This is a genomic window from Sedimentitalea nanhaiensis DSM 24252 (assembly GCF_000473225.1).
Classification (GTDB): domain Bacteria; phylum Pseudomonadota; class Alphaproteobacteria; order Rhodobacterales; family Rhodobacteraceae; genus Sedimentitalea; species Sedimentitalea nanhaiensis.
This window is the reverse complement of sequence record NZ_KI421509.1, coordinates 1,835,917-1,890,620: the sequence shown is the minus strand read 5'-3', so window position 1 is coordinate 1,890,620 and position 54,704 is coordinate 1,835,917. Positions and strand designations below refer to the sequence as shown.

The window sequence follows — 54,704 nt, the reverse complement described above, 5'->3', positions numbered from 1 at the left end:
AAAACATGGGGCTGCTGTTCATCACCCACGATCTGGGCATCGTGCGGCGGGTGGCTGACCGGGTCTGCGTGATGAAAGGCGGCGAGATCGTCGAGACCGGTCCAACGGCCGAGATTTTCGACAATCCGCGACATCCCTATACGCAGATGCTGTTGGCGGCTGAACCTTCCGGCCAGCCCGACCCGGTCGCATCGGATGCGGAGCCGATTGCCAGCACCGATCACCTCAAGGTCTGGTTTCCGATTCAGCGTGGGTTCCTGAAACGCACCGTGGGCCACGTGAAGGCCGTCAACGACACAACCCTGTCGGTGCGCGCCGGCGAAACCTTGGGTATTGTCGGCGAAAGCGGGTCGGGCAAGACCACGCTGGCGCTGGCGATCATGCGCCTGATCGCATCGCAGGGGGGCATCACCTATCGCGGTCAGGACGTGCGCAAATGGTCCACGCGTGAATTGCGCCGCTTGCGCAGCGAAATGCAGATCGTGTTTCAAGACCCGTTCGGGTCGCTGTCGCCGCGCATGACCTGCCAGCAGATCATCAGCGAGGGGTTGACGATTCACAAGGTGGACCCGACCCGAGACCAACGCGAACTGGTGGCCGAGGCGATGGTGGAAACCGGGTTGGACCCGGCAACCATGGACCGCTATCCGCACGAATTTTCGGGCGGTCAACGCCAGCGGATCGCCATTGCGCGGGCCATGGTGCTGCGACCCCGCCTGCTGGTGCTGGACGAGCCGACATCGGCGCTGGATATGACCGTTCAGGTGCAGATCGTCGACCTGCTGCGCAACCTGCAACGCAAATACGGGCTGGCCTATCTGTTCATTTCACACGACCTGAAAGTGGTGCGTGCCATGAGCCACAAGGTGATCGTGATGAAACAGGGCGACGTGGTGGAATATGGCACCGCAGACGATTTGTTTGAGCGCCCGCAGACAGAGTATACCCGGACATTGATCGCTGCGGCGGGCTGACCTGCTGACAACAACCTGCGATTTCGGGGGGGGATTGACCGCGTCCTGTCCGGTTGCAGGTTCGTGACATCCGCTGCGGTGATTTGCATGGGCTGTCGTGTTAGTCTGGTGCCATGGACGCCGACACCCCGCATTGGAACGCCGCAGCGCTGGAGCATTTGACCGGACCCGCACGGGGTAATGTGTCTTGGCTGACGGCTGATACTGTCGACGTGCGCCTGCTGCCCGATCGGCGCCTGTCGTTTTCCGCGACCGTGAGCGATGCCGTTGACGACGGCGTCATTGCCCGGTTTCACCGCACCGGCGGCACCTATGATATCATCGCCACCGGGCAACACCCGATTTGGTTGAATGGGCGGGCGGTTGCCACCGAGGTCCTGCGCTATGGCGATGTTATCGAATTCGGTGAGACCGGGCCGTTGTCGCGTTACCGTCTGTATGATGATCGCCATCGGCCAAGCAACACGGTGGGTGAGATGTTCGGCGATGCGGCCAGTTATCTGCGCACCAGCCGTCGACCCTGGCCGCGCAAGCTGGGCTATGCGGTGGTAGAGTTGTTACGCCGGTTGGCGCGTGAAACCAGCGTTGTGTTCCGGGCATTGGTCTTGCTGTCGATTGCGGTGCTGGCATGGGCGCTTTATCAGCAGGGGCGCATGGACGATGCGATCAGGGCCGAACTCGAAAGCGGCAACCTGCAGATCGACGCCGTGGCCTCGGCCCTGTCACAGGCACGCGATGAAGCGATCCGCCCCAGCGATCTGTCGGCCCTGCAACAGGATCTGGCATTGCGGTTACAGACCAACGCCGAGCGTCTGATGGCGCTTGAGGCGCGTACCGGGGCGGGGCGGCGGGTGGTGGCGCAGGCGGCGGCTTCGGTTGTGTTCCTGCAAGGGGCCTACAGCTTGCGGGACCGCGAGAGCGGCAACATGCTGCGCCATGTGCTGGGGCCGGACGGGGTGCCGGTGCATCTGCCCAACGGGCAACCGTTTCTGTCCCTGACCGGAACCGGGCCGGTGGCCGAGGTTCAGTTCAACGGCACGGGATTTGTTCTGGCCGACCGCGGCGTTTTGATCACCAACCGCCATGTGGCCCAACCCTGGGGTAAAGGGCCGGGCGCGCGGCTGGGCACTGCCGAGATGGAGCCGGTGATGACCCGGTTCATCGGCTATTTTCCGGGTCAGCCCGCGCCGGTTACCCTGAGCACGCTGGCAGTCAGCGATCAGGTCGATCTGGCGGTTCTGGCAATGGGGCAGCGTCCCGGCGCGGTGCCGGGTCTGACACTGGCGGTCGAGGGACCCGAGCCTGGCGAAGAGGTGATTGTGATGGGGTATCCCACCGGGCTGATGTCGCTTCTGGCGCAGTCGGGGACGGCCTTTGTGCAGGATCTTCAGGCGGCGGGCGAAACCGGGTTCTGGAAGGTGGCCGAACGTCTGGCCGCCGCCGGGTTGATCGCACCGTTGGCCAGCCGCGGCATTGTCGGACAGGCCACCGAGGCCACCGTGGTCTATGACGCGGAAACGACTCATGGCGGCAGCGGTGGCCCGGTGTTGACGCTGGACGGAGCCGTAGTGGCGGTGAATACCGCGATCATGCCCGAGTTTGGCGGCTCGAATCTGGGCGTTCCGGCACGGCACATCGTGGCATTACTGGCCTCGCTCGACAGCGGATCGTCGAACTAGAGCGCGTTGCGGTGCGTCATGTGCGCCGCTTCAGCGCGACGCGCCAGAGGTCAAAGGTTCAGGCCGCCACACCCAGCCGCGCGAGGGCCGCGTTCAGCGCATCGTTCCAGCCCTGCAGCAACGCTGCGTTGTTCTGGTGGCGCAGACCCCATGCGCTGAGCTGCTCGAACCGGTGCCCGGCCACATCGCCAAAGATGGCGGCAACCCGGGGACGCCAATAGGCCAGCGCGGCGGCAATGGCGTCGCTCTGGCCCTGTTCCATCAGACGGGCCAGACCTTCTTCGGCCAGTTCCACATGGCGGGCTTCTACGGGGGCCACCTTGCGGATCGCTTCCGCCAATGGCTGATACGATACCTTCTGCATCTCGGCCAGCTGTGCCCCGACCGCCAAACCCATGCACAGGTTCATCACTACCGCGTCGGTCCATCCGCTCAGCGGATAGTTCAGCACGGACAGGCGCATGTCGTGTTCGCTGCGGTGGGTGCCCGGCCCGGCATCACGCGGCAGGCGGGCGGTCCAGGGGTGGCTGGTGGCATAGCGCGCGGTGTCGGCCCCGAATTCGCCCAGCAGGCGTAGCACCCGATCGGCATTGTCGGTCTTTTCCAGCACGATCTTGGCGGCGGCGATGCGTTCCTTGATGCCGGGGCCCGCGTTGATCACATCGGCGAACCCGGCGGCGCCAGCCAGTTCGCTGTCCACAAAGGTGGCCATCATCTTCATCAGCTCGGCGCGATAGCGCGGCGGAACGTTGGTCGGGTTGGTCAGCTTGCCGCCCTGGGACAGATAGCTTTCTATGCTCATGTCTTCGGTCATGGTGCGTTCCTCACTGATCGTAATCGACGACAACCCGGTCGGTCACCGGGAAGGACTGGCAGGACAGCACATAGCCCTGCTGCACCTCGTAATCTTCCAGTGCGTGGTTGGCGACCATCTCGACTTCGCCTTCCAGCACCTTGCAGCGGCAGGTCGAGCAGACCCCCGCCTTGCAGGCAAAGGGCGCGTCGATGGCGTTTTCCAGCGCCGCGTCCAGAACCGTCTGATCCTTGTCCATGGTGAAACTGCGCGCCGTCCCGTCCAGTGTCACGCTGGCTTCGGTGGTTTTGGCGGCCGCCGCATCGTCTCCGGCGCGGGCCCTGCGTTTCAGACGTCCCGGCTGGGCGCTGGCGAACAGTTCGAACTTGATCTGGGTGTCGTCCAGCCCATGTTCGCGCAGGCTTGCGGCGATGCCCAGCATCATCGGTTCCGGCCCGCAGATAAACGCGGTGTCGATGCTGGCGATGTCGATCCAGTGCTCAAACAGCGCCTTGCATTTCGCCGCATCCACGCGCCCGGTGAACAGGTCGATGTCCTGGGCGTCGGATTCCAGCACATGAATGATCGTCAACCGGCCCATGTAGAGGTTCTTGAGATCCTCCAGTTCCTCGCGGAACATGATCGAGTTCACACCCCGGTTGGCATAGACCAGCGTAAAGCTGCTGTGCGGCTCGGCGGCCAGTGTGGTTTTCAGGATCGACAGCACAGGCGTAATGCCCGACCCGCCGGCAAAGCCCAGATAATTGCGCGCCGCCGACGCCTCCAGCGGGGTGAAAAAGCTGCCCATCGGCTCCATCGCCTCAAGCGTGTCACCGGTTTTCAGGGTCTCATTGGCCCAGCTCGAGAAGGCACCGCCTTCGACCCGTTTGATCCCGACTTGCAGGATACCTTCGGTCTTGCCCGCGCAGATCGAATAGGATCGGCGCAGTTCGGTGCCGTCGAAATCGCGGCGAAAGGTCAGGTACTGGCCCTGGGTGAAATCGAAATCACCGTCATTCACCGGTTTCAGCGAGACCACCACCGCGTCGCGGATGGTTTTGCGCACGTCAGTGACGGCAAGTTGATGAAAGCGCGCCATGGGTGTCTCCTCAGATGCACTTGAAATAGTCGAAAGGTTCCAGACAGTCCTTGCAGCGCCAATGCGCCTTGCACGGGGTCGATCCGAATTGGCTGATCTTTTCCACGTTTGTGCTGGCGCAGCGGGGGCAGGCCTCGGGGCCGCCTGCTGCGCGGGGCGGGGCGATGCCATATTCCAGCAACCGCGCGCGGCCCTTGTCTGACAGCCAATCGGTGGTCCAGGGCGGTGAAATCTGCGTCTTGACCCGGATCTGGTCGATCCCGCGATCGCGCAAGGCGGTCTGGATATCCATCGAGATCACACTGGTGGCCGGGCAACCGGAATAGGTCGGCGTTACCGCCACCTGCAATTCGTCACCCTGCCACTGGACATCGCGAACGATGCCCAGATCGACCACGGAAATCACCGGGATTTCGGGGTCGGGCACCTGATCCAGCCAGGTCCAGATATCCGCAACCGCCGGTTTCATCCTACCAGCTGGCTCCGGGATAGGCCCGTTGCAGCCACTGCATCTGGGTCAACATATGGCCCAGATGCTCGGAATGCCGGAAACCGCTTTTGCCGCCCTTATGGGCAAAATCCGTGTCGGGAATGGTCAGTGTCGCCGCCTCCATCACGCTGCCCACATGGCTGTCGAACCCGGCGCGCAACTCGGTCAGATCCGGCGCGATCCCGGCCTCGGCCATCGCGTCGTCCACCGCATCGGGGATGAACATCTCGCCGACATAGGGCCACAACAGGTCCAGCGCGGCCTGCATGCGGCGGTGGCTTTCCTCGGTGCCATCGCCCAGCCCGATCACCGTGTCGCCCGAGCGTTCTACGTGATAGCGGACCTCTTTTACCGCCTTGGCGGCGATTTCGGCCACGCGGGTGTCGCAAGAGCGGGTCAGTGCCTGCAGCATTGCCAAATGCCACGCATCGAACAGGAACTGGCGCATCATGGTCTGACCGAAATCGCCGTTGGGCTGTTCAGCCAGCAGAACGTTGCGAAAATCCCAGGCGTCGCGTGTCATCGCCAGATCGTCGGCGGTTCTGCCCCGACCTTCGATCTCGCCCGCCAGACCCAACCACATCTGGGTCTGCCCGATCAGGTCCAGCGCGGTATTGGCCAGCGCGATGTCTTCTTCCAACACTGGCGCAACGCCGCACCATTCACTGACCCGGTGCCCGAGAACCAGCGTGTTGTCTCCCATGCGGCAAAGGAATTCGAAAGTGGCCTTGTCGCTCATCACATCGCTCCGACTTCGTCGGGAATGTCAAAGAAGGTCGGGTGGCGGTACACTTTGGATTCGGACGGCTCGTAGAACGGACCCTTGTCGCCGGGCGACGACGCGGCGATGTGGCGTGCTTCGACGGCCCAGATGCTGACGCCTTCGTTGCGGCGGGTATAGACGTCGCGCGCGTTCTTGATGGCCATCTCCGCGTCCGGCGCATGCAGCGAGCCCACATGGCGGTGGCTCATACCGTGCTGACCGCGGATGAAGATCTCCCACAGGGGCCATTCGTGACGCTTGGGTTTCTCGGGCTGGGCCTCGGGAATATCGGGATAGGCTGAGTTTGGAGCGCTCATTCTGCTGCCACCTTTTTGCTTGCACGTTTTTCGGCATGGGCCAGCAGCCCCTCGCGGACCCATTTGCCATCGTCCCAGGCCTTGTTGCGGGCGGCCAGGCGTTCCACATTGCAGGGGCCGTTGCCCTTGATCACGTCAAAGAACTCGGACCAGTCGGGTTCGGCAAAGTCATAGCCACCCTTGTCGTCATTCCATTCGAGTGTCTCATCCGGCACCGTCAGGCCCAGATATTCCGCCTGCGGCACGGTCTGATCGACGAACTTTTGCCGCAGCTCGTCATTGGTGTTCATCTTGATCTTCCAGGCCATCGACTGTGCCGAATGCACGCTGTCCGCATCGGACGGGCCAAACATCATCAGCGAAGGATACCAGAACCGGTTCAGCGCGTCCTGCGCCATGCGTTTCTGTGCCGGGGTGCCCTGGGCCATTTTCATCATGATGTCATAGCCCTGGCGCTGGTGGAACGACTCTTCCTTGCAGATCCGCACCATCGCACGGGCATAGGGACCATATGAGGTGCGCTGTAGCGGCACCTGGTTCATGATCGCGGCGCCATCGACGAGCCACCCCACAGCCCCCATATCGGCCCAGGTCAGGGTCGGATAATTGAAGATGCTGGAGTATTTCATCTTGCCCGACAGCAGATCCTCGGTCAGCTCGTCGCGGCTGACCCCCAGCGTTTCGGCGGCGCAGTAGAGATACAGCCCGTGCCCGGCCTCGTCCTGCACCTTGGCCAGCAGGATCGCCTTGCGTTCCAGGGTCGGGGCGCGGGTGATCCAGTTGCCCTCGGGCAGTTGGCCGACAATTTCGGAATGGGCGTGCTGGCCGATCTGGCGGATCAGGTTCTTGCGATAGCCTGCGGGCATCCAATCCTTGGGTTCGATCTTTTCACCGGCATTGATGCGCTCCTGAAAAGCGCGTTCCTGCGGCTCCATTTCGTCCAGGGATTTGACGCCCTGACCGGTGGATTTCACCATCTGTGCATACATCTGTCATTCCTCCACTCGGGCCTGCGCTCGGGCCTCCACTCGGACCCAACGGGCCGCCCGCGCCTATTGCCGGATCGGCAAGCCTGCGCCAACTCTATCACAGCCGGGTTGGCGATGCGACGGGATGAATTGAAACATAACTGACCGTGTGGTCGGTATATGTGCCTCCCCGATTCGCAGCAAGAAAAAAGTTACGAAAAATTCTGTCATCAAAATTTTCGTAACCTTTTGCATCCTCCGAAAGCGCCATGGCTTGAGATGGCGCTACAAACCGGCGACGTTGGCACGACGACGCAATGCAGGTGAAGGAGGCGGGGAAATCCTGCCTGTTGAGGGCCAGGAAGAAGACTGACAGATCGCTCTGAACCGGCCCGAGGCCCTGCATTTCAAGGAACGCGCCGGGGCGGTGGGCTGGAAACAGGCGGTCAAAGCGCGCCATCGGGGCCGCTTTGACTGGACCGTCAATCGGGAACGGCCCGGGCGCAACCGCCGAGTTCGACGGCTCTGGCAGCGGCGGGCGCGCCGGGCTAGGGTCGCCAAAAAGCACGGGGAGATGCCCATGACCACCATTCTGTCGATCCGCGATCTGCGCAAAACCTATGGCGACGGGTTTCAGGCGCTCAAAGGCGTGACGCTGGACATTCAGCAGGGCGAGATACTGGCGCTGCTGGGTCCAAACGGCGCGGGCAAGACGACGCTGATTTCGACAGTCTGCGGCATCACCACCCCCAGCGGCGGGCAGGTCAGCGTCGGTGGGCATGATATTGTCACCGACTTTCGCGCCGCCCGCTCGATGATCGGGTTGGTGCCGCAGGAACTGGCCCTGCAACCGTTTGAAACCGTGCTGAACACGGTGCGGTTCTCGCGCGGATTGTTCGGCAGGCCGCGCGACGACGATCATATCCGGTCGATTTTGCGCAAGCTGTCGCTGTGGGACAAGAAAGACAACCAGATCACCCAACTGTCCGGCGGCATGAAACGCCGGGTGCTGATCGCCAAGGCGCTCAGCCATGAGCCGCGCATCCTGTTTCTGGATGAACCCACTGCCGGGGTCGACGTGGATCTGCGCAAGGACATGTGGGAGACGGTCGCCGAATTGAAGGCCGATGGCGTCACCATCATCCTGACCACACATTATATCGAAGAGGCCGAGGCCATCGCTGACCGGGTCGGGGTGATTGCCAAGGGCGAATTGCTGCTGGTGCAGGACAAATCCACGCTGATGGCGCAGATGGGAAAGAAACAGATCGAGGTGCAGCTGAATGAGCCGCTGACCCGGATCCCCGAAGCGTTGGCGAATCTCGACCTGGCCATGGGCGCGGGGGGGGACAGTCTGATCTATACCTATGACACCAAAGCCGCGCGTACAGGCATCACCGGCCTATTGAACGACATCGCCGCCGCCGGGCTGACCCTACGCGATGTGCAAACCCGACAAAGCAGTCTCGAAGACATCTTTGTCGATCTTCTCAAGGAAGAGGCAGCATGAACTGGGCCGCAATCGGTGCGATATATCGCTTTGAAATGGCACGGTTCTTTCGCACTCTGATGCAGAGTTTCCTGTCGCCGGTGCTGTCGACCTCGCTGTATTTCGTAGTCTTCGGCGCCGCCATCGGCAGCCGCATCCAAGAGGTCGAAGGGGTCAGCTATGGTGCCTTCATCGTGCCGGGGCTGGTGATGCTGTCGGTGATCACCCAGGCAATCTCGAACGCGTCCTTCGGGATCTACTTCCCCAAGTTCACCGGCACGATTTATGAATTGCTCTCGGCTCCGGTGAATTTCCTGGAAATCGTGCTGGGCTATGTGGGGGCGGCGGCGACAAAGGCGCTGTTCATCGGCATCGTGATCCTGTTGACCGCGTCGTTCTTTGTGGAACTCAGCATCGCGCATCCGCTGGCAATGGTGCTGTTCCTGCTGTTGACCTGCCTCAGCTTTGCGTTGCTGGGGTTCATCATCGGCATCTGGGCGACGAATTTCGAACAGTTGCAATTGGTGCCGCTGCTGATCGTCACGCCGCTGATCTTCCTTGGCGGGTCGTTCTATTCGATCTCGATGCTGCCGCCGATGTGGCAGACAATCACGCTGTTCAATCCGGTCGTCTACCTGATCTCTGGCTTTCGCTGGTCGTTCTTTGGAATGGCCGATGTGCCGATCGGGCTGAGCCTGATGGCGATAGCCGCCTTTACCTGCCTGTGCCTCGGTGTGATCTGGTGGATCTTCCGCACCGGCTGGCGGATCCGCAGTTAGTGGCAATTTTGTCCAGACGTGGCGTGAATTCATCGCTGACCGCCGATCTGTGCGGAGCGATGCCTTGTTTGTCGGGGGGCGGCGTTCTACATCGGCAGTCATGAACCTGCGCATTCCCTTTCTGAAGAACCCGCCCCTTGTATCCGTGGTCCGGTTGACCGGCGCCATTGGAATGTCCGGGCGCGGTGCCCTGAACGACCACGCCATCGCACCGCTGCTGGAAAAAGCATTCAAACGCGGCAAGCCCGCCATGGTCGCCCTTGAAATCAACTCGCCCGGCGGATCGCCGGTGCAATCCTCGCTGATTGGTGCCCGCATCCTGCGCCTGTCCCAGGAAACCAAGGTGCCTGTAACGGCCTTCGTCGAGGACGTGGCGGCCTCGGGCGGTTATTGGCTGGCTGCGGCGGCGGACGAAATATGGGCCGACGAAAGTTCGGTGATCGGCTCGATCGGGGTGATTTCGGCCGGTTTTGGAGCCCATGTGTTCCTGGCGCGTCAAGGGGTCGAGCGGCGGGTCTATACGGCAGGCAAGTCGAAATCGATGCTGGACCCGTTCCGTCCTGAAAACGAAGAGGACGTGGCCCGGCTCAAGGTGATCCTCGGGGACATCCATGACAATTTTATCGCCCATGTCAAAAGTCGCAGAGGCGACAAGCTGGACACCACCAAGGATCTGTTCACCGGCGAATTCTGGCTGGCGCGCCGCGCCGCCGACAGGGGGCTGATCGACGGAATTGGCCACATGAAACCCAAGATGCAGGAGCGGTTCGGGGACAAGGTTCAATTCCGCCAATACGCGCGGCGTCGACCGCTTCTAAGCCGGTTCGGTGCGCAATTGGCCGATGATGCTGTCACTGGCATCGAGGAACGCGCGGCCTATGCGCGGTTCGGCCTGTGACGTGATCATCAAGATAGTCTCATTGTTCCTCATCGGCATGGCCGTGCTGGCGATGTTCGGCAAATTGCGCCTGCCGGGCTCCAAGCGCTTGGCATCGGTAAAATGCCCATCCTGCGGACGCTATCGCATCGGCAAGGGGCCCTGTGCCTGTGGCCACGGAGGGCGAACCTGATGGAATGGCTGATGTCGGGGTTGGGATTGACGATCCTGCTGCTGGCTGGCGATGCCCTGGTGCGCGGTGCAGTCAACCTCAGCCTGCGGCTGGGGGTTCCGGCGCTCATTGTCAGCCTGACAATCGTCGCCTTTGGCACCTCGGCACCCGAATTGTTGATTGCGATCAGCGCCATCAAGGACAACGCGCCGGGTATCGCTCTGGGCAACGTGGTCGGTAGCAATACCGCCAACATTCTGCTGGTGCTCGGTATTCCGGCCCTGCTGGCGACCATTCATACCAGCGAATGCCAAACCCGAAAGTCCTATCTGTTCATGTTGGCGGCGTCGGTCGTGTTCATCGTTCTTGCTTTTTGCGGCACGTTCACGCTGGGCACCGGGTTGATCCTGCTGGCGCTGCTTGCACTTGTGCTGATCGATGCGGTGCGCGACGCGCATTCGCACCACAAGGCCGGCGAATGCGTGGATCTGGACGAGATTGAAGAGGCCGATCCAGACATGCCCTATTGGCGGGTGGGGCTGTATCTGATTGTCGGCCTTATCGGGCTGCCCATGGGGGCGCATCTGCTGGTCGAGAACGCATCGGCGATTGCGCAGACCTATGGGGTCAGCGACACGGTAATCGGGCTGACCCTGGTGGCGGTGGGAACATCGCTGCCGGAACTGGCCACCTCGGTGATGGCGGCTTTGCGCCGGCAGGCGGACGTGGCCCTTGGCAACGTGATCGGGTCGAATATGTTCAACCTGCTGGCCATCGTCGGCATCGCAACCTTTTTTGGCGACATTCCGGTCGATCCGGCGTTCCTGACTTTCGATCTGTGGGTGATGCTGGCGGCGTCGTTGCTGTTGTTCCCGTTTGTGTTCTTCAAGGTCGACATCACCCGTATTTGGGGCGTGGTCCTGACCGCGCTGTATGCGGCCTACGTCGTCGTGATCCTGATCTAGCCGCGGAGAATCCGACCATGACACGCAGCCTTGTGACCGGTGCGGGCAAACGTTTGGGGCGCGCCATGGCGTTGTATCTGGCGGCGCGTGGACATGACGTTGCCCTACATTTCGCGAGTTCGCGCAACGAGGCGCTCCAGGTGGCCGACGAGATCCGCGCGATGGGGCGGCGCGCCGAGGTGCTGCAGGCCGATCTGCTGGACGAAGACCAGACGGCAGCGCTGTTTCCAGCCGCCCGTGCGGCGCTGGACGGGCCGATCACATGTCTGATCAACAATGCCTCGATCTTTGAATATGACACGATTCACAGCGCCACCCGGCGCAACTGGGATCGGCATATGGACAGCAACCTGCGGGCGCCGTTCCTGCTGACCCAGGCGATGGCGGACCAGGGGCTGGAGCCGACAGTCGACAGTATGGGCGAGCCGGTCGCATCCGGTCTGATCGTCAACATGATCGATCAGCGGGTGCGCAAGCTGACACCGGAGTTCATGACCTATACGCTTGCAAAGATGGGACTGTGGACGCTGACCCAGACCACGGCCCGTGCTCTGGCTCCGGCTATCCGTGTCAACGCCATCGGCCCTGGCCCGACCCTGCGCGGCGCGCGGCAAACAGAACAGCATTTTGCCGCGCAGCGGGCCACGACAATCCTCGCAAGAGGAGCCAATCCAGCGGATGTGACGGCCGCCCTGGGCTACTTTCTGGACGCGCCCGCGGTCACCGGACAGCTGCTGTGCGTCGATGGCGGGCAACACCTCGGATGGCGTACGCCGGATGTTCAGGGAAGCGAATAAGAGGTGCCGTCGGGTCAAGTTTTGCACCGGTGACAGATCTGTTACCAAAGCGTTACGAAAATGTCTTAGTTTTCATAAACTTGCGGCATTCAAACAAATAAATCGTTAGTTTTCAGCGGCTTGAGAATGTGCTTAAAAAATGGGCAAATCGGCGAAATCAGCCAAAACTAAGGGAAATTTCCGAAACCCCCGAAGATATCTTCAGACTTATCCACAAGATCCGTGGATTTGTTTACGCTTGAAACTAACCCTTCAAGAGTGCAGCCATAGGTTGAGAATCACATGTTAACCATTTGTTAACCGCATGACAGACCAAGAGCCCGAACCGGTCCTGAGTGGACATGACTGTATCCAGGGCTATCTCAGGACATTGGATAGCTCGCCCGGTGTTTACCGGATGCTGGATAGCGAGAGCCGGGTTCTGTATGTCGGCAAGGCCCGTAACCTGCGTGCGCGGGTGTCCAGTTATGCCCGTCCCACCGGTCACACCGGGCGGATTGCCCGAATGATCAGCGAAACCACCCGGATGATGTTTCTGACGACGCGCACCGAGACCGAGGCGCTGTTGCTGGAACAGAACCTGATCAAGCAGCTCAAACCCAAGTACAACGTGCTGCTGCGCGATGACAAAAGTTTTCCCAATATCCTGGTGGCCAAGGATCACGCCTTTGCACGAATCGGAAAACATCGCGGCGCCAGGAAACAGAAGGGCACGTATTTCGGGCCGTTCGCCAATGCGAGCGCCGTCAACCGGACGCTGAACCAGTTGCAAAAGGCGTTCCTGTTGCGCAACTGTTCGGACGCGATGTTCGAAAGTCGCACGCGGCCTTGCCTGCTGTATCAGATCAAGCGGTGTTCAGCCCCCTGCGTGGGCCTTGTCACCCCCGAGGAGTACGCCGAAAGCGTACGGGATGCCGAGCTTTTCCTGTCCGGGCGCTCAACCCGGGTGCAAGAGGAGCTGGCCGGGCAGATGGCCGCCGCCTCCGACGCGATGGAATTCGAACGCGCCGCCGGTTTGCGCGACCGGATCCGTGCCCTGACGCAGGTGCAGACCAGCCAGGGCATCAACCCGCGTGGCGTCGCCGAAGCCGACGTGATCGCGCTGTACATGGAGGGCGGGCAGGCCTGCGTTCAGGTGTTTTTCATCCGCGCCAATCAGAACTGGGGCAACCGCGATTTCTATCCACGCGTCGGGCCGGACGTTTCCGCCGCAGAGGCGATGGAGGCGTTTTTGGGACAGTTTTACGACAACAAGCAACCGCCCCGACAGCTGATCCTGTCCGACGGCATCGAAAACGTCGATCTGATGAGCGAGGCGTTGGGCGAAAAGGCGGGGCACCGGGTCGAGATCCTGGTGCCGCAGCGGGGCGAAAAGGCCGAGCTGATCTCGGGTGCGTTGCGCAATGCACGTGAATCCCTGGCGCGCAAGATGTCCGAAACCGCGACCCAGGGCAAATTGTTGCGCGGCCTGGCCGAGGCGTTTCAACTGGATGCGCCACCGCAGCGGATCGAGGTTTACGACAACAGCCACATTCAGGGCACCAACGCGGTTGGCGCGATGATCGTGGCCGGACCCGAGGGCCTGATCAGGAACAGCTATCGCAAATTCAACATCCGGGGCGACGATCTGGTGCCCGGCGACGATTTCGGCATGATGAAAGAGGTTCTAAACCGCCGCTTTTCCCGCCTGATCAAAGAGGACCCGGACCGCGTCAAAGGACAGTGGCCCGACCTGTTGCTGATCGACGGCGGCGCGGGGCAGGTCAGCGCCGTTGCCGAAATCATGCGCACGCACGGTGTTTCCGACATTGCCATGGTCGGCGTTGCCAAGGGGGTGGACCGCGATGCGGGCAAAGAAGAGTTCCACCGCATCGGTCAGCGGCCGTTCGCCTTGCGGCACAACGATCCCGTGCTCTATTTCGTGCAGCGTCTGCGCGATGAGGCGCACCGCTTTGCCATCGGCACGCACCGCGCCAAACGCTCCAAGGCGATCGGTGCCACACCGCTGGATGATGTGCCCGGCGTCGGAGCGACCCGTAAGCGGGCCCTGTTGGCGCATTTCGGTTCGGCCAAGGCGGTCAGCCGTGCCAATCTGGCGGATCTGAAGGCGGTGGACGGTATTTCCGGTACGCTGGCCGAAGCGATCTATGACTATTTCCACGACCGCAGCTGAGACGCAGCCCTGTGTGGCCCCGGTGCAGCCTCGGCGCGCAACTGCCTGCGCACATCAACATACGCTTTTATGTTCCAAACCTGCGATGTAGGGTCCGCACATGAAGTGGACTTTGCCCAATATACTGACTGTCCTGCGCCTGGTGGCCGCTCCGGGTTTGGCGTTGGCGTTCCTGTTCCTGCACCGCCCCTATGCGGACTGGTTCGCGTTGCTGTTGTTTGTGTCCGCATCGGTCACGGACTGGATCGACGGATATCTGGCGCGGGCCTGGAAACAGGAAACCAAGCTGGGCGCGATGCTGGACCCGATTGCGGACAAGGCGATGGTGATCATCGCCCTGATGGTGATCGTCGGCTATTCGTCGATGTCGCCCTGGCTGGTGCTTCCGGCGACGTTCATCCTGTTCCGCGAGGTGTTCGTGTCGGGCCTGCGGGAATATCTGGGGGCCACGGCGGGCACTCTGAAGGTGACACCGCTGGCAAAGTGGAAGACCACCGCCCAGATGACCGCCATCTCGGTGTTGTTCGCACAGGGGATATTTGAGCATTACCTGGGCATGTCGGCCTGGGGGATGGATCCGCAGCTGGTCAATCAGATCCTGTCCGGCGAAGTCGAGGACCTGTATGGGCTGCACTGGAAGATGATCGGCATGGATTGGACCGGGCGCATCGGGCTGTGGCTGTTGTGGCTGGCGGCGGCGTTGACGATGATCACCGGCTGGGACTATTTTCGCAAGGCCCTGCCATTTCTGAAAGAGGTGCGCTGATGGATGTGCTGTATTTTGCCTGGGTCCGCGAGCGGATCGGTATGCCGCGCGAACGGATCGAGACCCAGGCGGCCACAGTGGCGGATCTGGTGGACGAGCTGCGCAGCCGCGAAGACCGCTATGCCGCCGCCTTTGCCGATCTGTCCGCCCTGCGCGTCGCGCTGGATCAGGAATTGGGCGCGTTCGATGCACCCTTGGCCGGTGTGCGCGAGGTGGCGTTCTTCCCGCCGATGACCGGAGGCTAGGCGATGCGGGTCAAAGTGCAGGAGGCGCCCTTTGACGTGGCTGACGAGATGCGCGGTTTCGGAGCCCCGGGCACGGGAGCCATCGTGACTTTTACCGGCGTTGTGCGCAACTCAGACAGCGGCAATCTGACGGCCATGGAGATCGAGCATTACCCCGGCATGACCGAAGCGGCGCTGGCCCAGATCGCAACCCGCGCACAGGAGCGGTGGCAATTAGGCGATGTGTTGGTGATACATCGACACGGACGGCTGATACCGGGCGAGCAGATCATGATGGTGGCCACCGCGTCGCGTCACCGCAAGGCCGCGTTCGAGGCCGCGGATTTCCTCATGGACTATCTGAAGTCCCGCGCTCCGTTCTGGAAAAAGGAAATCACCGCGGATGGGGCCGAATGGGTTGCCGCACGGGACGAGGACGAGGCCGCCCTGGATCGCTGGTCGCCGGAGCTTTAGGTCTGACCTGCCTTCATGCGATCGACATAAGCGCGCAGCTCGTCCGATTCCTGCCGGGCGTCGCGCAGGCCATCCATCGTCGCACGCAGTTCCGCCTCGGTTTGGCTCAGCTGGTTGGTCAACTCTGCTTCGCGCTGTTGCAGATAGGTGATCGCCTGATCGCGGGTTTCCTCGGCTTCGTGCAGTTCCTGACTCATGCGGTCCAGATCGGCGACATCGCTCTGTTTGACGCGGGTGAAACGGTGCACCAGCCAGTTCGCGAACCAGCCGGTCGCAAAGGCGACGAACAGGATAACAGCGGTTGCGATGATGAACTCAGTTCTGTTCATTTTCTGATCCTTGCGCATTGGCGGCGTCCGAGGCTTCGGACTCGGCGTCCTGTATCATGTCTTCGGGGGAATCGGCAGACAGGGATTCCAATGTCTTGGTCTCTTCGGGAATTGGCACCGGACGGATCCAACGAAAGTCGATCCGGCGGTTCTCTTCCCGACCCTCTTCGGTTTTGTTGCTGGCGATGGGCTGGGTTTCGCCATAGCCGACCGCGGCATAGGTTCCGGTCAGAACCCGCCGCGCCCGCAACTCGTTCAGGACCGATTGCGCACGCGACTGGCTGAGTTGCATGTTCATGGTTTCACGGCCCTGGCTGTCGGTATGGCCCTGGATCTCCAGCCGGATTTCACCGCAGCGATCCAGCAGGTCGGCAATGTCGTCCATCACGGCGCGCGAACTTTCGTCAATCGTGGCAGACCCCGGTTCAAACATGATCTTCTGGCGTTGCTGGATTTCGGCCAGCCCGGCCTCGCAAACTTCGGGGGAGGGCGGAATATCGGTCGGCGGCGGCGGTGGTTGGAACGTAATGTCCAGCTCATAGGTTTCCGCATCTCCCAGGCGCTCGGACAACAGACCCGCCGCCTCGGCGCTCGCGTCTTCGCGGGAGGTGACGCCGCGCACCAGAATATGATCGGGCGATACGATGACCGCACCGTTGCCAAGCAGGGACAGCGCCTCAAGACCCGCCAGGACCCGCACCGACCAGTCCTTGGGCAGCCCGCCCACCAGCCGTGTGGCGGTATAGACGCTGTCAGACCCGAACCGCGCGCGGGCATAGCTGTCAGCGACCTGGCGCATGGTTTCGTCGCTCAGCCGTCCGCGCAGCTGCACCAATCCTTCGGGGCTAAGCGTGGCAACAAATTCGGGTGGCCCTGCGTCGATCCTGTTGTCCGGATCCGGCAGCACCGCGTGCAATTCGAACACATCCGGCAATGCTGTTTCCAGCTCGCCGACGACGTTGTCGAAAATTGCCGGGGCGGTTCCCTGGGCGGCAGCCAGGGTAATGTCGGCGTCGGATATGGTCACGGAACCGCCGCCCAGATCGGCCAGGGCCGCAATCGACAGTTCAGCTGCTTTGCCCCAGTGTGGCGAGGGAACGCCCATGCCGAGGATGCATTGGTCATTGCCCGACAGCCCGGCGCGGAAAGCGGCATTCAGGATGCGGTTGCGCGTGGCCTCGGTATCTGCGGAACAGGCGTCGAAACGTGCGCCGTCTTCATCGATGAGAAAACGCAGGGTGAAGGGCGTGATCACCGGGCGTGGCGCGGCGATGTCCACTGACATCCGTACGGCCGCAGGGGCGGCGCGGTTCAGCTCCGCCTCAAGCCGGGCCTTGGCTTCGGCGCTGTCGGATATTGCGGTGATCCGCACCAGCCCGGCGCCGATCGACAGTTTCGAGCGCGGCAATTTGGACAGGGCGGTGATTGCAAAGCTCATGGCATCCTGCCAACCATCCGGTGCCGGATAGGTCGCGGTTTCCAACAGATCGGTAACGGGCAAAGGGTCGGCGATCCGGACCAGTTGCGCGACCAGCCGGTCCCGGTCGGTTTCGGTCGGGATCAGGCCGATGATCGAGACGCCGCTGTCGTTGCGCAGGATTTCAGCCGAAAATCGCGGCGGTGCCAGATCGGCGGTCGCTGCGACATCCATCTGGTTGATAATCCGGGCGGAATCCACAACCGATCCGACCTGGCTGACCGCGTCGAATCGTTTGGCTTCGGTCGGGGCGGTGCCGGTCAGAATCACCTGCAGACCGTCGGCTTCGACCTCTGACCAGCCGTATTGCGCCTGATCCAGCACCCGGCGCACGGCGATCTCTGAATTCTCCTCGACCGTGGTAACCGCGAAACTCGCGGCAATCGCGCACAGCACGGCGCCCATGCCAAATCCGAGAATGGAATAGAGGATCGAAGATGTGCGCATCTGTGGTCGGGCCGCTCCTGTGGATTATGGCTGTCTTATCCTTGTCGCCGTCGGGGTTCAATCAAGCGAACAGGGCCAGCCCAAAGAAGATGAGCGGAATCAGGCCGGTGTCGCGATTCAGGCGGAACAGATGCAGCATCCGATCCGGGTCGGTGTGATCGAAACCGCGCAACTGCCATGCCATATGCCACCCCATCGCCCAAGGCCCCCCCAGCGCAAGAACCAGCGCCAGGATCGAGGCGGCGGGCATCAGCGCCGTGATCACCGCCACCGCCATCAGCGTCACGGTTGCGACCAGGAAATATTTCAGCCAGTGCACGGTATTGGCACCAAACAACCTGGCCGTGGATTTGACCCCGATCAGGGCGTCGTCCTCGGTATCCTGATGGGCATAAATGGTGTCATAAAACAGCGTCCAGCTGATGCCTGCGACATACAGAAACACCGCGGGCCAGCGCAATTCGCCCGCATGTGCGGTCCACGCCAGCAGCGCGCCCCAGTTGAAAGCCAGGCCCAGAAAGACCTGCGGCCACCAAGTAAACCGCTTGGCAAAGGGATAGATCGTGACCAGCAACAGCGACAGAACGCCCAGCGAAATGGCCGCGCGATTAAAGGTCAGCAGGATGCAAAAGGCGAGCAGCGCCTGCACACACATCCAGATCGCCGCACCTGCGACACTGACCTGCCCGGAAGGAATGGGCCGCGACCGGGTGCGCGCGACCTTATCGTCGATATCGCGGTCGGTGATGTCGTTCCAGGTGCACCCGGCCCCGCGCATCAGCCATGCGCCCATTCCGCATCCCAGCGCGATCCAGGCATCCTGCCAGCCAAGCGACTGATCTGCCAGCATCGCCAGCATCAGCCCCCACCAGCACGGCAGCAGCAACAACCACGTTCCGATGGGCCGGTCGGCGCGCGACAGGCGCAGATAGGGGCGGGCAAAGGCGGGGGCGCGGCGGTCGACCCAGTTGCCGGATGCGGCATCGGCGACCTGACCGTCTGGTGTTGGGGCATTGCCTTGCATATGTAGGCCTTCATGAGCGCAAAGATCAGACTGTATGTAGAACACCCGTTGGGGCAGGGGCAATCGGTTCCCTTGACCCGTGAACAGGCGCATTACCTGTTCGGCGTCATGCGCCTGGGTGTCGGCGGGGGTGTGGCGTTGTTCAACGGGCGCGATGGCGAATGGCAGGCCGAGGTGGCCGAGGCCGGAAAACGTGGTGGGGCATTGATCTGTCGGCACCAGAGCCGCCCGTTGCAAATGCCCCCCGACCTGTGGCTGTTGTTCGCCCCGATCAAGAAGGCGCGCACCGATTTCATCGTCGAGAAAGCGGCCGAGATGGGCGCGGCCCGGATCGTGCCGGTGCAGACCGATTTCACCAACGCCGAACGCATCCGCCAGGACCGGTTGCAGGCCCATGCCGTCGAGGCCGCAGAGCAATGCGGCGGCACTTATGTGCCCGAGGTGGGCGATCTGATTCGGCTGGACCGGATGTTGACCGATTGGCAGGGCGGACGGCAGCTGATGTTCTGCGACGAGGCCGAGGCCGGACGGGCGTCCGCCCTGACAAGCGGCCCCGCCGGGGCGCCCTGGGCGATTCTGATCGGACCCGAAGGCGGGTTTTCCCCTGACGAGCGGGTGCGTCTTGCGGGGCTGGACTTTGCCCATACCGTCAGCCTGGGACCACGCATCCTGCGCGCCGATACGGCGGCGGTGGCGGCAATGACGCTGTGGCAGCAGGCGATGGGCGACTGGCGATGAGCTTTGTGCGTCCCGAGGTTCTGGCATCGCTCCGCCGCTGGCGCGAAGTGCTGTACGCAACGGCACTGGCGCTGTTGGGGCTGTGGTGGATTGCCGGGCCGGGCGGGTTGTTGGCCTGGGTCGGCGCGGCTTTGGTGGTTGCGGGGGCTGCGCTGGCCGTGGTCGGTGTGCAGCGCGCGCGATTTCGCGGCGAGGGCGGCGGGCTTGGCGTGGTGCAGGTGGACGAAGGACAGATCACCTATTTCGGCCCGTTGGGCGGGGGATCGGCTGCGGTGACCGAACTGTCGCGCCTGACGCTGGATCAGACCGGGCACCCGGATCACTGGGTGCTGGAGCAGCGCGGCGCACCGACCCTGTCGATCCCGGTCAATGCCGAGGGGGCCGATGCGCTGTTCGACGTTTTTGCCGGGTTGCCGGGCCTGCGCACCGAACGGATGCTGGCGCAGTTGCAGGGCCGATCCGCTCACCCGGTGGTGATCTGGCGGCGGGCAGCACCTGTGCCGGAACATCAAAGGCTGCATTGACACCCCGCCGAAATCGCAGCAGGTGTCAACGCCACAGCGATTGAAAGCAGCGGAGTTCAGGTATGTCTATTCCCCAGTCCGGCGGTGGGCCGATTGAACGGCACGAACAGCTGGCCGAGTATCTGGCCGAAGGATGCAAGCCCAAACAAGACTGGCGCATCGGCACCGAGCATGAGAAATTCGGCTATTGCAAGGACACGCTGCTGCCGATCCCTTATGACGGGGAACGGTCGGTCAGGGCCGTATTGCAAGGCCTGCGCGAGGCGCATGGCTGGGCCCCGGTGACCGAGGCCGGCAATCTGATCGGGTTGGAAAAAGACGGCGCGAATGTCAGTCTGGAACCGGGCGGACAACTGGAGCTGTCTGGCGCGCCGCTGGAAACCATCCATGAAACCTGTGACGAGGTGAACGAGCACCTGCGCGAGGTCAAGGACGTGGCCGACAAGGTCGGTGTCGGCTTTATCGGGCTGGGTGCCGCGCCGGTCTGGACCCATGATCAGATGCCCTTGATGCCCAAGGGCCGCTATGCGCTGATGGATGCCTATATGCAAAAGGTCGGCACCATGGGCCGGACCATGATGCGCCGCACCTGCACGGTTCAGGTCAACCTGGATTTCGCCAGCGAGGCGGATATGGTGCAGAAACTGCGGGTGGCGATTGCGTTGCAGCCGGTGGCGACGGCGCTGTTCGCCAATTCACCCTTTCTGGATGGTAAGCCCAATGGCCACAAAAGCTGGCGCAGCCGGGTCTGGCGCGATCTGGACGCGGATCGTACCGGCACGGTGCCCTTTGTGTTCGAGCAGGGCTTTGGTTTCGAACGCTGGGCCGAATATGCCTTGGATGTGCCGATGTATTTCGTCTATCGCGACGGACAGTATATCGATGCATTGGGGCAGTCGTTCCGCGATTTCCTCAAGGGAGAGCTTCCTGCGTTGCCCGGCGAAAAGCCGACCCTGTCGGATTGGGCCGATCATCTGACCACCCTGTTCCCCGAAGCGCGGATCAAGAAATTCATCGAAATGCGCGGTGCCGATGGCGGCCCGTGGCGGCGGTTGTGTGCCCTTCCGGCGTTCTGGGTCGGACTGATGTATGATCAGGCCTCGCTGGATGCGGCCTGGGATCTGGTGCGCGGCTGGGATGCCGAAACCCGCGAGGCCCTGCGCGTTGCGGCCAGCGAACAGGCGTTGCAGGCGAAGGTCGGCAAGATCGACATGCACGAACTGGCGCGCGAAGTCGTTGCGATTGCCGATGCCGGGCTAAGGGCGCGCGCGCGTCCCGGTGCCGGTGGCATGGTGCCCGACGAAACCCATTTCCTGAACGCGCTGAAAGAGAGCATCGACAGCGGCGAGGTTCCGGCGGACGAGCTGATGAATCACTATAACGATGACTGGAACGGCGATCTCAGCCGGATCTACGGCGACTTTAGTTACTGACTTCCGTAGGGGCGGAATCGGATCAGGCGGGGCCGTATCGGTTTGGTCCCGCCGTGCCGCGTTGCACGAAAAAGTAGAGCAAGACCAGAAAACCGATAATCGGCAGCAGCCCGATCAGCATCCACCACCCGGTGCGGTCGATGTCGTGCAGGCGTCGAACTCCGACCGCGATGCTGGGCAGAAAAACCGCCAGGGAAAACAACAACGACAAAGGTTGCAGGGTGCTGTCGCCAAAGATCGAATAGTCGACGATATTCACCGCCAGACTGCAGAGCAACAGGAACAGCGCGAACCACCAGTATTCCGGCCGAACGGCACGGCCCGAAAACGTGGCGTATTTGTTGAAGCAGGTTCTTACAGAGGTTTTGAAGTCCATTCGTCAGCCCTTTTCAGGCGGCAAGGGTTGCGCCGATCCTGTCGATCACAGCCTATGCGTGTCGCCCGGCGAATACAACCGATCTCAGCTCGCGCTATCCCAGTGGTGAGTCGTCAAAGAAGACGGTGTCGCCGACGATCAGATCTTCGGGATCCAGCCCCTTGATCTTTGCGATCTGCTTGCCATCGACAAAGATCGCCGTGGCCCCCTGGAATTTCATGGTCTGGAGCTGAGCGCCCTCGTCAAACCCTTTCAGCAGCAGCCAATCCTGGTCAGTGTCGAACCGGCGGATCGTATCGACCCCCCAACCGTCATCAGTCTGAAAGACAAAGCAATCCTCGCCGACACCGCCCGTCAGAATATCCCAGCCTTCGCCCCCGATCAGCACGTTCTTGCCCTGTTTTCCCGACAATTCGTCGGCTCCGGCGCCTCCGATCAGCACGTCATGGCCACCGCCCCCCATCAATATGTCGTTGCCGTCGCCGCCGTCGATCAGGTCATCGCCGTGCCCGCCGTACAGCGTATCCTTGCCATTGCCCCCGCTGATCGTGTCGTTGCCGCTGCCGCCCCGAAGCATGTCATTGCCATCGCCACCGGTCAGATCGTCGTCGCCGTGCCCTCCGCGCAGTTCATCGGCGCCCGCACCGCCCTCCAGGCTGTCCGCGGACCGCCCGCCGCTCAGCCAGTCATTGCCGCTGCCGCCCTGGATCCGGTCGATGCCGGCGCGCCCGTGAACCGTATCGTTGCCCGCCCCGGCGATCATCAAGCCCCCTGCCGGATCACAGTACAGAACGTCATCGCCGCCACGGGTAAACAACGCCTGCCAGTACATCTGCGCCTGCGCCGCCACCTGTTCACCCAGGTCCAGCGACCGCAGATTGCCGTCCTGAATGTGGATGCCGCCATAGATCCGGCTGATCCCGGCCTCTTCGGCGGCTTCGGTCAGGGTTTCCCATTGCAGCACCACGGGGTCCACATCCTGCCATTGTTCAAAGGCCAGCTCGTTGGCGACATACTGACCCAGCAGGTCGATGCCCGCGACATCGTCCAGATCGTAGGTCCCCAGCGTGGTGCCGTCATAGAACTGGTCCGACCCGACAAAGGCCGCAATGGTGCGCGCCGCCGCCATCGAAAAAGCGGAATGACCCGAGACGAATTCCGGGAAAGGCGGGGTGACAAACGTTACATTCTGATAGGGCTGCCAGTCTTCGCCCATGATCGTCTGGGTGCCCATGTCGGGGCCGCCCCAGGCCTGAACCTGCTGCCCGAAATACATATCCCGGATCGCCGATTGCGGGCGGATGAGATTATAGTGGAACTTGGCCTCCCAGGTGGCGATCCCGGCATCGAACACGGCGGCGTTCACGGCAAAGAACAGCTTGGCATCTTCGTCGATGCCATGGCCTTCGCGCAGGGCGATGTCCTGAGCGATCTGGTTCCAGTGCCCCGGAGGCGATTCGGTGCGCGGCCCGTCAGCCCAGTATTCGGCGATGACCTTCTGCTCGGTGGTCAGGTTGGCACTGGCGTGCAGGACCTCGGTGAACTGATCGCGCCAGGCCTGATCATAGGTGGTCACATTGCCCGCGCTGTCCACATAGGTGTCGAAATTACCCAATTCCGGCGGGGCGACAGGGCGAAACTGATCGCCGCTCTCCAAGGCAAAGGGATCGACACCGCCCCAGTGCGGGGTCAGGGCAATCTGGTCGGTATAGCTGGTCGGATCATCGGGATCGATGATCGGCACGCCGTTTTCGTTGACCGCCGTACCGGTCGGCACCCGCAGGGGTTGCCAGCTGTTGGGGTCAAAATCGACGCCGCCCGGCGCGTTCGGATCGTCGGGATCGGCGCTGTTGACCGGGGTATAGCCGGTGGTGTCGGCATAGCCGTTTTCCGCATTCGACCCATCGTCGGCCCGCGCCGCCAGCACATTCTGCGCCGCCAGGTTGCCCAGCCCGGCCGCCGTGGACGGATCGGTTCCGCTGACCGAGATGTCATAGCCCAGCTGATCCATGAAGGCGTCAAACTCGGCCTGTTTGGCCGGAAAGAAGTGGCTGAGCATGGCATAGGCGGCATAGCTGACGGCCTCGGCCTTGTGCGCCATGTCATGTTCCGACACCGGGCGCTGCAGATCGCTGTAGTGGCCGTATGCATCCGGATCGTATGCGGCCCAGGCGTCATAGACGGCGGAACTGGTCAGGTGCAGCTGATAGGTGGTTTCAGTGGGTTTGGCACCGGCCGAGCGGATCCCCTCCAGTAACATTTCGTTCCATTGCGCGACAAGGGATTGTGCGGTGGCCATAATACCGTCCTTTCAAATCTGTAAGCGGCCGGGCATCGGCCAGAATGCGAAAACATCAAGGATTAATCACGCCATATTACAATCGCGTGTGGAAACACGGCTATACCCATTTGGGGATAGCTTTCATAATGCGTTGAAACTGTTTCTTAAATCTCAGCCAGAGGCGCCGATTCTGGGTTCTGTACCTGTACGGATGCGGGCGATGTTGGCGCGGTGGCGCCAGAACACCAGCAAGGTAAGAGCGATGCCCAACAGCATCGTCGTTCCAAATCCCAATGCCAGGGCCCACAGGGTGGAGGCTGCGGCGGCCGCCAGCGCACCCATCGATGAAATGCGGCTCAGCGCTGCCGCGGCTAGCCATGTGGCGCAACAGGCCAGACCGACCGGCCAGGCCAGGGCCAGCCAGAGGCCTAAGAATGTCGCCACGCCCTTGCCGCCGCGAAAGCCCAGCCAGACCGGATAGCAATGTCCCAGAAAGGCGGCCAGTGCCGCCAGTTGCACCGCGTCTTCGGTGGCAAAGGCGCGGGCGAGCAGGACCGCCACCGCCCCCTTGCCGCCATCCAGCAACAAGGTCAGCGCCGCCGCCGACTTGTTGCCGGTGCGCAGAACGTTGGTGGCCCCGATGTTGCCCGAACCGATCTGGCGCAGATTGCCCAGCCCCATCAGTCTGGCCAGGATCAGGCCAAAAGGCACGGAGCCCAGCCCATAGCCGAGACCGGCCCAAAGGATCAGCTGCGCAATCGACGCTTCAAATGGGGGCATCAGGCTCTCCGATAGACCGGGGTTCCGGCGACAAATGTTGCCAGAACCCTACCCTGCATGCGTGCTCCGTCAAACGGTGTGTTGCGCGATTTGCTGTGCAGCATCGCGCGGTCCAGCACAAATGGAACGTCCGGGTCAAACAGCACCAGATCGGCGGGCGCACCGGGCGACAGGCGACCACAATCCAGACCCAGCCGCCGTGCCGGGTTCAGCGCCAGCGCGCCAAACAGGGTCGGCAGGTCCAGGTGCCCGGCATGCACCAGCCGCAGGGCGGCAGGCAACAGGGTTTCCAGCGCCACCGCGCCGCTGGCGGCCTCTTCATAGGGCAGGCGCTTGCTTTCCTCGTCCTGCGGCGTGTGCATCGAGCTGATGATGTCGATCAGCCCGTCGCGCAGGGCCTCGATCACCGCGATGCGGTCTTCTTCTGCGCGCAGGGGCGGCTTGACCTTGAAGAAGGTGCGGTAGTCGGCGACATCCAATTCGTTCAGGGTCAGGTGATGGATGCTGACTCCGGCAGTGATGTCCAGCCCGTTGCGTTTGGCGCGGGCCAGCGCGGGCAGGGCGCGGGCGGTGGTGATCTGATCGGCGTGATAGCGCGCGCCGGTCATTTCCAGCAACGCGATGTCGCGATCCAGCCCCATACGCTCGGCCATCGGCGAAACGGCGGGCAGGCCGCGCAGCGAGGCGAACTTGCCCGAGGTGACACAGGCCCCATCCGACAGGCCCGGATCCTGCGGATGGGCGATGATCAGCGCGCCCAGGCTGCGGGCATAGGTCAGGGCGCGGGAAAATACCTTGGTATTGGTGATGACGTGATCGCAATCGGTGAACGCCACCGCTCCGGCGTCCATCAGAAACCCGATTTCGGTCATTTCGCGACCCTGCCGCCCCTTGGTCAGGGCGGCCATGGGGAGCACGTTCACCGGCCCGGCGGCATTGGCGCGGCGGGTGACAAATTCAAGCGATTCCGGCGTGTCGATGGCGGGCGATGTATCGGGGCGGGTGACCAGGGTGGTGACTCCGCCCGCCGCCGCCGCCAATCCGGCGGAACGATAGCTCTCCTTGTGCCGATCGCCCGGCTCGCAGACCTTGACGCCGATATCGACGATGCCGGGGGCCAGACAGCGATTTTCGCAATCAATGATTTCAACGGCTTCCAGAGAAATGTTTCGCGTGCGAAACATTTGTTCAAATTCAGTGTGTTCTGGAAATATTTCGGTAATGCGACCGTCCGTTGCCAGAAGGTTTCCGTAACTTTCGCGGCCTGCCTCGGGGTCGATCAGGCGGGCGTTGGTGAAAAGCTGAACACTCATGGGCAGGCCCCTTGGATCGCCGCGACCGTGGCCGCGGGGTCGGATTGGTATTTGATCAGGTGCTTGTCGCCGCCCCGGGTGATAACCTGTACGAAACTGGCCATGCTGCGCACCTTGACGATCTGGTCCAGCGCAATGCGCTGTTGCATCGGGCCGATCAGCGCGCCGTCCCGGATTTCCCAGGTCTGTGCCAGCTGTTCGGATGCCAGAAACCACCCGCGAAAGGCGATGGCAGCCAGCCCCGCGACCGCGCCGACCCAGATGTTCGGATCCCCCATCAGCCACAGCACGCCCATTGCTCCGGCCATGGCCAGCGCGGACATTTTGATATGGCTCTGGATATAGGTCTGCCGGTCAGCAGAAAAACGGATCGGCACATCGCTCATCGCATCACCAGATAGATTGCCAGGGCGATTAGCCCCAGGCATAGGGCAAAGATGCCGCCGCCGATCAGCCGCGCCCGCGCCCGGGTGGCGCGGGGCGGTTGGAGCTGTCCGGCGCGCAGTTTGACACTGTCGGTGGAAATCGGTGGGCCGGCCCGCCAATCCGTCGGCGTGGCGCTGTAGGTGGCGACCGGACGTACGGTGTTCGGAAGAACCACCTGTGCCGCACGACCGCCAAACGCACCGCTGAAGATCAGCAGAACATGGCCTTTCAGCGCCTGCAACCGGGCGCGGTCCGGTGTGATCTGCCCGGCGGGGATACCGCAGCCTTCGATCAGATAACCGGTCAGGCCGAGCTCATCCAGATCGCTGAGCGGGAAAACCTCGACATGGGGGGCGGCCAGCGGCCCGCTGTCCAGCATCTGTTCGACGGCCCCCGGTTCGGTGAGGAATCTGGCCTGTTCGGGTGGCACGTCCAGGGCAAAGACGCGCACCTTGCCCGTTTCGCCCGCCGGGATGGTCAGAACCTCACTCATGCGGCGTCAGGTCTGCTGGCCAGCAGATTGCGGGCCAGGAGCTCCATCGCGGCCATGCGCACGGCGACACCCATTTCGACCTGATCCTGAATGACGCTGCGGTTGATGTCATCGGCCAGCGTGCCGTCGATCTCGACGCCGCGGTTCATCGGTCCGGGGTGCATGACGATGGCGTCGGGCCTGGCCAGCGCCAGCTTCTCCGCATCCAGCCCGAAGCGATGGTAATATTCGCGCTCGGACGGGATGAAGCCGCCATCCATACGCTCGCGTTGCAGGCGCAGCATCATCACCACATCCACATCGGCCAGCCCCTGTTTCATGTCGTCGTAGACTTCGACCCCGAACTGGTCGATCTGGCTGGGCATCAGGGTCGGCGGGCCGATCAGCCGGATCCGGTTTTCCATCTTGCCCAGCAGCAGGATGTTGGAACGGGCCACCCGCGAATGGGCAATGTCGCCGCAGATCGCCACGTTCAGCCGGTGCAGCCGTCCCTTGGCGCGTCGAATGGTCAGCGCATCCAGCAGCGCCTGGGTCGGGTGTTCATGCCGCCCGTCGCCCGCGTTCAGCACCGCGCAGTTGACCTTTTGCGCCAACAGATCCACCGCACCGGAATGGGGATGGCGCACCACCAGCAGGTCGGGGTGCATCGCGTTCAGCGTCAGCGCGGTGTCGATCAGGGTTTCGCCCTTTTTGATCGAGCTGGCCTGCATCGCCATGTTCATCACGTCCGCGCCCAGACGTTTGCCGGCGATCTCAAAGCTGGCCTGGGTGCGGGTCGAGTTTTCAAAAAACATGTTGATCTGGGTCAGGCCGCCCAGAACATCGGAATGCTTGGCGGTCTGGCGGTTCAAGGTCACATAATCCTCGGACAGATCCAGAATGGCCGTGATGTCATCTGGGGCAAGCTGTTCGATCCCCAGCAGGTGGCGGTGGTCAAAGGACATGGGCGCTCCGCGTCAAGGTCGCGCCCTTATAGGAAGGTGCTGCAATGCGGGCAAGTCGCCGCGCCGGGTGCGAGGGGCGGATTGCAAGTATTTTTGCCAGAAAGAAGCAGGGGTGGTTTTGTCCCCGCGCGGAAGCGACTAGCGTGATGGGCATGGAATCGGCACTGGATTATCAAACCGCGCGGGCGCTGCTGGACTGGCAGATCGAACTGGGCGCGACCGAGGCGATCAGGGACACCCCGATTGATCGCTATGCCTTGCCCGAGGCCGCCCCCTGGCCAGGAAAATCCAAGGCGAAAAGCGCGGCCAAGGCGGATGCGGGGTCCATCCCGGCAACGCCCGGCGCGGTGCCCATGGCGGCCGTGGATGCGGTGGCTATCGCGCGCAAAGCGGCGCAGGCGGCCGGGTCGCTTGCGGCGCTCAGGGCGGCTCTGGGCGCTTTTGATCTGTGCGAGCTAAAGAAGGGCGCGCGCAATCTGGTGTTTTGCGACGGCGTGCCCGGGGCGCGGGTGATGATCATCGGCGAAGCGCCGGGACGGGACGAGGACCGCGAAGGCCGCCCGTTTGTCGGGCGGGCCGGGCAGTTGCTGGACCGGATGCTGGCGGCGATTGATCTGGGGCGCGACTCGTCGGTTTATATCACCAACGTGCTGCCATGGCGCCCGCCGCAGAACCGCGATCCGAAACCGGAGGAAATTGCCATGATGCAGCCGTTCCTGGCGCGCCATGTCGAACTGGCCGATCCGGATCTGATCGTGTCGATGGGCAATATCAGTTGCCAGGCTGTGTTGGATCGGCGCGGTATCACCCGGTTGCGCGGCCGTTGGGCCGAAGCGTTTGGCCGACCGGTGCTGCCTATGTTCCACCCGGCCTATCTCTTGCGTCAGCCGTTGGCCAAGCGCGAGGCCTGGGCCGATCTGCTGAGCGTCAAGGCGCGGCTGAAGGGGATCACATGAAGATCCTGGCATTTTCCGACGTGCACCATGCCCGCAATCGCGCCACCGCTCTCGTCGCCGCCAGTGCGCAGGCGGATCTGGTGATCGGTGCCGGCGATTTTTGCAACAAGCGCCAGGACCTGGCCGGAGCGCTTGGCCTGCTCGCGGGTATCGAGGCCCCTTTGGTTCTGGTGCCGGGAAATGCGGAGAGCCACGGCGAACTTCAGGCCGCCGCGCCCGAAGGGGCCACCGTGCTGCATGGGCAGGGCGTTGAAATCGGCGGTTTACGTTTGTTCGGGTTGGGATACGCCGTGCCCGAGACGCCGTTTGGCGAATGGTCCTGTGACCTGGGCGAGGACGCGGCGCGTCGGATGCTCGACGGGTGCGCGGCGGCGGATATCCTGATCCTGCATTCGCCGCCCAAGGGGGTTGCGGATCTGACCTCGAACGGGCTTTCGGTGGGGTCGGTGGCGATCCGCGAGGCGATCGAACGGATCCAGCCCCGGCTGGCGGTTTGCGGGCATATCCATGACAGTTGGGGACAGGGTGGCGAGATCGGGATGACCAGGGTGGCCAATCTGGGCCCGCGCCCCAATTGGTTCGAGATCGCGGCATGATCGACCCTCTGGTTCTGATCGCCTTTGTGCCCGCGGCACTGGCGCTGAATCTGACACCGGGGGCGGACATGATGTTCTGCCTTGGCCAGGGTTTGCGCGCAGGCCCGCGTGCGGCCTGGGCAGCCAGTGCCGGTATCGCAGCGGGCGGCATGGTGCATGTGACGCTGGCGGGGCTGGGGCTGGGCGCGGCTGTCGCGGCAATGCCGTGGCTGTTTGACGCAATCCGGTGGATCGGCGTGGCCTATCTGTTGTGGTTGGCCGTGAACGCCTTTCGCGCGGGGGGGCGATCATTCCAAAATACGCCGCGGGGGGTCAGGCGGGCCTTTCGAACCGGTCTGATCGTGAACCTGACCAACCCCAAGGTGATCTTGTTCGTTCTGGCATTTGTGCCGCAATTCGTCGATCCGGCAGCGGGGCCGATCCTGGGACAGTTCCTGCTGTTTGGCGCGGTGCTGTCCGTGGGCGGATTTGTGATCAATGGGATGATTGGGGTATTTGCGGGCGGGGCCGGGCAGAGGCTGGCCAGAGCAGGTCGATGGCTGAGCTATCTGACTGGTGGGATATTTGCGGCGCTGGCTTTGCGGCTGGCGCTCTTGGAAAGGGCGTGAACGATGGCGGGCATTGACGACAGCAGGGATTTTGTTCCGGTTCGGATCGCGGTTCTGACCGTGTCCGACAGCCGGTCACTGGATCAGGACAAATCCGGGCAGGTGCTGGTGGACCGGTTGCAGCGAGCGGGGCATGTGCTGGCTGAGAGGACCATTCTGCCGGATGAGCGGGACCAGATCGCGGACCGGTTACGACGCTGGATCGCCGATCCGCAGATCGATGTGGTGATCAGCACCGGCGGCACCGGCCTGACCGGGCGCGATGTCACGGTCGAGGCGCATCGCGACGTCTATGAAAAGGAAATCGAGGCGTTTGGGACAGTGTTCACCCTGATCTCGATGGACAAGATCGGCACCAGCGCGGTGCAGTCGCGCGCCACGGGCGGCGTGGCCGGGGGCACCTATCTGTTTGCCCTGCCAGGCAGCCCCGGTGCCTGCAAGGATGCCTGGGACGGGTTGCTGTCGATGCAACTGGATTATCGTCACCGTCCCTGCAACTTTGTTGAAATAATGCCGCGATTGGACGAACATCAGCGACGGAAATAGGCTGGAGGAACGTTAACACCCTTGTGGCTTGGCATTTTACCGTGTCCCGCTACTGTATAGGCATGGCCAGCTCATGCGGTCGAAAAGGTGTTTCTGAATGCGCTTTCTGCGTCAAAGTCTGGTTGGATTGTTGCTGGCGTCCGTGACGCTGGCCCTGATGATCTATGCGGCCAGCCTGATCATGACGGCGGTACAGGCGCGGCTGAACGACGACACCGCGCCGCCGCAGGCGCGGGAACGGGTGTTTGCGGTCAATCTTGTGACCGCCCGGGCCGAGACAATCGCCCCGCAGATGCAGGCCTTTGGTCAGGTGCAAAGCCGCCGGACGCTGGAGCTGCGCACCGCGATGGGCGGGCGGATTGTGGCGCTGGCCGACAGTTTCGAAGAGGGCGGTACGGTCAAGGCGGGCGATATTCTGGTGCGGGTCGATCCGGCCAATGCGCAATCCGAACTGGATCGGCTGCAGAACGACCTGCTGGACGCACAGGCCGAAGGGCGCGATGCCGAACGTGCGCTGGTTCTGGCGCGCGACGATCAGGCGGCGGCCGAAGATCAGGCGGATCTGCGCAACCGCGCCTTCAAGCGCCAGCAGGATCTGCAGGATCGCGGCGTGGGCACTGCGGCTGCGGTCGAAGTTGCGGAACTGGCGGCGGCGTCGGCGCGGCAGGCGGTGCTGTCGCGCCGTCAGGCCGTCGCGCAGGCCGAAGCCCGCGTCGATCAGGCGGCCACCCGCATGGCCCGCGTTGAAATCGAGCTGCAATCCGCACAGCGCGATCTTGGCGAAGCCACCGTGACGGCGGCATTTGACGGCACGCTGAGCGAGGTTGACCTGGTCGAGGGCCGGTTGGTTTCGGCCAACGAAAAATTGGCGGTGCTGGTGGATCCCGATGCGCTGGAAGTGGCGTTTCGGGTTTCAACGGCGCAATATTCGCGTCTGCTGGATCAACAGGGGGCCCTGATTTCCGCGGAGATCCTGGCGTCATTGGACGTGTCCGGTGCCGAATTGCTGGCCAATGGCCGTATCAGCCGCGACAGCGCCGCCGCAGGGGTCGGGCAATCGGGGCGGCTGTTGTTTGCCCGGCTGGACAATGCGCGGGGGTTCAAGCCAGGCGATTTTGTTGCGGTTTCGATCCAGGAACCGCCGCTGGACAACCTGACCCGGTTACCGGCCTCGGCGTTGGATGCGACCAATAAGGTATTGGTGCTGGGGCCGGATAACCGGCTTGAAGCGTTGCAGGTGCGTCTGGTGAGGCGGCAAGGCGATGACGTTCTGGTGCGCGGCGACGGGCTGGAAGGGCGCGACGTGGTTGTCGGACGAACGCCGTTGTTGGGCGCGGGTATCCGCGTGCGCCCGCTGCGCGATCAGGCGCAGGCCGAGCCGGGCCAGGCGATGCTGGAGCTCAGCGAGGACCGCCGCGCCCGTCTGGTGGCGCTGGTGCAGGGCAACAATCGCATGCCCGCCGAGGCCAAGGCGCGGGTGCTGGTGCAGTTGGGCGAAAATCGCGTCCCTGCGGGGCTGGTGCAGCGGATCGAATCCCGGATCGGGGGGTAAACGGCCATGGTGCGCGATATTCCCCGCGCCGCAGGTGGGCTGCTGTCTTATTTCACCCGGCACCGCACCGTGGCGAATCTGGTTCTGGTGATGATGCTGGTGCTGGGCGCGGCGGCGATGCCAAACATGCGGGCGCAGTTCTTTCCCGACGTGATCGTGGACAGAGTGACGGTCAACGTGGAATGGGAGGGCGCAGGCCCCGAAGATGTAGACGGCGCCATCGTGCAGATTCTTGAACCGGCGCTGATGGCGGTGGACGGGGTGGAAAGCACGGCTGCGGTGTCACGCGAGGGCCGGGCCACCATCACATTGGAATTCGAACCCGGCTGGGATATGGGGCGGGCAACGGATGACGTTCAGGTTGCCGTCGATGCGATCACCACCTTGCCGGACGAGGCCGAAGAACCCGCCGTGCGACGGGGAGCCTGGCGAGATCGGGTGACCGACGTGGTTCTGACCGGCCCGGTGGCATCGTCGCAGCTGGCCTTGTTTGCCGATGAATTTGTCACCCGGCTGTTCGCGGTTGGGGTGACGCGCACCACGATCCGCGGCGTTGCGGCACCGCAAACCGTGGTCGAGGTGCCGTCGGCCAAGCTGATCCAATATGACATCGGCATGTCCGAGATTGCCGCCGCCATCGCGGCGGAGGTCGATGCCGACCCCGCGGGCGATGTTACCGGGGCCAATGCACGGGTGCGCACCGGCAGCGAGCGCCGCTCGCCCGAGGATCTCGCCGATATCGTGCTGCGGTCGAACCCGGATGGCTCCACGCTGGCGATTGCGGATCTGGCCCGGATCCGGGTCGAGGGCGTGGATCGCCTGCGCAGCTATTTTGTCGGCGCGGACCCGGCCTTTTCGATCCGGGTGGACCGATCCGATCAGGGCGATGCCATCGCCATCCAGCGTCAGGTCGAGGAGGTGGCGGCGCAGATGCAGGCCAGCCTGCCCGCCGGTGTCACGCTTGAACTTATACGCACCCGTGCCGAGGCGATCAGCGGGCGTCTCGACATCCTGATCGACAACGGTCTGATGGGGTTGGGGCTGGTGGTCTGCCTGCTGTTCCTGTTCCTGAATGCCCGCATCGCGTTTTGGGTTGCGGCGGGAATTCCGGCGGCGATGTTTGCCGCCGTGGCGCTGATGTATATCGGCGGGCTGACCATCAACATGATCAGCCTGTTCGGTCTGATCATCACGCTGGGCATTGTGGTGGACGATGCCATCGTGGTGGGGGAGCATGCCGATTTTCGTGCCCGGAGGTTGGGCGAACATCCCGTTGCCGCCGCTGAAAACGCGGCCCGGCGCATGGCGATGCCGGTTCTTGCGGCGACATTGACCACGGTCATTGCCTTTTTCGGGCTGACGGCCATCGGCGGCCGGTTCGGGAGTCTTATTTCAGACCTGCCGTATACCGTGATCGCCGTGCTGGTTGCCTCGTTGGTCGAGTGTTTCCTGATCCTGCCCAATCACATGTCCCATGCCATCGCCCATTCCGCGAAACAGCATTGGTATGACTGGCCCAACCGGGTTGTGAATCAGGGCTTTCGCTGGGTGCGTGACCATTTGTTCAGCCCTTTGATGGCCTGGGTCGTATGGGCGCGTTATGTGGTTCTGGCCGTCATGCTTCTGGTGCTGGCCAGCCAGTTGACGCTGTTCATTCGCGGCGACGTGCAGTGGCGGTTCTTTAACGCTCCCGAGCACAGCTCGGTCACCGGCAATTTCGCCATGGTCGAAGGCGCGACACGTAACGATACGCTGGAGATGATGCGCGAGATGCAGCGGGCGACCGAAGAGCTGGGCCGCGAGTACGAGCAGCGCTATGGTCGCAACCCGCTGGATTACGTCATGGCCGAAGTGGGCGGCAATGGGGGGCGGGGGCTGTCCGGGGTCGAGACCAAGGATCGGGATCTGCTGGGCGGTGTCTCGATCGAACTGATCGACGCCGATCTGCGGCCCTATTCCAGCTTTGCCTTTGTCGGCGAATTGCAGGACCGTGTGCGCCAGCATCCGCTGGCCGAAGTGGTGTCGTTCCGGGGGTGGCGATCCGGGCCGGGGGGCGATGCGCTGGATGTACAGTTCTATGGCGCGAATGTGCAGACGCTGAAAGCCGCCAGCATGGACCTGCAGGCCGCGCTTTTGCGGTATCCCGAGGTGTCTGCGGTCGAGGACAACCTTGCCTATGACAAGGAAGAGCTGATCCTGGACCTGACACCGCAAGGTCAGGCGCTGGGGTTTACCATCGATGCGCTGGGGCGGGCCCTGCGGGCGCGGCTCAACGGAATCGAGGCCGCCACCTATCCCGACGGGCCGCGCAGCGCGACGATCCGGGTGGAACTGCCAGAAAACGAATTGACTGCCGATTTCATGGATCGCACCTATATGCGCACGCCACAGGGAACCTATGTGCCGTTGTCCGATATCGTCAGCGTGCAACAAAGCGCCGGGTTTTCCACCGTTCAGCGCGAAAATGGTGTGCGGGTAATCTCTGTCACCGGCGATATTTCCGAAGACGATCCGGCGCGGGCGAACGAGATCCAGACCGCTCTGACGACCGAGATTCTGCCCACCATTGCCAGCGAGCGACAGGTCGAGTGGTTGCTGTCGGGGCTCAACGAACAAGAGGACGATTTTCTGACTGATGCGCGCAACGGGCTGATCCTGTGCCTGACAGGGATCTACCTGGTGCTGGCCTGGGTATTTGCCAGTTGGACCCGGCCCTTGGTGGTGATGGCGATCATCCCCTTTGGTCTGGTTGGCACGATCTGGGGCCACTATATCTGGGAGGTGCCGCTCAGCATGTTCACCGTGGTCGGGCTGTTGGGCCTGACCGGAATTATCATCAACGATTCCATTGTGCTGGTGACCACCATAGATGAATATGCCCAGGAACGGGGGTTGATTCCGTCGATCATCGAGGGGGCCACCGACCGGTTGCGTCCGGTGATGCTGACCACGCTGACCACGGTGCTGGGGCTGGCTCCGCTGATGTACGAGCAAAGTCAGCAGGCGCAATTCCTGAAACCGACGGTGATCACGCTGGTGTACGGGTTGGGTTTCGGCATGGTCATCGTGCTGCTTGTGGTGCCCGCGTTGATGGCGGTGCAAAACGATATTGCCCGTCCGATGATGTCGCTGCGCCGATCACGGACCGGGCCGTTTCGCGGCGTGATCTGGGGGGCGGGGGCGGTGTTGCTGGCCTGGATGGCGTCGACGATGGGTTTGGCGGCGGTGACCGGGGCCTTGCCTGGTCTGCTGTTGCAGATGCTGCCGCAACTGGCTGATGTCGATCCCCTGCGGGCCGGGCTGATTGCTTTTGTGCCGGGGGCGGTTGCGATCGTGGTGCTGGCCTGGCTGGCTGCGGCCCTGACCTATGCGCGGCGGGCGTGATTGCGCCGGATCGCCAGATCCATTACCCAAGCCACGCGTTCGCTCATCGGCAAGGTGCCTGCGCGCACCTGTTGATGCGACACCCAGGCCGCCTCTTGCACGTCATCCGCGGCCTGCGGCACGCCGCGTTCGAAATCGCATAGCACTGCTGCCAGAAGAAACTGGCGGATGACCGTCCCGCGATCATCGCGCAGCAGAACGTCGATGTTGGTCAGGTATTCGACCGGACGTGCGGATACCCCGGTTTCCTCGAACAATTCACGCGCCGCGGCGTCCAGTGCGGTTTCGCCCAGTTCGACATGGCCGCCGGGAAACCCCCACAGACCGGCATCCGGAGGATTGGCGCGCCGGGCCAGCAGAACGTGGTTTTTGGTGGCGACGATGGCGATTGCGCCCAGCAGAGGGGGAGGCAATCGCATGTCAGCCGGGCGCACAGCCCTGGATCTCGACCGCACGGTCGCGGCCCAGCACAGTGATGCGTACAGCCGAGCGGTCGAGTGCATAGGCGCCGTTCTTGACATGAATCAGATCGCTGGCCGCCGTCAGAATCCCGCCCTGGCGGCTGGTTTCTGTCTGCGAGGCCCAGATCTGGGCATTGCCCGGTTCGATCACCGCGACTTCGCGTCCGCCGGTCGAGGGCAGGGCGATACGGGCCTCGATCCGCAGGCCGCCGTCAATGGGGGTCAGGCGGCAGGTGGCGGTCTTGACGCCGCCCTCGCGGCGGTCGTAGGGGCGTTGCGCCAATGCGGCGGCGATGGCCGGGTTACGCCTGGCCTTCCGGTCGATCTGATGGTCGATGGACAGGGTTGCGGGAATGCACACGTCCCGGCAGACTCCGATTTCGATCGTACCGCGCAGTTGCATCGGGCGGGACGGGTCGGCGGGCGAGATTTCGACCGGCAACACCAGCTGATCCTTGTAGCCGATGGATTGCATCCCGTTCTGATCAAACACCTGCGGCGTTGGCCAGATATAGTCCATCTCGCCGAGATTGCGTGACTTGCGCCAGTTGAATGTCGGGGGAATGCCTGCGTCACCGGGCGCACGCCAGTAGGTTTTCCAACCTTCTGACAGTGTCAGCCGCAGCGCGGCCATATAGGTGCCCCGCGCTGTCATGCCGCCGTCAAGGACGTCGATGCTGACGATGTCTTTCAGACTGCTCTGGGCCGATGTCGCGGTGGCGGCAACGGCGGCACAAAGGGCGATAGCTGTGGCAAGACGCTTTATCATGTTCAACTACATGCGCAATCGGCGCTGAAATGCCAAGTAACGTTCCGTTTAATGCACAGGATTCGTTGATGTTGTGCCGATCTGTCCCTTGCGCCGCGCCAGGGCTGCGGCCATGTTGAAGACGGGAGTATGGATCACCGACGGGCAGGAGTGCTTAGGAAACATGGATCTGACCGGAAAGCTGCTGATCGCGATGCCGGGAATGGGCGACATGAGGTTCGGACATTCCGTTGTGTTTCTGTGCAGCCATGGCGACGAGGGCGCAATGGGGCTCATTGTCAACAAGCCGGCGCAAGATGTGCGGTTGTCACATTTGTTGGAGCAGCTCGATATCCAGCCAGAACCACCCGGACGGGACATGACCGTTCATTTCGGTGGTCCTGTCGAAAGCGCGCGCGGATTTGTGCTTCATACGCCGGATTATGCATCGAACCTGCAGTCGATGGCGGTGTCCAAGCAGTTCAGCATGACAGCGACACTGGATATTCTGGAAGACATTGCCGTGGGCAATGGCCCCAGGCGAGCGCTGATGATGTTGGGCTATGCCGGTTGGGGGCCGGGGCAGTTGGAAGCGGAAATCGCTATGAACGGCTGGCTGACGGCAGATGCAGACAGCGATCTGGTCTTTGCCATGGGCGATGAGCACAAGTGGGGCGCGGCGCTGAATCTGCTTGGGGTGGATCCGCTGACCCTGTCGGCAAGTGCCGGTCACGCCTGAGGCAAGGGGGCGCTGCCCCCTCTTGGCCCGTCAGGCCAATTCACCCCCGGGATATTTTCCGCAAGAGGAAGAGCCGGGTGGGTTTACCGGTCACGGGGGGCAGCGGCGCGGCGCAGCCGGTCGTTGATCGCAACGCCCAGCCCGGTGTTGGGAACCGGGGCGATGGCGATGGGGCGGCCGGTCTGGTCCAGTTTGTGCAGGTGGGCAAACAGGTTGGAGGCTGCTTCGGCCAAATCAGCGCCGCGCGACAGGTTCAGATCGCAACCCATGGCACCGAAACCAAGCAGCGTCTCGCCCTTTCGGGCAGCGGTCGCATTCAAGCGCACAGCGGCGGCGGGGGCGTAATGAGAGAGCATCTGCCCCGGTGCGGTGAGGGCTTCCGTTTGATCGCGACGGCCCAGCGAATGGCCAAGAACCGCCTCGATGGTTTCGGTGGGCAAGCCGCCGGGGCGCAGCAGCGTGGTGTCTTTACCTTCCAATCCGATGATGGTCGATTCCAGACCGACAGCGCAGGGGCCGTCGTCGACCACAGCTGCGATGCGCCCGCCCAGACCGTCCAGCACATGCGCTGCGGTGGTGGCGCTGATCCGGCCCGAAGGGTTGGCCGAGGGGGCGGCCAGCGGACCGTCGAACAAGGCCAGCAGCCGCTGCGCGGCCGGGTGGGCCGGGACGCGCACCGCCAGCGTGTCCAGCCCCGCCGTAACCAGCGACGCAATGCCGTGATCGGCCCGCAATGGCAGCACGAGGGTCAGCGGGCCGGGCCAGAAGGCCGCCGCCAGACGGTCAGCCGTGCCGGTCCATGTGACGTAGCGTTTCGCGGAGGCGACATCGCGCACATGCGCGATCAGCGGGTTGAACGTGGGTCGCCCCTTGGCAGCATAGATCCTGGCCACGGCAGGGCCAGACCGGGCATCCGCCCCCAGCCCGTACACGGTTTCGGTAGGAAAGGCGACGGTTTCGCCCCGCGCCAGCATTGCGGCAGCACGGGTCAGATCCGCGGTCGAGGCAGTCAATATTGCGGTGTCGGTGTGGGACATGTCTGTGACGCGGCGTTTCGGTTGCGTGTTGGGGCTGGCTGGTTTGCAATGGCGGCAATCTTTCTTCATTAGAGGTGGCGCGCTTGGAAGCCAAGCCCACTTGATCGCCCCCGCCCGTCCATGAGGTCCCTGACATGCCGTACCGTGCCCCCGTTTCCGACTATGAATTCCTGTTGCGCCATGTGGTCGGTTTCGACCAGGTCGCGGCCACCGATCGCTTCTCTGAGGCCAGTGCCGATATGGTCAGCGCCATCCTGACCGAGGCAGGCAAGATGTCCGAAGAGGTGATGGCCCCGTTGCAGCGCGATGGCGATCTGCATCCCGCCTGGCTGGAAAACGGCGTATTGCGGACCTCGCCCGGATATTCCGCTGGCTGGAAGGCGATCGCCGAGGGGGGCTGGATCGGGATGAGCGGCAACCCGGAATATGGTGGCATGGGTCTGCCGATGACGCTGGCCACCAGCGTCAACGAGATGATGGCCGCTGCGTGCCTGTCACTGCAACTGGCCCCGCTGATGAGCCAGGGTCAGATCGAGGCGCTGGACCACCATGCCAGTGACGAGCTGAAGGATTTGTACCTGCCCAAGCTGATCAGCGGCGAATGGGCCGGGACCATGAACCTGACCGAGCCGCAGGCCGGATCGGATGTGGGCGCGTTGTCGTCCAAGGCCGAAGCCAATGGCGATGGGACCTATGCGGTCACGGGTCAAAAGATTTTTATCAGCTGGGGCGACAATGATTTTACCGAGAATGTCTGCCATCTCGTTCTGGCGCGACTGCCGGACGGCGTGCCGGGCACCAAAGGGATCAGTCTGTTTCTGGTGCCCAAACGGCTGCCGGACGAAAATGGCAATGCGGGCGTGGCCAACAGCCTCAAGGTGGTGAGCCTGGAGCACAAGATGGGCCTGCATGGCAGCCCGACCTGCGTGATGCAGTACGACGGGGCGACGGGCTGGCTGGTCGGCAAGGAGCATGGCGGCATGGCGGCGATGTTCACGATGATGAACAACGCTCGTCTGGGCGTTGGCGGGCAGGGTGTCGGACAGGCCGAGGGCGCGTATCAACAGGCCTTGTCCTATGCGCTGGAGCGCAAACAGGGCAACACGCCCGGCGGTACGATCATCGATCATGCCGATGTGCGCCGGATGCTGACCACGATGAAGGCCGATCTGTTTGCGGCGCGTGCGATCATGCTGGCCTGTGCGGTGGCCATCGACATGCAGACCGCGACCAACGATGCCGACTGGGCCGCCCGCGCGGCATTGCTGACGCCGATTGCCAAGGCGTTTGGCACCGATGTGGGGATCGCCGTGGCAGAGACCGGCGTGCAGGTGCATGGCGGCATGGGTTTTATCGAGGAAACCGGCGCGGCACAGTTCAGCCGCGACGTGCGGGTGACTGCGATCTACGAGGGCACCAACGGCATCCAGGCGATGGACCTGGTGGCGCGCAAGATGATGGACGGGGGCGACGCCGCATTGCGACTGCTGGACGAGATCGAGGGCGATGCCGAGCGCGCCCGTGCCTCTAACCCGGCGATGGCAGAGGCCGTCTGGCAGGCCACGGAGTCGCTGCGTGAAAGTACGGAATGGATGTTGGCGCAGGGCGACATGAACGACCGGTTTGCCGGGGCGGTGCCCTATCTGCGTGCTTTTGCGCGGGTGTTGGGCGCGCATTTCCACCTGGCCGCGGCACAGTCCGACAAGGGCGGCGCGCGCGAGAGGCTGGCCCGGTTCTACATCACGCGGATGCTGCCGGAACATGCGAGCCTGTTGGCGCAGGCGCAATGCGGCGCCGAGGGGCTGTTTGCGCTGAGTGCCGACGACCTGGCGGCCTAGGCGTGGATGGCGACATAGCACCCGTCCTGCGATACCCGTGGGAGACCCCGCCGGAGCGCGGACAAGCGATCGAGGTGGCGCCGGGTGTGCTGTGGATGCGCCTGCCGCTGCCAATGAAGCTGGATCACGTCAACATCTATGCGCTGGACGATGGCGATGGATGGACCGTGATCGACACCGGGTTCGACACCGGTTTGAGCCGTGCGGTCTGGGGCGAATTGCTGGCGGGACCGTTGGCGGGCAAACCGGTGACCCGCGTAGTGGTGACGCATCATCACCCCGATCACGTTGGCCTGGCAGGGTGGTTTCAGACCGAGCACGGTGCCCGATTGGTCACCACGCGCACCGCCTGGCTGTTCGCGAGAATGTTGTGGCTGGACGATCAGGCCCGCCCGCCCGGGGAAACACTGGAGTTCTGGCGCAGTGCGGGGATGGATGCGGATCTGTTGGCCCGGCGGGCTGCCGAAAAACCGTTCAACTATGCCGATATCGTCGCTCCGATGCCGCTTGGGTTCAGCCGCGTGGCACAGGGCGATACCATCTTTATGGGCGGTCGTCAGTGGGACGTGCATATCGGCAACGGCCACGCGCCAGAACACGCCACATTCTGGAGCCGAGACGACAATCTGGTGATCTCTGGCGATCAGATCCTCAGCTCGATCAGCCCCAATATCGGCGTCTATGCGACCGAACCCGAGGCCGATCCATTGCAGGGGTGGCTTGAGGCCTGCGAGCGGTTTGTGCCGTTGGCGCGCGCGGACCAGCTGGTTTTGGGCGGCCACAAGCTGCCGTTTACCGGATTGCCGTTTCGCTTGCATCAGCTGATCGAAAACCACCATGGCGGGTTGCGCCGGTTGTTGGAATTCCTGGCCGAGCCGAAGCCCGCCGCCGCCTGTTTTGCGCCGCTGTTCAAGCGCCGGATCGGGGCGGGCGAATACGGTCTTGCGCTGGTCGAGGCGGTGGCGCACGTTAATCACCTGTATCTGTCCGGTCAGGTCGAACGCACCCGAGGGCCGGAGGGTGCATGGCTGTATCGGACCAGGGAGCAGGGCAATGGATGAAGATGTTCGCACAACCGCCGAACTGGTCGAGGCCGACGCCTTGCCACGGATGCGCGAAGCCCACGCCGACCCGGATGCCTGTGTCGGACTGGAATGCGTTCCCGAGCAATTGAACCGACCGGTCGGAAACAAGAGCGCGGCGCAATGGGCCTATGAGCGGCTGATCATCTATATTCAGAATTTCGAGGCGCAACTGGATGGTGAACACGAGGTCGCCATGGGCTTTGTCGGAGGCGATGCCGGGGTGTTGCGGATTGAGGGTTTGGGTTATTACGACCCGGATATTGTTACCTTCTATGGCCGCGATGCAAGCGGTGCGCAGACCCAGCTGATCCAGCATGTCAGTCAGCTGAGCGTGTTGTTGCGTGCGGTATCCAAACCGCGCCAGGATGCCCCCGCCAACCGGATCGGGTTCCGGCTGGCGGCCGAGCTGGAAAAAGGCTGACGCGCCCTTGCGCAGTGCGACTGCATTCCGTTTTAAGGGTCATCGTCTGTACGGAGTGTGAACCATGTCGGTCCTATCCACCGTTCTGCAAGCCTATGGTGACAGTTGGCGGCGCAACCGGGTCATTGTTGCGCTCTATTTTGTGTTGCGCCTGGTTTCGCTGGCCGTGCTTGCGCCGCTGGTGGGTGGGCTGATCAACGGTGCGGTATCGTTGTCCAGCCAATCGGCACTGACCGATCAGGATATCGCCGGTTTCGTTTTGACACCTGTGGGTTTTGTCGCGGCCGTGGGTATCCTCAGCCTTTTGCTGGTGGTTGAAGTGCTGGGTTTCGCGGTCATGACCGCGATCTGGCGCGCCGGGGGTGTGGGTGGTGTGGCCGCCGCGCGGGCGGCTTTGTGGGCGGTCATCCGGCGGTGGCGGCCGCTGTTGGTCTTTGCGCTTCTGTTCGTAATGAGGGTGCTGGCACTGGCGCTGCCCTTTGTACTGCTTGGCCTGCTGATCGCCGCGCGGTTCCTGACCAAATATGACATCAACTATTACCTGGCCTATCGCCCGCCGCAGGCGATGATTGCCGGGGGGATCATCGCGGTGTTGCTGGCGGGACTGGCGGTGGTATTGCTGATGCGGCTGTCTGGCTGGGCATTGGCGCTGCATATGGTGCTGTTCGATGGCGTCGGTCCCCACGCCGCCTTTGCGCGCAGCGCCGAATTTATGGTGGGCCGCCGGTTGCAATTGCAGCGTGAACTTGTGGTATGGATCGTTCTGCGTGCCGCCCTGATGGGGGGGGTAGGGCTGTTGGCCGGGGTTCTTCTGAATCTGATGCCTTTACAGGCAGAATCGGGCATGCGGCTGGTGCTGGCGATCACTATGGCCGTTGTGGCGCTGTGGACGCTGGCCCGAACGGTGGTTTCGGCGTTGGCGCTGGGGGCTTTGGCGCGGGTGGTGAACGGGCATTTCCACGGTGGTGTACCGTTGCAGCCCCCAGCCGCACGCCCGCCGGGCAGTGTGCGGGGACGTCTGGCGTTGGGCTGTGCCGGGATTGTGGGGCTGGTGATGTTTGGATTCTGGTCCGGGGGCCGGTTACTGGATGGTATCAGCACGCAGGACGATGTCACCGTCATTGCCCATCGCGGTGCCGCCGGAAGCCGCCCCGAGAACACGCTGGCCTCGGTGCAAAAGGCGATCGAGGACGGCACCGACTGGGTCGAGATCGATGTGCAGGAAACCGCTGACGGTGAGGTGGCGGTGGTTCACGACAGCGATTTCATGAAATTGTCGGGTGCCGATCTCAAGATCTGGGAGGCCACGATGGACGATCTGGCCGAGATCGACATCGGCAGTTGGTACGATGGCATCTATGCCGATCAGCGCACGCCCCTGCTGCGCGATGTGCTTGAGATGGCCAAGGGTAGGGCAAAGGTGCTGATCGAACTGAAATACTATGGCCACGATGTCGAGCTGGAACCGCGTGTCGCTGCGATTGTCGAAGAGCTGGACATGGCGGATCAGATCGCCACCATGTCGCTGAAATATCCAGCGGTACAAAAGATGTTGGCGTTGCGGCCTGACTGGCGCAGTGGGATCCTGGCCGCCACGGCGGTGGGCGATCTGGCCGGGTTGGACGGAGATTTCATCGCCGTGAACATGGGGCAGGCGGGGCCGCGCCTGGCGCAGAGGACCGCGGCTGCGGGCAAGGATCTGTATGTCTGGACCGTGAATGATCCGCTGGAGATGTCCAAGATGATTTCGATGGGCGTCAGCGGTCTGATCACGGACGAGCCGGCTCTGGCAAGACAGGTGTTGCGGATCCGCGCCGGGCTGAGCACGCCCGAGCGGTTATTGCTGTGGATGAGCGAGGAACTGGGGGTGTCGCTGAACACCAAGAGGTATCGCGATGACTCGCCCTGATGCCCTGATGCTTGCCTGCATGCTTGCCCTGTGCGCCGAGGGGCTGGGCGGGCGCGCCGCCGATGCCCAGACGGGCGAGGCAGAAGCGGGCGGTGTGACACGAACGCTGGAACTGCGCGCGCACCAGGCGCTGATCGACCGACGGGTCCGCGACGATGCCGAACTGTCCCCGTTTGAAACCGACGGGTGCAGCGGTGGGCTGTCCGATATTTGGCGGCTGGTTTCGGCGCAGTTCCCCGATTTTGCCGAGGTGCATCAGGAAACGCCACCCTGGGAAGACTGCTGTGTCACCCATGACGCGGCCTATCACGATGGGGCCGGGGCCCAGACCGCCACCCAAAGCTATGCCGCGCGGACGCGGGCGGATGCTGCGCTGCGCAGCTGTGTGATCGAAACCGGACAGGACCGTCGGCACGAAATCGCCACGTACTATGGTGTCGACGAAGATGATGTGACCGCAGCCTATGCGGTGATCGCGGATGCCATGCATCTGGCGGTTCGCTTCGGCGGTGCCCCTTGCACCGGGCTGGCCTGGCGCTGGGGCTTTGGCTGGCCGAACTGTTCCATCCTGAGCGCGGGCGCACAACAGTGACAGGGTTTTGACCGCCTTGCGATTGACGAGGTGGCCGAGATTTGCGATTGCGTTAGACAACAGAAATCCAACGCGAACGGAATCGGGTGACATGGCTGAGTACAAACACGGCGAGATGGACATCACGGCACAGACCAAGACATTTGACGGCTTCATGAAATTCACCGCATGGAGCGTTGTGGTGATTCTTGCCGTTCTGGTGTTCCTCGCCATCTTTGCCCGCTGATCTGGCCCGGTAAATGCTGCGAGTAATTGTTGGTGTTTTGATGCTGCTGGCTGTGGCCGGTTGCACCAAGCCGGCGCGAAACTATGGCGACGATGCGACGATTGCCGCAGCTGCGTTTCGCAACCCCGAGCCGCCGTCTCTGACCCTGTACACCATGATCAACAACCGTTCTGGCGAGGGCGCTCATACGGCGTTGCTGATCAATGCGTCCCAGCAGGTGATCTTTGATCCGGCAGGGTCCTTTTATTCATCGGCCACACCCGAGCGCGACGACGTGATCTTTGGCGTCACCCCGCAGATGGAAAAGGCTTATCGCAGCGCCCACGCGCGCAGCACATTCCATGTGGCCAGCCAGAAGATCGAAGTGAGCCCGCAACAGGCCGAGCGCGCCTATCAGTTGGCGGTGAGCAATGGCCGTGTCCCGGACGCATTTTGCGCCAGTTCGACCGCAAAGCTGTTGTCGCAGGTTCCTGGCTTCGAAAGCATCAGAAGCACGTTTTACCCGAAGAAGCTGATGGATCAGTTCGCGCAGATCCCGGGTGTGAGAACCGACCGCTACTATGAGGACGATAGTCCGGACCTGCAAAAAGGACTGGACGAGATCAACGCGGCCCTAACCCAATAAATAGAGCAGGGCGTATAACGTCCCCGCACCGGCAAAGATGGCCGCGATGACGTTCCTGGTTAAGAACCCGACCGCCAATGTGGCGGCGGCCGCCGCCAGTCGCGCGGTGTCCGGCTGGCCCTGGGTGACAGCGGGCCAGATCACCAGCGGTGTGACCAACGCCGGAAGAATTGCGACCGCAGTATAGCGCAGGTGCCGCAGCAGCCAGCCCGGCATGGCGCGGCTGCCGACCAGCCCGATGAACACGAACCGTAGGGCAAAGCTGCCCACGGCCATGCCGATGATGACGATCCACAGTGTGGTTGGGTCGATCGGGTCGCTCATACGCTTTGCTTTCTGCGGTCCAGCATCACTTCGGTCTGCGCCCCGGCCATCATTCCGGCAAGCCCTGCGATCAACAGGCCCAGGTTATAGGCCAGACCGGCCGCGGAGATGGCCACGCTGATCGACACCAGGGCGGCGACAATATGAGCCGGGGTGCGCAGCATTGGCCCGATCATCGCGAGAAAGGCGATGGGCAGGGCAAAATCCAGCGCCCAGCTTTCCGGAATCTGCGACCCCATAACGGCCCCAGCCAGCGTAGCGCCATACCAGAGCGGCGCGATCAGCCCGATGGTGCCAAAGAAATAGGCCATGCGTTCGCGCATCGTCATGTCGCGGTGTGTTTCATATTGAACGATGGACAGCGCATAGGATTGATCGACCGTGAAATAGGCCGCGAGTGCGCGCTGCCACAGCGGCGCCGCGCCCAGATACGGTGTCAGCGAGGCCGAGTACATTGCCACCCGCAGGTTCACCGCCAGGGCCGAGACCAGCACCATCACGGTCGGGGTTTGCTCCTGCATCAGTTGTAATGCGGTGAATTGCGCGGCCCCGGCAAACACCGTCATGGTGAAGGTCATGGTTTCAACGACACCCAGCCCCGCCTCGACAGCGAGAACCCCGAACAGAAGGCCAAACGGACCGGCCACCAGAACGAACGGAGCACTGTCGCGGATGCCCTTCCAGAAGAACGATTTTGCTGTGGTGGACGTCATGCGTTGCCCCTAGACTGTATCCGCTTGCACTAGCGATGATCGGGAGGGGTTGCAATTGGCCACGCAGCAAGATGTCGCGGACTACATCATCGCGCCGGACCCTGGCGCGGCGCGTCTGACCCGTGCGGTGGAAGGGGTGGATCAGAATGGCGAACGTTCGCGAATTTCTGTAGTCGAGGAGCGGCCCCTGACCATATTTCTGAACGCGCAAGAGATTGTCACCGCAATGACCATCGGCGACTATCCCGAATATCTCGCGCTTGGATTTCTGCGCAATCAGGGGATGTTGCTGCCCGATGACCGGATCAAGGGCGTCGATTATGACGAGGATCTGGAAACTGTTGTGGTTCGCACCGAACGGCAAACCTCGTACGAGGAAAAACTGCGCAAGAAAACCCGTACCTCGGGCTGCGCGGTGGGCACGGTGTTTGGTGACATGATGGAAGGGCTGGAAGCGGTCCGCCTGCCGCAGGTGTCGGTGCGCACGAGTTGGCTGTACACGCTGGCGGCCCGGATCAACCGCACCCCGTCGCTGTATCTGGTGGCCGGGGCGATCCATGGAACGGTGCTGTGTCAGGGCGATCGCCCGCTTGTGTACATGGAAGACGTGGGGCGGCACAACGCGGTGGACAAGATCGCCGGGTGGATGATGCAGACGGCAACCGCCCCTGAGGACAAGATCCTGTATACCACCGGGCGGCTGACGTCGGAGATGGTGATCAAGACGGCGATGATGGGCATTCCGGTGCTGGCGTCGCGGTCGGGGTTCACCGCCTGGGGCGTCGAGATTGCCCGTGAAGTCGGGCTGACGCTGATCGGGCGGATGCGGGGGCAACGCTTTGTCTGCCTGTCGGGCGAGGATCGCCTGATGCGCGACGTCGATCCGGCAACGGTGGTTGCTGAAGATACCCGCCACCGCAGGAAGAGTGCGCAGGGATGAAGGCTCCGTTGGGTGTGGTGCTGGCCGGCGGGTTGGCCAGCCGGATGGGCGGTGGTGACAAGGGGTTGCTGAAGGTGCGCGGGCAAAGCCTGTTGGCGCGGGTGATCGACCGGTTGCAGCCGCAGGTGGCGGAGCTGGCGTTGAATGCCAATGGCGATGCGGCTCGGTTTGACGCGTTTGGCTTGCCGGTGTTGCGCGACAGTATCGATGGATTTCCCGGACCTTTGGCCGGTGTTCTGGCGGGGCTGGACTGGGCGGCGGCGCAGGGGGCCGACAGTATCGTGACGGCGGCGGCGGACACCCCGTTTTTCCCTGCGGATCTGGTGCCGCAGTTGCAACTGGCGGGCGAGGGCATGGCGGCCCCGCTGGTGCTGGCGGCAACCCCCGACGCCCGGCGCGGCCGCCTGCGTCACCCGACCTTCGGTCTGTGGCCGGTCGCCCTGCGTGAGGATTTGCGCGCCGCATTGCAAGACGGGCTGCGCAAGGTTGTTCTGTGGACCGATCGGCATGGCGGGCGCGAGGCGCTGTTTGACGCGGATGGGTTTGACCCTTTCTTTAACGTCAACACGCCCGAGGATCTGAAGCGTGCCGAAACCATGTTGGGGCAGACACTATGAAGATCTATGGCGTGACCGGTTGGAAGAATACTGGCAAGACCGGGTTGATGGAACGGTTGGTGGCCGAGTTCATCGGGCGCGGGTTTTCGGTTTCGACGATCAAGCATGCGCATCACAGTTTCGATGTCGACCAGCCCGGACGGGACAGTCACCGCCACCGGGTTGCGGGTGCGCAGGAAGTGCTGTTGGCTTCGGGGAACCGTTGGGCCCTGATGCACGAATTGCGCGGTGCGCAGGAACCGGCGCTGGCCGAGATGTTGGGGCGCCTCTCGCCCGTCGATCTGGTTCTGATCGAAGGCTACAAGCGCGAACCCCATGCCAAGATCGAAACTCACAGGGCCGAGGCCGGACAATCGTTGATTGCCCCGGAGGATGACTCGGTTCGTGCTGTGGCCAGCGATGTGCCGCTCACGCTGGATCGTCCGGTTTTTGATCTGGATGACACCGGGGCAATTGCCGATTTCATCGCCCAGGAGGTGGGGTTGTGAAGGGCGTTTTGCGCGGATCGCGACGGCGGGGGCACCCATGATCAAGCCGCCCCCCCTGCGCAATGACTGCTTTGCCTTGCCCGCCGGGGTGAACTGGACCCCGGTTGACGCGGCGCTGGCGCTGTTGCGTGACCGGCTGAGCGTTGTGGCGCAGGCCGAGACCCAACCGTTGGCGCAGGCCCTGGGCCGGGTTCTGGCACAGGATGTGATCGCCCGGCGGTCAAACCCGCCGCAGGCCAATTCGGCGGTGGATGGTTACGGGTTTGCGGGGCCGGTGTCTGAGGGCGCGCAGGCGCTGCCGCTGGTGCAGGGCCGCGCGGCGGCGGGCGTGCCGTTTGACGGTGCGGTGCCTGCGCGGCACGCGATCCGCATCCTGACCGGGGCCGCGCTTCCCGAGGGGGTCGATACGGTAATTCTGCAGGAAGATGTCACCACCGATGGCAACCAGATTGCGTTTCACGGGCCGCTAAAACAGGGCGCAAATGCAAGGCGGGCAGGCGAGGATGTACAGGGCGGCGATCTTGCGTTGGCCACGGGGCGGGTCTTGACGGCGGCGGACCTGGCGTTGCTGTCTGCGGTCGGCGTGGCGCAGGTGACCGTGCGCCAAAGGTTGCGCGTTGCTGTGATGTCGACCGGGGACGAGCTGGTCGAGCCCGGACAGGGGGCCGGGCCTGGGCAGATCTTTGACGCCAACCGGCCCATGTTGTTGGCGATGGTACAACGGTTTGGGTTCCTGCCTGTGGACATGGGCCGGGTCGGGGATGACCGGGCGGCCCTGCGGGACCGTCTGGATCGGGCATCTGAGCGGGCGGATGTGATCCTGACCAGCGGCGGCGCGTCTGCCGGGGACGAAGATCACGTCTCGGCTTTGTTGCAAGAGGCGGGCGCGATGCAGCAGTGGCGCATTGCGGTCAAGCCGGGCCGCCCCCTGGCGCTGGGGCTGTGGTCGGGCACGCCGGTGTTTGGATTGCCGGGAAATCCGGTGGCCGCGATGGTCTGCACCCTGGTTTTCGCCCGACCGGCGATGGGCCTGTTGGCCGGGGCGGACTGGCAAGAACCGCAGGGGTTCGATCTGCCTGCCTGTTTTGAGAAACGCAAGAAGCCGGGACGGCGGGAATACTTGCGCGCCCGCGTTCGGGGGGGGCTCGTCGAAGTGTTTGCCTCGGAAGGGTCGGGCCGGATCAGCGGGCTGAGCTGGGCCGAGGGGCTGGTCGAACTTGAAGACGGCGAACGTCACATCCGGCCCGGAGACCCGGTGCGTTTCATCCCCTATGGCAGTTTTGGCCTGTAAAGCGGTCTAAAGGTGCGTGGATTCAGGCACCGGCGTCAGGGTGGTGTCATCTTTCCGCCACCGGTCGAGCTTTCAAAGGTCAGATCGCCCGTCGCGGTCGTGAAATCAGGTCGCAATCCGGTGCCGCCGTTTGTCAGGACCGTGACGATCCGATCGCCATGTTCGGCCAAAACACATCCCGTGTCTCTTCTCCGGCAGCGGGTGGACGGTAAATTCCGTGGTCAGGCGGGCCATGATCCGGTCGGTCACAGAGGCGATCAGCAAAAGGTGCGGTTTCATCTGCCCAGTTGTCCCGGCGCACGATCTGGGATCGTTCGCCCTGACCCTGGATACACACCGGTCCGGGTTTCATGCCCATGCCTGCGCCCGGAGGCGTTTCGGTAGATATCGCGTCGCCCAGTTCGACTTCCTAATCGGTGTGGGTGGAACCGCGTGGCATGCAAACCGTGTCATTGGGGCCGGCAACAGCGGAATTGGCCTTGAAGAACAGGATCGGATGGTCCGCAATCGCCATTTTGGCCTCGGCCGCGCGATCCGAGCAGTTCAGCCCGATGCCAGGTCAATGATTATCCCGGGGCAGGGATTTGTGCGCGATGTCCTGAAAGTCGGTCGCGCCGTCCAGAACCATGCCGTCCGAGAACGGGCGGACCCTTTCGCGAAATATTTCCTGCCAGGGCGATTGGCTGGGCGGGGAGAACGGCCGGATGGGTAGGGCGGCACGGCGGGCGTCCAGCTCGGCCTGATCGACCAGCATGTTGGCGGTGCATTTCCGCAGATCGATTCGCAGCCGGTCGCCGGTTTTCACCAAGGCCAAGCCGCCGCCATCTGCGGCCTCGGGGCTGGCGTTCAGGATCGAAGGGCTGCCGGATGTGCCCGATTGTCGTCCGTCGCCGACGCAAGGCAGCGCATGAATGCCGCGTTTCAGCAGGTAGGCGGGCGGGCGCATGTTGACCACTTCGGCCCCGCCGGGATATCCAATGGGGCCGGCCCCACGCATGATCAGGATGCAATGGGCGTCGATGGCAAGGCTTTCATCATCGATCCGCCTGTGGAAATCCTCGGGTCCGTCAAACACAACAGCGCGGCCCTCAAACGCGTCCGGGTCTTGGGGGTTGGACAGATAGCGATCCCGAAATTCGGGCGAGATCACGCTGGTTTTCATGATTGCGCTGTCAAACAGGTTCCCCGACAGGTTGATGAACCCGGCCTCGGCTGTCATCGGCTGGTCGATGGGTTTGATCACATCCGGCGTTTCGGTACGTTTGTCGGCACAGTTTTCGCCCATGGTCCTGCCATTGGCCGTCACTACCTTGGGATGGGGCAACAGGTCTGCGGCCAAAAGTTCACCGATCACGGCCGGGACGCCGCCCGCATGAAAGAAATCCTCGCCCAGATAGGCGCCCGCCGGTTGCAGGTTGACCAGCAGCGGCACCTTGTGGCCCAGTCGCTGCCAGTCGTCATTGCTCAGCTCGACGCCAAGGTGCCGGGCGATCGCGTTCAGATGAATCGGTGCGTTGGTCGACCCGCCGATGGCCGAGTTCACCACGATGGCATTTTCAAACGCCTGCCGTGTCATGATATCGGTCGGTTTCAGGTCGTCGTGCACCATCTGCACGATGCGCTTGCCCGTTTCATAGCTGATCTGCCCGCGCTTGCGATATGGGGCGGGGATTGCAGCCGAGCCGGGCAGTTGCATCCCCAACGCTTCGGCCAACGAATTCATCGTGCTGGCAGTGCCCATCGTGTTGCAATAGCCGACCGAGGTGGCCGATGAGGACACCAGTTCCAGGAACCCGTCGTTGTCGATATCGCCAGCAGCCAGCAACTCGCGCGCTTTCCAGACGATGGTGCCGGATCCGGTCCGTTCGCCCCGGAACCAGCCGTTCAGCATCGGGCCAACCGACAGCGCAATGGCGGGGATATTGACCGTCGCCGCCGCCATCAGCAGGGCCGGGGTGGTCTTGTCACAGCCGATATTCAGCACCACGCCGTCGATCGGGTAGCCATACAGCGTTTCTACCAGCGACAGGTAGGCCAGATTGCGGTCCAGCATGGCGGTAGGGCGTTTGCCGGTTTCCTGAATCGGATGTACCGGAATTTCGATCACTGTCCCCCCCGCCGAAATCACGCCGTCGCGTACCCGTTTGGACAGTTCGATATGGTGGCGGTTACAGGGGCTCAGATCGCTGCCGGTCTGGGCGATGCCGATGATCGGCTTGCCCGACTGCAACTCTTCGCGGGTCAGGCCATAGTTCAGGTAACGCTCGAGATACAACGCGGTCATTTCCGGATCGTCCGGGTTGTTGAACCAGTTCTGCGATCGAAGCGCGGGTTTCTTGTCTGCCATGCCGGTCTCTCCCTGTCAGTATGCCCAGGCGGATCTGCCACCGCTGTTATTCAACGGCCTAGTGGAATGTTGTTGATATTTCCAGTGCGGAGCTGTCCTCTGATATGAACGGCGGTGCAGGACCGCCGAGCAGACCGGGGAGAGGGCGCATTACACGGATTCTGATACTGGGCGGCGGCGGAATGCTGGGACAAAAGCTCGCTGTACGGCTGGCCCGTGACGGATGGCAGGGTGGCCCGGCCGAAGTGATCCTGCATGATATCGGCTTTCCCACCTCGGGGGCGCCGGCCGCGCGCCGTATCGCCGGCAGTCTGAGCGATACGGGGACGGCGCAACAGTTGGCCGAAATGCGGGCCGATGTGATCTTTCATCTGGCCGCCATTGTCTCCGGCGAGGCCGAGCAGGCGTTCGAACTGGGCTGGCAGGTCAATATGTTCGCCACCTGGAACCTGCTGGAGGCCCTGCGTTTGGAGCGCGCAGAAAGCGATGGCCTCTATTGCCCCCGGTTGGTGTTCTCGTCGTCGATCGCGGTGTTCGGCGCGCCCTTTCCGGATCGGATCGGTGACGACTTTATGACCGCGCCCCTGACGTCTTATGGCGCGCAAAAAGCGACCTGCGAACTGATCATCAACGATTTCAGCCGCAAGGGCATCATCGATGGTGTCTCGATCCGGTTGCCAACCATCTGCGTGCGGCCGGGTCGACCAAACAAGGCGGCATCGGGGTTTTTCTCGGACATCATCCGCGAGCCGCTGAATGGGCGGGATGCGGTTCTGCCCGTGCCGGATACGGTGCGGCACTGGCACGCCTCGCCACGGTCTGCGGTCGGCTTTCTGGTTCGTGCGGCCAGCCTGGATCTGGATCGGCTGGAGGGACGACGCAGCCTGAACATGCCGGGGCTGTCCTGCACTGTGGCCGAACAGATCGAGGCGCTGCGCGATGTGGCCGGTGCCGTGGCGGTGGCCCGGATCGAGCCGGAGCCGGATCCGGCGATCATGGCAATCGTTTCTGGGTGGCCGTGCAACTTTGACACCCGGCGTTCGAACGAGCTGGGGTTTGTCGCAGAGACGGACTTTGCCCAGATCATCCGCGCCTATCTCGATGACGACCTGGTTCCAGGTGGTACGTAATGAGCGGTCGACGATGGCGGCGGCTTCGGTACGATGGACTCGTTGGCCAAAGTTTGACCTAACTTCAGTGGGGGGGTGTCGAGAGATAACCGTGGGAGAGGCGATGGTCTGCTATAATGATTTAAGGCTAAACTAAAAGCCATGCGCTCTGTGCAGGGAGGTTATGCACGGGAAGGGCTACGCGACGTAACTGGCTCGTGTTATGACGCCCTTCACAGTGTTGTGCGGTGATTTAGCCGGAAAATGCGTTCAGTTACCTGTGTTGAGTTTTGTAATTTAACTTTAAACCAACGCGGCGGCCGTCGTGGTTGAAAGGGAAGAGGAACCTATGAAAGACCAGATCCAGGACATTGATCCTGTTGAATCCCAGGAGTGGCAGGAAGCGATTGAGGATGTGATTGAGCGCGATGGAGCCAATCGCGCACATTTTCTGTTGGACAAGGCGGTTCAACAGGCGCGTGCGGCCGGGGCGAACCTGCCGTTTTCGGCGACGACGCCTTATCAGAACACCATACCGGCGGATGATCAGGAGGCGTTTCCCGGCGATATCGAAATGGAATGGCGCATCCGCACCATCAACCGCTGGAACGCGATGGCGACGGTTGTGCGCCGTAATAAAGTGTCCAGCGAATATGGCGGGCATATCGCGTCCTTTGCCAGTGCGGCGGTGATGTACGATATTGGGCTGAACCATTTCTGGCGCTCCAAATCCGCTATCCACGGCGGCGACCTGGTGTTTTTTCAGGGACATGTGATTCCCGGCATCTATGCGCGCAGCTTTATGGAAGGACGCATCAGCGAGGCCGAGCTGGAAAATTTCCGCAGCGAAGTCGACGGCAAGGGTCTGTCGAGCTATCCGCACCCCTGGCTGATGCCGGATTACTGGCAGTTCCCGACGGTTTCGATGGGGTTGGGGCCGCTGATGGCGATCTATCAGGCGCGGTTCATGAAATACATGCACAACCGGGGCCATATCGATATGGGCGACCGCAAGGTCTGGTGTTTTCTCGGCGATGGCGAGATGGACGAACCGGAGAGCCGGGGTGCGATTGACCTTGCCGCGCGCGAGGGGCTGGACAATCTGATCTTTGTCATCAACTGCAACCTGCAGCGTCTGGACGGTCCGGTGCGCGGCAACCACAAGATC

General features: G+C 62.9%; 58 protein-coding genes and 2 pseudogenes (1 of these 60 running past the window's edge). 35 read left to right on the top strand and 25 right to left on the bottom strand.

The features are described 5' to 3' along the window. Together NANH_RS0111050 and NANH_RS0111045 are read left to right on the top strand one after the other, a co-directional pair. A protein-coding gene (locus NANH_RS0111050) for an ABC transporter ATP-binding protein (RefSeq protein ID WP_027262101.1) crosses the window boundary here: on the top strand, positions 1 to 974 show its 3' portion. It extends 604 nt beyond the left edge of the window; the window shows 974 of its 1,578 coding nt (coding positions 605–1,578); the start codon falls outside the window, past its left edge; it ends in the stop codon at positions 972 to 974. Between the two features lie 113 nt (positions 975 to 1,087). After that, positions 1,088 to 2,653, top strand: a complete 1,566-nt coding sequence (locus tag NANH_RS0111045) for a trypsin-like peptidase domain-containing protein (protein ID WP_027262100.1) — start codon at positions 1,088 to 1,090, stop codon at positions 2,651 to 2,653. 58 nt (positions 2,654 to 2,711) lie between these two features. Here the strand turns inward: NANH_RS0111045 and NANH_RS0111040 are convergent, their stop codons facing one another. The 7 genes from NANH_RS0111040 to NANH_RS0111010 form a co-directional block, all read right to left on the bottom strand. Beyond that, complete coding sequence (locus tag NANH_RS0111040) at positions 2,712 to 3,467, bottom strand: Phenylacetic acid catabolic protein (protein WP_027262099.1); 756 nt, start codon at positions 3,465 to 3,467, stop codon at positions 2,712 to 2,714. Between the two features lie 10 nt (positions 3,468 to 3,477). Beyond that, a complete protein-coding gene (locus NANH_RS0111035; protein ID WP_027262098.1) occupies positions 3,478 to 4,545 on the bottom strand; it encodes a 2Fe-2S iron-sulfur cluster-binding protein in 1,068 nt (355 codons plus the stop codon). Positions 4,546 to 4,555: 10 nt separating this feature from the next. Then, positions 4,556 to 5,014 (bottom strand): 1,2-phenylacetyl-CoA epoxidase subunit PaaD, encoded by a 459-nt coding sequence (gene paaD, locus NANH_RS0111030; RefSeq protein WP_027262097.1) that lies wholly within the window; start codon positions 5,012 to 5,014, stop codon positions 4,556 to 4,558. A gap of 1 nt (position 5,015) precedes the next feature. Next, a complete protein-coding gene (paaC, locus tag NANH_RS0111025) occupies positions 5,016 to 5,774 on the bottom strand; it encodes a 1,2-phenylacetyl-CoA epoxidase subunit PaaC (protein WP_036049732.1) in 759 nt (252 codons plus the stop codon). Then, the gene (paaB, locus tag NANH_RS0111020; protein ID WP_074920649.1) at positions 5,774 to 6,115 is read right to left on the bottom strand and encodes a 1,2-phenylacetyl-CoA epoxidase subunit PaaB; all 342 of its coding nucleotides are present in this window, start codon (positions 6,113 to 6,115) and stop codon (positions 5,774 to 5,776) included. The genes paaC and paaB overlap by 1 nt, the downstream gene beginning before the upstream one ends. Beyond that, a complete protein-coding gene (gene paaA / locus NANH_RS0111015) occupies positions 6,112 to 7,104 on the bottom strand; it encodes a 1,2-phenylacetyl-CoA epoxidase subunit PaaA (RefSeq protein ID WP_027262094.1) in 993 nt (330 codons plus the stop codon). The genes paaB and paaA overlap by 4 nt, the downstream gene beginning before the upstream one ends. 97 nt (positions 7,105 to 7,201) lie before the next feature. Further along, complete coding sequence (locus NANH_RS0111010; RefSeq protein WP_027262093.1) at positions 7,202 to 7,543, bottom strand: hypothetical protein; 342 nt, start codon at positions 7,541 to 7,543, stop codon at positions 7,202 to 7,204. A 120-nt stretch (positions 7,544 to 7,663) separates the two neighbouring features. On the opposite strand from NANH_RS0111010, the gene NANH_RS0111005 reads away from it, so the two are divergent. The 10 genes from NANH_RS0111005 (at position 7,664) to NANH_RS0110960 (ending at position 15,799) form a co-directional block, all read left to right on the top strand. Next, positions 7,664 to 8,593: an ABC transporter ATP-binding protein gene (locus NANH_RS0111005; RefSeq protein ID WP_027262092.1), complete on the top strand. Its 930-nt coding sequence runs from the start codon at positions 7,664 to 7,666 to the stop codon at positions 8,591 to 8,593. Further along, entirely contained in the window at positions 8,590 to 9,351 is a 762-nt protein-coding gene (locus tag NANH_RS0111000; protein ID WP_027262091.1) for an ABC transporter permease, read from the top strand. The genes NANH_RS0111005 and NANH_RS0111000 overlap by 4 nt, the downstream gene beginning before the upstream one ends. A gap of 100 nt (positions 9,352 to 9,451) precedes the next feature. Next, entirely contained in the window at positions 9,452 to 10,249 is a 798-nt protein-coding gene (locus NANH_RS0110995) for a S49 family peptidase (protein ID WP_027262090.1), read from the top strand. Further along, positions 10,230 to 10,421: a hypothetical protein gene (locus tag NANH_RS29285; protein WP_036049730.1), complete on the top strand. Its 192-nt coding sequence runs from the start codon at positions 10,230 to 10,232 to the stop codon at positions 10,419 to 10,421. Before NANH_RS0110995 ends, NANH_RS29285 begins: the two co-directional genes overlap by 20 nt. Next, positions 10,418 to 11,365, top strand: coding sequence for a calcium/sodium antiporter (locus NANH_RS0110985; RefSeq protein WP_027262088.1), 948 nt, complete (start codon positions 10,418 to 10,420; stop codon positions 11,363 to 11,365). The genes NANH_RS29285 and NANH_RS0110985 overlap by 4 nt, the downstream gene beginning before the upstream one ends. A gap of 17 nt (positions 11,366 to 11,382) precedes the next feature. Further along, entirely contained in the window at positions 11,383 to 12,162 is a 780-nt protein-coding gene (locus NANH_RS0110980; protein WP_027262087.1) for an SDR family oxidoreductase, read from the top strand. Between the two features lie 304 nt (positions 12,163 to 12,466). Beyond that, entirely contained in the window at positions 12,467 to 14,335 is a 1,869-nt protein-coding gene (gene uvrC / locus NANH_RS0110975) for an excinuclease ABC subunit UvrC (protein WP_027262086.1), read from the top strand. A gap of 100 nt (positions 14,336 to 14,435) precedes the next feature. Continuing rightward, positions 14,436 to 15,101: a CDP-diacylglycerol--glycerol-3-phosphate 3-phosphatidyltransferase gene (pgsA, locus tag NANH_RS0110970; RefSeq protein WP_027262085.1), complete on the top strand. Its 666-nt coding sequence runs from the start codon at positions 14,436 to 14,438 to the stop codon at positions 15,099 to 15,101. After that, positions 15,101 to 15,346, top strand: coding sequence for a molybdopterin converting factor subunit 1 (gene moaD, locus NANH_RS0110965; RefSeq protein WP_027262084.1), 246 nt, complete (start codon positions 15,101 to 15,103; stop codon positions 15,344 to 15,346). The genes pgsA and moaD overlap by 1 nt, the downstream gene beginning before the upstream one ends. Positions 15,347 to 15,349: 3 nt before the next feature. After that, positions 15,350 to 15,799, top strand: a complete 450-nt coding sequence (locus NANH_RS0110960) for a molybdenum cofactor biosynthesis protein MoaE (RefSeq protein WP_027262083.1) — start codon at positions 15,350 to 15,352, stop codon at positions 15,797 to 15,799. Here NANH_RS0110960 and NANH_RS0110955 read toward each other — a convergent pair. The 3 genes from NANH_RS0110955 to ubiA all read right to left on the bottom strand — a co-directional run bounded on the left by NANH_RS0110955 (position 15,796) and on the right by ubiA (position 19,076). Next, positions 15,796 to 16,128 (bottom strand): hypothetical protein, encoded by a 333-nt coding sequence (locus tag NANH_RS0110955; protein ID WP_027262082.1) that lies wholly within the window; start codon positions 16,126 to 16,128, stop codon positions 15,796 to 15,798. The genes NANH_RS0110960 and NANH_RS0110955 overlap by 4 nt on opposite strands. Continuing rightward, entirely contained in the window at positions 16,115 to 18,052 is a 1,938-nt protein-coding gene (locus NANH_RS0110950) for an OmpA family protein (protein WP_027262081.1), read from the bottom strand. The genes NANH_RS0110955 and NANH_RS0110950 overlap by 14 nt, the downstream gene beginning before the upstream one ends. A gap of 61 nt (positions 18,053 to 18,113) precedes the next feature. Then, the gene (ubiA, locus tag NANH_RS0110945; protein WP_027262080.1) at positions 18,114 to 19,076 is read right to left on the bottom strand and encodes a 4-hydroxybenzoate octaprenyltransferase; all 963 of its coding nucleotides are present in this window, start codon (positions 19,074 to 19,076) and stop codon (positions 18,114 to 18,116) included. A gap of 12 nt (positions 19,077 to 19,088) precedes the next feature. On the opposite strand from ubiA, the gene NANH_RS0110940 reads away from it, so the two are divergent. The 3 genes from NANH_RS0110940 (at position 19,089) to NANH_RS0110930 (ending at position 21,771) form a co-directional block, all read left to right on the top strand. Beyond that, the gene (locus NANH_RS0110940) at positions 19,089 to 19,814 is read left to right on the top strand and encodes a 16S rRNA (uracil(1498)-N(3))-methyltransferase (protein WP_027262079.1); all 726 of its coding nucleotides are present in this window, start codon (positions 19,089 to 19,091) and stop codon (positions 19,812 to 19,814) included. Continuing rightward, positions 19,811 to 20,338 carry a hypothetical protein gene (locus NANH_RS0110935; RefSeq protein WP_027262078.1) on the top strand — a complete coding sequence of 176 codons (528 nt, stop codon included), beginning with the start codon at positions 19,811 to 19,813 and terminating at the stop codon, positions 20,336 to 20,338. Before NANH_RS0110940 ends, NANH_RS0110935 begins: the two co-directional genes overlap by 4 nt. 62 nt (positions 20,339 to 20,400) lie before the next feature. Then, positions 20,401 to 21,771: a glutamate--cysteine ligase gene (locus NANH_RS0110930; protein ID WP_027262077.1), complete on the top strand. Its 1,371-nt coding sequence runs from the start codon at positions 20,401 to 20,403 to the stop codon at positions 21,769 to 21,771. Between the two features lie 22 nt (positions 21,772 to 21,793). On the opposite strand, the gene NANH_RS0110925 is transcribed toward NANH_RS0110930, so the two are convergent. From NANH_RS0110925 to NANH_RS0110895, 7 genes are all read right to left on the bottom strand, one after another. Then, positions 21,794 to 22,147 carry a DUF805 domain-containing protein gene (locus NANH_RS0110925; RefSeq protein WP_027262076.1) on the bottom strand — a complete coding sequence of 118 codons (354 nt, stop codon included), beginning with the start codon at positions 22,145 to 22,147 and terminating at the stop codon, positions 21,794 to 21,796. Positions 22,148 to 22,241: 94 nt separating this feature from the next. Then, positions 22,242 to 24,446: a DUF6851 domain-containing protein gene (locus NANH_RS26030; RefSeq protein ID WP_051372370.1), complete on the bottom strand. Its 2,205-nt coding sequence runs from the start codon at positions 24,444 to 24,446 to the stop codon at positions 22,242 to 22,244. Positions 24,447 to 24,599: 153 nt separating this feature from the next. Next, on the bottom strand, positions 24,600 to 25,208 hold the full coding sequence (gene plsY, locus NANH_RS0110915; protein WP_027262075.1) for a glycerol-3-phosphate 1-O-acyltransferase PlsY: 609 nt from the start codon (positions 25,206 to 25,208) through the stop codon (positions 24,600 to 24,602). Then, entirely contained in the window at positions 25,208 to 26,521 is a 1,314-nt protein-coding gene (pyrC, locus tag NANH_RS0110910) for a dihydroorotase (protein WP_027262074.1), read from the bottom strand. Before pyrC ends, plsY begins: the two co-directional genes overlap by 1 nt. Then, positions 26,518 to 26,907 carry a hypothetical protein gene (locus tag NANH_RS0110905; protein ID WP_027262073.1) on the bottom strand — a complete coding sequence of 130 codons (390 nt, stop codon included), beginning with the start codon at positions 26,905 to 26,907 and terminating at the stop codon, positions 26,518 to 26,520. The genes pyrC and NANH_RS0110905 overlap by 4 nt, the downstream gene beginning before the upstream one ends. After that, complete coding sequence (locus NANH_RS0110900; RefSeq protein WP_027262072.1) at positions 26,904 to 27,440, bottom strand: hypothetical protein; 537 nt, start codon at positions 27,438 to 27,440, stop codon at positions 26,904 to 26,906. The genes NANH_RS0110905 and NANH_RS0110900 overlap by 4 nt, the downstream gene beginning before the upstream one ends. Further along, positions 27,437 to 28,384, bottom strand: a complete 948-nt coding sequence (locus NANH_RS0110895) for an aspartate carbamoyltransferase catalytic subunit (RefSeq protein ID WP_027262071.1) — start codon at positions 28,382 to 28,384, stop codon at positions 27,437 to 27,439. Before NANH_RS0110895 ends, NANH_RS0110900 begins: the two co-directional genes overlap by 4 nt. 152 nt (positions 28,385 to 28,536) lie before the next feature. On the opposite strand from NANH_RS0110895, the gene NANH_RS0110890 reads away from it, so the two are divergent. From NANH_RS0110890 to NANH_RS0110865, 6 genes are all read left to right on the top strand, one after another. Continuing rightward, entirely contained in the window at positions 28,537 to 29,340 is an 804-nt protein-coding gene (locus NANH_RS0110890) for a uracil-DNA glycosylase (RefSeq protein ID WP_027262070.1), read from the top strand. Next, on the top strand, positions 29,337 to 29,936 hold the full coding sequence (locus NANH_RS0110885; protein WP_027262069.1) for a metallophosphoesterase family protein: 600 nt from the start codon (positions 29,337 to 29,339) through the stop codon (positions 29,934 to 29,936). Before NANH_RS0110890 ends, NANH_RS0110885 begins: the two co-directional genes overlap by 4 nt. Then, positions 29,933 to 30,544 carry a LysE family translocator gene (locus tag NANH_RS0110880; RefSeq protein WP_027262068.1) on the top strand — a complete coding sequence of 204 codons (612 nt, stop codon included), beginning with the start codon at positions 29,933 to 29,935 and terminating at the stop codon, positions 30,542 to 30,544. Before NANH_RS0110885 ends, NANH_RS0110880 begins: the two co-directional genes overlap by 4 nt. Positions 30,545 to 30,547: 3 nt before the next feature. Next, entirely contained in the window at positions 30,548 to 31,090 is a 543-nt protein-coding gene (moaB, locus tag NANH_RS0110875) for a molybdenum cofactor biosynthesis protein B (RefSeq protein ID WP_027262067.1), read from the top strand. A gap of 97 nt (positions 31,091 to 31,187) precedes the next feature. Continuing rightward, positions 31,188 to 32,642 (top strand): efflux RND transporter periplasmic adaptor subunit, encoded by a 1,455-nt coding sequence (locus NANH_RS0110870; RefSeq protein WP_027262066.1) that lies wholly within the window; start codon positions 31,188 to 31,190, stop codon positions 32,640 to 32,642. A gap of 6 nt (positions 32,643 to 32,648) precedes the next feature. Then, positions 32,649 to 36,026, top strand: a complete 3,378-nt coding sequence (locus NANH_RS0110865) for an efflux RND transporter permease subunit (RefSeq protein WP_027262065.1) — start codon at positions 32,649 to 32,651, stop codon at positions 36,024 to 36,026. On the opposite strand, the gene NANH_RS0110860 is transcribed toward NANH_RS0110865, so the two are convergent. Next, complete coding sequence (locus NANH_RS0110860) at positions 36,008 to 36,445, bottom strand: NUDIX hydrolase (RefSeq protein ID WP_027262064.1); 438 nt, start codon at positions 36,443 to 36,445, stop codon at positions 36,008 to 36,010. The genes NANH_RS0110865 and NANH_RS0110860 overlap by 19 nt on opposite strands. Before the next feature lies 1 nt (position 36,446). Continuing rightward, complete coding sequence (locus tag NANH_RS0110855; RefSeq protein ID WP_027262063.1) at positions 36,447 to 37,256, bottom strand: protein-disulfide reductase DsbD domain-containing protein; 810 nt, start codon at positions 37,254 to 37,256, stop codon at positions 36,447 to 36,449. A gap of 163 nt (positions 37,257 to 37,419) precedes the next feature. On the opposite strand from NANH_RS0110855, the gene NANH_RS0110850 reads away from it, so the two are divergent. Beyond that, positions 37,420 to 37,974: a YqgE/AlgH family protein gene (locus NANH_RS0110850; protein ID WP_027262062.1), complete on the top strand. Its 555-nt coding sequence runs from the start codon at positions 37,420 to 37,422 to the stop codon at positions 37,972 to 37,974. Between the two features lie 83 nt (positions 37,975 to 38,057). Here NANH_RS0110850 and NANH_RS0110845 read toward each other — a convergent pair whose 3' ends face one another. After that, positions 38,058 to 39,011, bottom strand: a complete 954-nt coding sequence (locus tag NANH_RS0110845; RefSeq protein ID WP_027262061.1) for an L-threonylcarbamoyladenylate synthase — start codon at positions 39,009 to 39,011, stop codon at positions 38,058 to 38,060. A gap of 134 nt (positions 39,012 to 39,145) precedes the next feature. Between NANH_RS0110845 and NANH_RS0110840 the strand changes: the two genes are divergently transcribed. The 7 genes from NANH_RS0110840 (at position 39,146) to NANH_RS0110810 (ending at position 45,707) form a co-directional block, all read left to right on the top strand. Then, the gene (locus NANH_RS0110840) at positions 39,146 to 40,849 is read left to right on the top strand and encodes an acyl-CoA dehydrogenase (RefSeq protein ID WP_027262060.1); all 1,704 of its coding nucleotides are present in this window, start codon (positions 39,146 to 39,148) and stop codon (positions 40,847 to 40,849) included. Positions 40,850 to 40,851: 2 nt separating this feature from the next. After that, positions 40,852 to 41,910: an MBL fold metallo-hydrolase gene (locus NANH_RS0110835; RefSeq protein WP_027262059.1), complete on the top strand. Its 1,059-nt coding sequence runs from the start codon at positions 40,852 to 40,854 to the stop codon at positions 41,908 to 41,910. Then, entirely contained in the window at positions 41,903 to 42,355 is a 453-nt protein-coding gene (locus tag NANH_RS0110830) for a DUF6173 family protein (RefSeq protein WP_027262058.1), read from the top strand. The genes NANH_RS0110835 and NANH_RS0110830 overlap by 8 nt, the downstream gene beginning before the upstream one ends. A 64-nt stretch (positions 42,356 to 42,419) precedes the next feature. After that, positions 42,420 to 44,264 carry a glycerophosphodiester phosphodiesterase family protein gene (locus tag NANH_RS0110825; RefSeq protein WP_027262057.1) on the top strand — a complete coding sequence of 615 codons (1,845 nt, stop codon included), beginning with the start codon at positions 42,420 to 42,422 and terminating at the stop codon, positions 44,262 to 44,264. Continuing rightward, positions 44,251 to 44,856, top strand: a complete 606-nt coding sequence (locus tag NANH_RS26025) for a hypothetical protein (protein ID WP_074920651.1) — start codon at positions 44,251 to 44,253, stop codon at positions 44,854 to 44,856. The genes NANH_RS0110825 and NANH_RS26025 overlap by 14 nt, the downstream gene beginning before the upstream one ends. A 91-nt stretch (positions 44,857 to 44,947) precedes the next feature. Next, a complete protein-coding gene (locus NANH_RS0110815; RefSeq protein ID WP_027262056.1) occupies positions 44,948 to 45,082 on the top strand; it encodes an aa3-type cytochrome c oxidase subunit IV in 135 nt (44 codons plus the stop codon). A 13-nt stretch (positions 45,083 to 45,095) separates the two neighbouring features. Then, the gene (locus tag NANH_RS0110810; RefSeq protein ID WP_027262055.1) at positions 45,096 to 45,707 is read left to right on the top strand and encodes a hypothetical protein; all 612 of its coding nucleotides are present in this window, start codon (positions 45,096 to 45,098) and stop codon (positions 45,705 to 45,707) included. On the opposite strand, the gene NANH_RS0110805 is transcribed toward NANH_RS0110810, so the two are convergent. Together NANH_RS0110805 and NANH_RS0110800 are read right to left on the bottom strand one after the other, a co-directional pair. After that, positions 45,696 to 46,031, bottom strand: a complete 336-nt coding sequence (locus tag NANH_RS0110805; protein ID WP_027262054.1) for an AzlD domain-containing protein — start codon at positions 46,029 to 46,031, stop codon at positions 45,696 to 45,698. The genes NANH_RS0110810 and NANH_RS0110805 overlap by 12 nt on opposite strands. After that, positions 46,028 to 46,744, bottom strand: coding sequence for an AzlC family ABC transporter permease (locus tag NANH_RS0110800; RefSeq protein WP_027262053.1), 717 nt, complete (start codon positions 46,742 to 46,744; stop codon positions 46,028 to 46,030). The genes NANH_RS0110805 and NANH_RS0110800 overlap by 4 nt, the downstream gene beginning before the upstream one ends. A gap of 49 nt (positions 46,745 to 46,793) precedes the next feature. Between NANH_RS0110800 and NANH_RS0110795 the strand changes: the two genes are divergently transcribed. From NANH_RS0110795 to NANH_RS0110780, 4 genes are read left to right on the top strand one after another with little or no spacing between them, the layout of a single operon-like run. Further along, entirely contained in the window at positions 46,794 to 47,684 is an 891-nt protein-coding gene (locus NANH_RS0110795) for a formate dehydrogenase accessory sulfurtransferase FdhD (protein WP_027262052.1), read from the top strand. After that, entirely contained in the window at positions 47,681 to 48,301 is a 621-nt protein-coding gene (gene mobA, locus NANH_RS0110790; protein ID WP_027262051.1) for a molybdenum cofactor guanylyltransferase MobA, read from the top strand. Before NANH_RS0110795 ends, mobA begins: the two co-directional genes overlap by 4 nt. Next, entirely contained in the window at positions 48,298 to 48,789 is a 492-nt protein-coding gene (gene mobB, locus NANH_RS0110785) for a molybdopterin-guanine dinucleotide biosynthesis protein B (RefSeq protein WP_027262050.1), read from the top strand. The genes mobA and mobB overlap by 4 nt, the downstream gene beginning before the upstream one ends. A 37-nt stretch (positions 48,790 to 48,826) precedes the next feature. Then, positions 48,827 to 50,080, top strand: a complete 1,254-nt coding sequence (locus tag NANH_RS0110780) for a molybdenum cofactor synthesis domain-containing protein (protein WP_036049718.1) — start codon at positions 48,827 to 48,829, stop codon at positions 50,078 to 50,080. A 35-nt stretch (positions 50,081 to 50,115) separates the two neighbouring features. Here the strand turns inward: NANH_RS0110780 and NANH_RS29580 are convergent, their stop codons facing one another. The 3 genes and pseudogenes from NANH_RS29580 to NANH_RS0110765 all read right to left on the bottom strand — a co-directional run bounded on the left by NANH_RS29580 (position 50,116) and on the right by NANH_RS0110765 (position 52,427). After that, on the bottom strand, positions 50,116 to 50,250 hold the full coding sequence (locus NANH_RS29580; RefSeq protein ID WP_281171017.1) for a hypothetical protein: 135 nt from the start codon (positions 50,248 to 50,250) through the stop codon (positions 50,116 to 50,118). Positions 50,251 to 50,492: 242 nt separating this feature from the next. Beyond that, positions 50,493 to 50,633, bottom strand: a pseudogene (locus NANH_RS29280) (2-hydroxyhepta-2,4-diene-1,7-dioate isomerase); the annotation flags it as partial. A 6-nt stretch (positions 50,634 to 50,639) separates the two neighbouring features. After that, positions 50,640 to 52,427: an IlvD/Edd family dehydratase gene (locus NANH_RS0110765; RefSeq protein WP_027262048.1), complete on the bottom strand. Its 1,788-nt coding sequence runs from the start codon at positions 52,425 to 52,427 to the stop codon at positions 50,640 to 50,642. 104 nt (positions 52,428 to 52,531) lie between these two features. Between NANH_RS0110765 and denD the strand changes: the two genes are divergently transcribed. Continuing rightward, positions 52,532 to 53,557 (top strand): D-erythronate dehydrogenase, encoded by a 1,026-nt coding sequence (gene denD, locus NANH_RS0110760; RefSeq protein ID WP_051372369.1) that lies wholly within the window; start codon positions 52,532 to 52,534, stop codon positions 53,555 to 53,557. Positions 53,558 to 53,885: 328 nt separating this feature from the next. Further along, positions 53,886 to 54,704: pseudogene (gene aceE / locus NANH_RS28805) on the top strand (pyruvate dehydrogenase (acetyl-transferring), homodimeric type); the annotation flags it as partial.

Excerpts from the sequence above, each read along its gene's own strand:
- pyrC (WP_027262074.1), bottom strand. The coding sequence starts at position 26,521 with ATGAGTGTTCAGCTTTTCACCAACGCCCGCCTGATCGACCCCGAGGCA.
- mobA (WP_027262051.1), top strand. The coding sequence starts at position 47,681 with ATGAAGGCTCCGTTGGGTGTGGTGCTGGCCGGCGGGTTGGCCAGCCGG.
- NANH_RS0110830 (WP_027262058.1), top strand. The coding sequence starts at position 41,903 with ATGGATGAAGATGTTCGCACAACCGCCGAACTGGTCGAGGCCGACGCC.
- paaD (WP_027262097.1), bottom strand. The coding sequence starts at position 5,014 with ATGAAACCGGCGGTTGCGGATATCTGGACCTGGCTGGATCAGGTGCCC.
- NANH_RS0110860 (WP_027262064.1), bottom strand. The coding sequence starts at position 36,445 with ATGCGATTGCCTCCCCCTCTGCTGGGCGCAATCGCCATCGTCGCCACC.
- NANH_RS26030 (WP_051372370.1), bottom strand. The coding sequence starts at position 24,446 with ATGGCCACCGCACAATCCCTTGTCGCGCAATGGAACGAAATGTTACTG.
- NANH_RS0110865 (WP_027262065.1), top strand. The coding sequence starts at position 32,649 with ATGGTGCGCGATATTCCCCGCGCCGCAGGTGGGCTGCTGTCTTATTTC.
- NANH_RS0111035 (WP_027262098.1), bottom strand. The coding sequence starts at position 4,545 with ATGGCGCGCTTTCATCAACTTGCCGTCACTGACGTGCGCAAAACCATC.
- NANH_RS0111005 (WP_027262092.1), top strand. The coding sequence starts at position 7,664 with ATGACCACCATTCTGTCGATCCGCGATCTGCGCAAAACCTATGGCGAC.
- NANH_RS0111010 (WP_027262093.1), bottom strand. The coding sequence starts at position 7,543 with ATGGCGCGCTTTGACCGCCTGTTTCCAGCCCACCGCCCCGGCGCGTTC.
- NANH_RS0110780 (WP_036049718.1), top strand. The coding sequence starts at position 48,827 with ATGATCAAGCCGCCCCCCCTGCGCAATGACTGCTTTGCCTTGCCCGCC.
- NANH_RS0110840 (WP_027262060.1), top strand. The coding sequence starts at position 39,146 with ATGCCGTACCGTGCCCCCGTTTCCGACTATGAATTCCTGTTGCGCCAT.
- NANH_RS0110900 (WP_027262072.1), bottom strand. The coding sequence starts at position 27,440 with ATGAGTGAGGTTCTGACCATCCCGGCGGGCGAAACGGGCAAGGTGCGC.
- NANH_RS0110895 (WP_027262071.1), bottom strand. The coding sequence starts at position 28,384 with ATGTCCTTTGACCACCGCCACCTGCTGGGGATCGAACAGCTTGCCCCA.
- NANH_RS0110980 (WP_027262087.1), top strand. The coding sequence starts at position 11,383 with ATGACACGCAGCCTTGTGACCGGTGCGGGCAAACGTTTGGGGCGCGCC.
- NANH_RS0110885 (WP_027262069.1), top strand. The coding sequence starts at position 29,337 with ATGAAGATCCTGGCATTTTCCGACGTGCACCATGCCCGCAATCGCGCC.
- denD (WP_051372369.1), top strand. The coding sequence starts at position 52,532 with ATGAACGGCGGTGCAGGACCGCCGAGCAGACCGGGGAGAGGGCGCATT.
- plsY (WP_027262075.1), bottom strand. The coding sequence starts at position 25,208 with ATGCCCCCATTTGAAGCGTCGATTGCGCAGCTGATCCTTTGGGCCGGT.
- paaB (WP_074920649.1), bottom strand. The coding sequence starts at position 6,115 with ATGAGCGCTCCAAACTCAGCCTATCCCGATATTCCCGAGGCCCAGCCC.
- moaD (WP_027262084.1), top strand. The coding sequence starts at position 15,101 with ATGGATGTGCTGTATTTTGCCTGGGTCCGCGAGCGGATCGGTATGCCG.
- pgsA (WP_027262085.1), top strand. The coding sequence starts at position 14,436 with ATGAAGTGGACTTTGCCCAATATACTGACTGTCCTGCGCCTGGTGGCC.
- NANH_RS0110810 (WP_027262055.1), top strand. The coding sequence starts at position 45,096 with ATGCTGCGAGTAATTGTTGGTGTTTTGATGCTGCTGGCTGTGGCCGGT.
- NANH_RS0110870 (WP_027262066.1), top strand. The coding sequence starts at position 31,188 with ATGCGCTTTCTGCGTCAAAGTCTGGTTGGATTGTTGCTGGCGTCCGTG.
- NANH_RS0110800 (WP_027262053.1), bottom strand. The coding sequence starts at position 46,744 with ATGACGTCCACCACAGCAAAATCGTTCTTCTGGAAGGGCATCCGCGAC.
- NANH_RS0111045 (WP_027262100.1), top strand. The coding sequence starts at position 1,088 with ATGGACGCCGACACCCCGCATTGGAACGCCGCAGCGCTGGAGCATTTG.
- NANH_RS0110805 (WP_027262054.1), bottom strand. The coding sequence starts at position 46,031 with ATGAGCGACCCGATCGACCCAACCACACTGTGGATCGTCATCATCGGC.
- NANH_RS0110940 (WP_027262079.1), top strand. The coding sequence starts at position 19,089 with ATGAGCGCAAAGATCAGACTGTATGTAGAACACCCGTTGGGGCAGGGG.
- uvrC (WP_027262086.1), top strand. The coding sequence starts at position 12,467 with ATGACAGACCAAGAGCCCGAACCGGTCCTGAGTGGACATGACTGTATC.
- NANH_RS29285 (WP_036049730.1), top strand. The coding sequence starts at position 10,230 with ATGCGCGGTTCGGCCTGTGACGTGATCATCAAGATAGTCTCATTGTTC.
- NANH_RS0110855 (WP_027262063.1), bottom strand. The coding sequence starts at position 37,256 with ATGATAAAGCGTCTTGCCACAGCTATCGCCCTTTGTGCCGCCGTTGCC.
- NANH_RS0111040 (WP_027262099.1), bottom strand. The coding sequence starts at position 3,467 with ATGACCGAAGACATGAGCATAGAAAGCTATCTGTCCCAGGGCGGCAAG.
- NANH_RS0110955 (WP_027262082.1), bottom strand. The coding sequence starts at position 16,128 with ATGAACAGAACTGAGTTCATCATCGCAACCGCTGTTATCCTGTTCGTC.
- NANH_RS0110890 (WP_027262070.1), top strand. The coding sequence starts at position 28,537 with ATGGAATCGGCACTGGATTATCAAACCGCGCGGGCGCTGCTGGACTGG.
- NANH_RS0110880 (WP_027262068.1), top strand. The coding sequence starts at position 29,933 with ATGATCGACCCTCTGGTTCTGATCGCCTTTGTGCCCGCGGCACTGGCG.
- NANH_RS0110845 (WP_027262061.1), bottom strand. The coding sequence starts at position 39,011 with ATGTCCCACACCGACACCGCAATATTGACTGCCTCGACCGCGGATCTG.
- ubiA (WP_027262080.1), bottom strand. The coding sequence starts at position 19,076 with ATGCAAGGCAATGCCCCAACACCAGACGGTCAGGTCGCCGATGCCGCA.
- paaC (WP_036049732.1), bottom strand. The coding sequence starts at position 5,774 with ATGAGCGACAAGGCCACTTTCGAATTCCTTTGCCGCATGGGAGACAAC.
- NANH_RS0110995 (WP_027262090.1), top strand. The coding sequence starts at position 9,452 with ATGAACCTGCGCATTCCCTTTCTGAAGAACCCGCCCCTTGTATCCGTG.
- moaB (WP_027262067.1), top strand. The coding sequence starts at position 30,548 with ATGGCGGGCATTGACGACAGCAGGGATTTTGTTCCGGTTCGGATCGCG.
- NANH_RS0110925 (WP_027262076.1), bottom strand. The coding sequence starts at position 22,147 with ATGGACTTCAAAACCTCTGTAAGAACCTGCTTCAACAAATACGCCACG.
- NANH_RS0110960 (WP_027262083.1), top strand. The coding sequence starts at position 15,350 with ATGCGGGTCAAAGTGCAGGAGGCGCCCTTTGACGTGGCTGACGAGATG.
- NANH_RS0110815 (WP_027262056.1), top strand. The coding sequence starts at position 44,948 with ATGGCTGAGTACAAACACGGCGAGATGGACATCACGGCACAGACCAAG.
- NANH_RS0110935 (WP_027262078.1), top strand. The coding sequence starts at position 19,811 with ATGAGCTTTGTGCGTCCCGAGGTTCTGGCATCGCTCCGCCGCTGGCGC.
- NANH_RS26025 (WP_074920651.1), top strand. The coding sequence starts at position 44,251 with ATGACTCGCCCTGATGCCCTGATGCTTGCCTGCATGCTTGCCCTGTGC.
- NANH_RS0110825 (WP_027262057.1), top strand. The coding sequence starts at position 42,420 with ATGTCGGTCCTATCCACCGTTCTGCAAGCCTATGGTGACAGTTGGCGG.
- mobB (WP_027262050.1), top strand. The coding sequence starts at position 48,298 with ATGAAGATCTATGGCGTGACCGGTTGGAAGAATACTGGCAAGACCGGG.
- NANH_RS0110950 (WP_027262081.1), bottom strand. The coding sequence starts at position 18,052 with ATGCGCACATCTTCGATCCTCTATTCCATTCTCGGATTTGGCATGGGC.
- NANH_RS0110850 (WP_027262062.1), top strand. The coding sequence starts at position 37,420 with ATGGATCTGACCGGAAAGCTGCTGATCGCGATGCCGGGAATGGGCGAC.
- paaA (WP_027262094.1), bottom strand. The coding sequence starts at position 7,104 with ATGTATGCACAGATGGTGAAATCCACCGGTCAGGGCGTCAAATCCCTG.
- NANH_RS0110765 (WP_027262048.1), bottom strand. The coding sequence starts at position 52,427 with ATGGCAGACAAGAAACCCGCGCTTCGATCGCAGAACTGGTTCAACAAC.
- NANH_RS0110905 (WP_027262073.1), bottom strand. The coding sequence starts at position 26,907 with ATGAGCGATGTGCCGATCCGTTTTTCTGCTGACCGGCAGACCTATATC.
- NANH_RS0111000 (WP_027262091.1), top strand. The coding sequence starts at position 8,590 with ATGAACTGGGCCGCAATCGGTGCGATATATCGCTTTGAAATGGCACGG.
- NANH_RS0110930 (WP_027262077.1), top strand. The coding sequence starts at position 20,401 with ATGTCTATTCCCCAGTCCGGCGGTGGGCCGATTGAACGGCACGAACAG.